This is a genomic window from Acinetobacter sp. ANC 5414 (genome assembly GCF_013004295.1).
Lineage (GTDB): Bacteria > Pseudomonadota > Gammaproteobacteria > Pseudomonadales > Moraxellaceae > Acinetobacter.
The window spans coordinates 173,015-230,685 of record NZ_JABERM010000030.1; the positions used below are offsets into that span (position 1 = coordinate 173,015).

Genomic DNA, 57,671 nt, shown 5'->3' on the forward strand with positions numbered 1-57,671 from the left:
AAAGTTTTGGACTCGAGTTGAACAGAATCCAAAAGCCAGATTAAAGAGTTACAAATGTCTGGGTCGTCATCAATGACATATACGATGGGTTCTGCGACATGCGGATTGGTCATATACATTTTGCACGCTCCTGTGCTGCCAAAGAAATATTGAAGATGGCACCTGATTCGCCTTCACAAACCCATAAATAACCGTGGTGATTTTCGATGATGCTTCTCGATAGGGTCAATCCAATCCCCATACTGTCGGTTTTGCTTGAATAAAATGATTCAAATAACTGTTCAGGATTTTGTCCTTCTAAGCCGGGACCATTATCCGCAATGGCGATCCGTGCATGCTGGCTGTGTTGCCAGGTGCGGATGAAAATATCGCGCTGACCTTCAGGGTTTTTTTGTAGGGCATCGACCGCATTGAACACCAGATTAATAATCACCTGACTAAACAAAGTCTCATCCGCCGAAATACAGATGGGAGATACACCCAGTTCATAATGAATCGTGCAGCCACCTTGATCTGCTTTTAAACCAATCAGCGGGTTTAAGTCCTGAATGAGACGATTGAGCGAATGTACTTTAAAATTCGCTTCGCCTTTTTTGAGGAAGCTGCGCATGCTGTGAATAATGCCATTCACGCGATGAGTTTGATTCAAGGCTGCATTCAAAGCATCAATGGTTTCCTGAGTATTTGCTAAACCGTTTTGAATGCGGATGATGCTGCCTCCGACGTAGTTATTTAAAGCCGCCAGGGGTTGATTCAACTCATGCGCGAGCGCAGTTGAAAGTTCGCCCATGGTTTTACAACGAGACATATGTCCAAGTTGTTTTTCCCGGGCACGCGCCTTATTTTCTGCTTCTATACGCTCGGTAATATCCCGATAGTTAATTAAAATGCCTTGAATATCAGGATGATCAAGTAAGTTCTTGACGGTTGCTTCATGATGGTGCCATTTGCCATTATGGTGCATGATTTTGTAGTTAATGGTGCCAATATCATCATTCGATGGTTTTTTAAACAGGAGTTGTCGCACATTCATACGGTCGTCGGGATGAATCACACTCAGAACATTTTTATTGAGCACGAAGCGATCGCGATAGCCCAGAATTCGCTGCAGGGAAGGGCTGGCATAAAGGAGTTTACCTTGAGTATCCAGGATGGCAATGCCATCCCCCGAGTTTTCCAGCAGCATCTTAAAATACTGATCTTTTGACTGGAGCTGATACTGATATTTTTTGATTTCACTGATGTTGCGGACGAGCGCCAGCATTTTGGGTTGATGTTCGATTTCAACAATTTTCAGGCAGACTTCAACAGGGATATGATGCCGGTCCTGAGCCTGAATGAGCCATTCAAATGTGATGGCTTTATGACTTGCTGCTTGGTGAACTTTCTTTACGGCATGATGAAAATCAAAGCCATGACTATGCGCACTGATCTTTTCCACGCTCATCTGGGTTAATTCAGATTTGCTGTAACCGGTCAGGGCTTCAGCTGCTTCATTGGCGTCGATGAAATCGATACTGTCTATGTCATGTACAAAAATTGCATCACCAGCTTTGTCAAAGATGGTTTGATAATAATTAACGCTTTTCATTTCCATTCCTTACTCTAGATGGCGTCCTGCTATCTGGTAGAGGGTGTGTTTCATTCCATTCAAACATTTTTCGTTTTCTTGTTCATATTGAATAGAATCTTAAGATTGTGCAATGCAACTTAAAGTCTAATTACATACTAAAAAAGTATGAATCAAATAAGAAAAGAATAAATGTTTAAAACTTATAGTTTTTAGGCAAAATCTGTTCCAAAAATATTTATTACAAAATTTATTTATCAAACCTAGCGTAAAAGGGAAAAGGAAAATCAAATTTTTAACATCATTCTAAATTAGCCCGAATAACGGATAAGACATTGACTTGAAAAAGGTGTTAGCAGCGTCATTCGTTGAGTTACCCCACCTAACTACTTACTGAACAAACTCCCTCTGATCAAGTCGCAGTGCTACTTTCTAACTGGCTTACGGCATCATCGACACTTTGTGCGTCATAACTAGAGCAAGGAAATAATGGACTATTCACATACAATAAGGTTTGTGCGACTGAACGACGTACTCGTGCCAGCTTCAGGTCAATCCCTTTCTCTTGCAAATGCTCAGCCAGCAATAACAACTCTTCAATACTGGTACTATCAAGGCTTGGACATTCTTCAAGATTCAAAATCACGTGTTTATAATTTTGCCAGGAAACCTTCTGTAAAATCGTATGACAGATTTTTTCTGCATTGGCAAAAAACAGGGGATGATCAGGTCGTGCAATTAAAATAGCATGAGGTGCTACAGCTTCAGGAAAACGGTTGATGTCAACATAATCATGTCCACCATTCAGACGTCCAAGCCATGCAATTCGAGGGACAGAATAGCTTTTTAATAACATTAAAATGCTCACCATTACTGCAATCAATAAACCATTGAGCACACCAAAAATAATCACTGCCCAAATTGCAACAATCGACAGTAAGCGATCTTTATGCCAGATAAAATACTGTTTAAATGGTGCAAAACGAATATGCCCACTGACAGCATACATCACAATACTTGCCAAAACAGGTTCAGGAATATTGGCTATATACTGGCGAAAAAACAGCAAAAAAATCACCACGGCCAGCGCTGCTACCCAAGCTGATTTTTTGCTATTTGCCCCTGCGGATTCATTGGCTGAAGTCGCCGAATAGCCTGCACCAACCGCCATTCCTTTAAACAATCCTGAGCAGATATTGCTTACGCCCAATGCAATCAGGTCTCGGTTTGGCTGGATTGCATCATGGTATTTTAGGGCCGAGCTACGAATTGAAGTATAGGATTCAGCATAGATAATCAGTGCAACGGCCAGTGAAAGTTCTACCAGTTGCAACCAGCTATTCATACTCAACTGGGGCAAGTGAACACTCGGTAGAACAAACTCAAAATGCCCAACAGAACGGATCCCCCATGCTTGGGTATATCCCATCACATTGAAACTGATCCCTAAAATAATCAGTAACAGCGCAACTGGAATAGTTTTATAGCGCTGGGTGAATTGCAAAATGAAAAAGGTACAGAGTCCCATGATCAATGCATACCAGTTCCAGCTCGAATAAGCCTGTAACATTTCCCACAACTGACGGAAAAAATCACTCTGTACGGGTTGCACCTGTAATACTAAAGGAAGCTGTTTTACTACAATGCTGAGTGCCAGACCAAAGGAAAAGCCTTTCAGCACCGGTTTTGCAATAAAATGGGTCACATCTCCAAGCTTAAACAACCCTGCGATCACCAGTAAAATGCCCGACAGAAATACCAGTGCATAAGCCAGACCTGCCCGTTCTGGTGCAGAAAACATGACTAGGGTTGCCAGACCTGAACTCATGACTGCGGCAGAAGATGATGTCGAAGACACAATTGCAAGACGGCTATTCCCGATTAGACCATAAAGTACTAAGCCCAGTACCAACGCCACCAAACCACTTTGTGGTGGCAACCCGACCATATTGGAATATGCGACTGCTTCAGGCAGCAGCAAACCTGCGATAGATAAACCCGCAATCACATCAAAAAACGGGAATTTTTTAGCAGCGGTCATACATTTGCCAAATCTTGCATAGTCAGCGAAATAATCTGGCAAGGAATTAGGGCATCTTCATCATGCAGATACACCGCACATAATCGATGATAACCATCCGCGATAATTAAATGACGTCGTCCTAAATCACGTACCAACAATAAAGGTGAAAGTGCTTTGTTCTGCTCAATTTTGCTCAAATCACGTGCCACATGAAAATTGTGTTCATCAAGTAGTGGAAGCTGTGCTGCGCGAAAAATATCTTTGGCTTTAAACTGAGTTACTGTTTCGGCTTGTAACTGGCTCACCAGTTCTTCAACCTGTGAAGGATGCAACAATAAACACAAATAAGACTTCGCAGCAGGATAATCATGTGCTTCTGGCTGATCGAGCCAGACAATTGAATGCTTAGGTTTTTTATTATTACTGTCCATGGTTTCAGATTGCTTATTATGGTAATAAATCATCTGACAGCATAACAAATCAGTCGAATAAAAGTCTGTAAAAAAGTGGTTTTACTGAGGACTGGGTTACCTGATAAATATTGATCACGATTTGAATAAATCGTAAGGATTAGATAGGGCCCATACCAGCCTATTAGGTGTTTTTTGTCAAAAAATCATTGATTTGATCAAGATATAATAATATTTTAACCAATCCTATTACTCGGCCATTTGAGTTATTCAAAAAAAGTATCTATTCTGAAGTTGCAGATTCAGCAATAGGTAAAAATTCATTTTCTGGATAAGCGTTCGGTGAACCCCTTGCTTAATTTCAATTTTAGGCGAACTTCCCGTGATATGGTAACAGCTCTTCAATCTAGCTCATTTTCTCCGTTGGCAGTCTTTTCAGCACATCACTTAAATAGATATACGGATCCAGTCCATTCTGTTTTGCTGATTGGATTAAGATCATAAAGTTGGCGGCTTGCTTTAGCTAGATAAAGCAAGCCGCGGAATTCTGACTAAAAATATGTAATATATTGATTTTACAGTATTTTTTAAATTGATAGCTATTTATTTTAGTTTTAATATCTAATTCAGTTAGATTGTATTTTATATAATATCAGTATCTGATATTCAGGAAAAATCATGAATAATAACTATCCAAAACCTATAATAATAATGCACTGGATTACCTTTGTTTTAGTTGCAATTGTATATTTGACGAGTGGAGATCCCACAAGAACAGGCTTGCAGGGCCAGATTCATGTCATGGGTGGAATTTCAATATTTATTCTATTTTTCGTGAGATTAAGTTTTGTTTTTATTTATAAAAGAAGTATTCCTCAAAATGAGATAATTAATTCGTATCAAATCAAATTATTCAAAATTGTCAGATTTACGCTTTACTTAAGTTTATGTGTCGTTCCAATCGCGGGCTGGCTTGCATTATCGAGTCTGACTGATAACTTCCAAGTATTCTCTTTAAACTTGCCACTTTTAAGCAGTGTGAAAGATCTTAAATTTATTGCTGAATTACATCAATTTTTAGGTAACTTTTTTATTGTAATTGTGGGTTTGCATGCCTGTGCTGCATTAATCCACCATTTTATTTTCAAAGATAATGTATTAAAAAGTATGTTATTTAAAAAAATGAAGTGATTTAGATCTATAAAAAAATAGCGATATTGTTCACCCAGAACAACATGCTTTATCGATATAAAGCATGTCAAATATTTCTATAATTTATTATCTATACCCCTCATGGGGTTGGACGTGTTCGGGTCATATAAAAAGGGATCTTACGCCACCGCAACATTAAATAATGATCCGATCCAAGCACTGAATAACATGGCGATAATACCCCAAAGCATGACCCGAACCGAACCTTTAAAAATACTTGCACCGCCAGCATAACTGGCCAAGGCGCCCATAATCCCCAGGCTTAATACCCCAATCAGCATTACGCCTTTCTCTAAGTATTGCTCAGGCAGAAGCATAATTGAAATTAAAGGAAATAATGAGCCTACAGTAAATGCAATGGCTGAAGAGAATGCAGCACGAAAGGGCTGTGCAGAAGTATGATCTGAAATACCAATTTCATCACGAGCATGTGCGTCTAAAGCATTGTGTGCAGTCAGTTGTTGCGCGACTTCTTGTGCTAAAGAGGGTTGCAATCCACGCTGTATGTAAATATTCTTTAGCTCATTTAATTCATGTTCAGGATGGCGTTGTAGTTCACGTTCTTCCATTTCCAGATCATTCTTTTCAATATCTTGTTGTGATTTAACGGAAATATATTCACCTGCAGCCATCGATGCGGCTCCAGATATTAATCCGGCAACACAAGTCACCAGTAAAGTATGAGTGGATGCTCCACTGGCTGCTATTCCCACCACGAGACTTGTGACTGAAATAATCCCATCATTTGCCCCCAGCACAGCTGCACGCAACCATCCCGCACGTTCGATGTAATGTTTTTCAAGATGATAAGAATGGCGCACAAGGTATATCCTTCTTTGTTATCATGCTGATTATAGTTAAATTTATTGAATTTGTAGACCTTATTATTGGCTAATTTCAAAAACCGTGCTTAACAAGAGGGGAGAATATAGCTAAATACCAAATAAATCATTACAGTAATCTTTAAACAATTTATCAATATCTTCGTCTTTAAAATCTTTTGAATATCCCATGTTTCTATTACTCTATATTTTTTAGTATTTGGCTATATAGACCTGACTGCTTTACAGGTGCTCCAAAACACTTGATCTCATTTTAGAAGGTTCTTGTTTTACACAAGGGAATGATTGAATATAGAGGCTCTTGCGCTCAACCAGCGTTAATAATGCACCCTTAAATTCTCACCTATCACGGTATCATCTTCGAAATCACCTAGGAGTTGAAGTTATTCTATGACTTCATCACGACAATGAATACTTGTCCTGTACTTATTAACAAAGCCCTGAAAAATGGGCTTTTTTTATTTGTCATATTACATTGACAGTGATCAATGTAGTTTACATACTAATTACATTAGAGTCATTTAAGGATCCTGTAGATTGAACAATCTTGAGGCCTGTCATCTATATAAAGCTTTAACCGATGAAACGCGTATAAAAATTTTACAAAGATTACATTCAGGCGAGTGCTGTGCATGTGAATTATTGGAAATGCTCTCTATCACGCAATCTACACTATCGCATCACATGAAGTGTTTGACTGAACTGGGGTTAGTCAAGGGGCTAAAAGATGGACGCTGGATGCGTTATTCAATGAATACCACTTGTACCGAACAGCTGTATTCATTCACTAAAACGCTTTTATTAGGTCAAGATCAAGGGGATTTAAATGGATAGCATTATTGCGGTCTTTGCATGGTTAAATGATATGCTGTTAAAAATGACTTGGCTATCAGAGGGGGTTGCCTGGTTCGTTGAAAGTATTTTGGGTTTATCGATTGCCACACAAGTCGGTGGCAGCGTGCATTTCTTTATCTATGATGTGATTAAAATTTTTATACTTTTAAGTGTGCTGATCTATTCACTGTCATATATTCAGAGCTATTTCCCCCCAGAACGAACTCGACAAATTCTGGGACGCATGAAAGGGCTTAAAGCCAATATCATGGGTGCCTTACTTGGAACCATTACCCCATTTTGTTCCTGTTCATCTATTCCTATCTTTATTGGTTTTACTCGGGCTGGTTTGCCTGTAGGCGTGACATTCTCTTTTCTGATTTCCTCTCCCTTGGTTGATTTAGCTTCCATCATCTTATTAGCCAGTATCTTCAATTGGAAAATTGCCATGATCTACGTGGCACTCGGTCTGATTCTGGCGGTCATTGGGGGTTCAATCATCAGCTTTTTCAAAATGGAAAGGTATGTTGCTGAATTTGTCACTCAAAATTCTGCGGTGCAAGGTGATGAAGATTTTAAAATGTCTGCTAAAGAGCGCCGCGAATTTGCTTGGGAACAGGTGGTTGAAATCTTCCAGAAAGTCTGGATCTATGTCTTAATCGGTGTCGGTATTGGTGCGGCGATTCATAACTGGATTCCAGAGCAGTGGATTACTGTTTTATTAGGACAAGACAACTGGTATTCAGTGCTTGTTGCGACTGTGGTCGGTATACCAATGTATGCGGATATATTTGGTACTTTACCCATCGCAGAAGCGTTGGTGGCTAAAGGTGTGGGTTTAGGTACAGTTTTGGCATTTATGATGGGGGTGACAGCACTTTCTCTGCCCTCCTTAATTTTGTTAAAGCAAGTCGTTAAAACACAATTACTCAGCCTTTTTGTCGTGATTGTTTTTGTTGGTATTTTAATTATTGGATACAGTCTAAATTTATTTGGTCAGTTCTTTATCTAAAACAGTCTCAGGAGATTAGAAATGCATATTAAAGTTATGGGTACAGGTTGTCGTAAATGTAAGGCTTTATTGGCGGCGACAGAAGAAGCGGTGAAAAGCAGTGGTGTACAAGCTGAAATTGAGTATGTCACCGACATGATCAAGATTGCTGAAACAGGTTTGATGAGTACACCAGGTTTAATTATCGATAATAAAATTGTCTCAAGCGGTAAAGTATTAGAAGCTCCAGCAATAGCTGAGTTAATTGAAAAAAACAAGTAAATGGAGTTATTGAAATTTAAGTTTAAAAACCAGTTGCTCCGGCAACTGGTTTTTTATCGAAATAGAGCTAAAACACCCGGTTTAAGATTCAATTGAATTGCTGGAATTCACAACCTGAAACCGAGTAAAAAATGATTTATGAAAGATTTTTATTATTAAAAAATAAATAATTATTGATTAATTTTAGCTAAACAATTTAGAATAAAAATCACCCAGCCCTAGGTGTCATTCAGTACGTGAATCTGCCAGATACCCAGTATTTTTTGTTAGTTTACCCAATTTGCTTAATTCTTATAGGTGCTGTTTTTATTGCTGCTCATCTATGGTTTAAAGCACCGAAATATTTATTGTGGATGGGGCTGGGTTGTATTTTGCCATCGGTCGCATTAGGTTCACAGACACTGATGACAAATGCACAGCTGAGACTGACTGCCCCATGGTTTGCACTTTTTTATTTAGGTGGCGCTTGGGCAGTGGTGCATGGAATGCTCTTAAAAGCCAATTCAAAATCAAATATATTTGTAGCAACCACTTTGATTGTAGTGGGTATGGCTTTGCTTTTATATTTTACCCATTTTGATGAGAAGTTATGGCTAAGAATAATAATAATTAATATTGTGATTTTATGCTTAGAAGTTTTAGCACTTCCAAAAGTATATGATTTATTTAAAAAAACCTACGCCTTAGAAAAGATTTTATGTTTTAGTTATGTCCTCTTATTTAGTTATGGCGTTATTAGAACATTAATTGTCATCGTATACCTTCAAAATGTGCAAGATGTAAACTTAGTAACAACCCAATGGTGGATGATGATGGTTGCTGTAAATCTCCTCCTCAGCCTGTGGTTTGCAATTATAGTTTCAGCTGTAGCGGTAAAAGAAAGATTTAATATTATCAACGAAGAAAGATTGAGAGATCCTTTAACGAAGCTGTATAACCGTATTGGTTTTTTAGAAAAAACAAAAGATTTATTTAATGAATTGCAGCACGGTGAAGTTTATCTTGTGATGTCTGATATTGATAATTTTAAGAACATCAATGATGCCTGGGGGCATGTGATCGGGGATGAAATCTTATGCGAAATTGCCGATATATGCAGATCTAACATTCGGCAAGGTGATGTTGTCGGCCGGTTTGGTGGGGAAGAATTTATTATATTACTGTGCAGTCCAGATGAAAAATCTTCATTCGCTTTAGTTGAACGCTTACGCAAAAAGATTGAAGATCAACTTTTTATTAATAATATTAGAATTACTGCAAGTTTTGGGGCAGCCAGAATAGATACAGACACCCAATTAATGAGTGCTCTAGAAATAGCAGATAAACGTTTATACCATGCTAAAAATAATGGCCGAAATAGAGTTTGTTTTAATTAAGTTTTTTAGAAAGAGATGAATTCAGATGGTGTTTTCTAGATCGTGTGAAAGAGGGGCATTTTAACTCAAATTGAATTATTTAAGTGATGCTAAGCTACGTCAATCCTCACTTTTCCTGTCAGCTAAACATCTCCTATATTGTCCATTATTAAACTGAATGGACTCAATCCATACATCTATTTAAGGGATTTGCTGAAAATCCTGCCAACCTAGAAAATGAGCCCGATTGATATCTTTATTGGTGATAATATAGATACTTTAAATGGGTTCTAATATCAAAAAAATAGGATTAAATTTCAAAAAACTTATGCTATCAAAAATGGGGTGAATTTTAGGCATCGTTGTACGCTTTGGCTCACACGAATCTCGGCTCTTTGCTGCTGGTTGAGATATAAAAAATTTCCTATGATGAAGCCATAGAGAACTGGATGTTCCAAATAACAAGAATAAGAAAGATCGCACAAGGATTGGCAGGTATGACAGGAGTTATACCAAGCGAACCCAATATGAAAAACCCTCGCAGGATGCCGGGGTTTTTTATTGCCTATATTTTTGCTTTAAATGAGGTTATATGAACGTTAGGAAGTGAATTAGAGTCACGGCTGAGCCAATAGGATAATTACCGATTTACAAATATGCTTATAACTAAGATTTAGTTAAGTGCTTTTTTGATTTTATCAACCATTTTTTGGGCAGTCTTATGGTCATCAAAATCAATATTTATAATTCCTTTATTTCCCTGATTATTTGGTAAGCTTTTAATAATTAGTGAAAAATTGTCCGTTTCATTGGTAACGATTTCTACTGAAACAATATAAGCAGTATTAAGGAAAAAATCTTTTTTTAGTTCAATGAGCATTTTTATTCTCGAGAAAAATTTTAAGAAATCTTTATAACATATTAATTCAAAAAAGCTTAATTTATGATCTATTTCAACAATTCATGACTCTTCAATGCTAATAAAGTCTACCTTTTACCGAGTTTGAGAATTTTATAACCAATTAGTAAAACATTAAGAATTCATATAAATTATTATGGAGATGTTAAATTTATGTTTTTTAGGTCAAGCTATGGAAAGAACTATAATTATTGTAATCTTAGCTATTATTGCAGTTCTACTGATCATCTTCTATAACAAGAAAAAGTGAGATATGAATAGCAAAGATTTGGTAGGCAGTTTTAGTTTGCTATGTGGACTGCCACACTCATAGAAGAAAAAACAGTTAGTACCTAGGATATTCTTTGTCTCATCCTATGTTATTGATGAATATCATTTCAATCAAAGAGCTGGACCAATGAATGGAGGCAGCTATAAAAAAGAATTAAAGAGGTTAATAAAATATTAATAGGCTACAAGCTATTTTCACACCTTATGAAGGACTCAAAATTTACCGAATAAATTAAAAATTCGGCACTGAGTCCTACTCAGAGAAAATATAAAAATTTAAAAATAAAAGTCCCCCCCCTGATGAGTACCAATGACACTTTAAATAACCATTTTTTGATAGATTTGAATGGGTGAACAATACAATTCAAGTCAAAATGTAAGCTCAAATGCCAAGCCAACAACTATTGATATTTTTGATTCTAAAGGACACCTGAGAGGCAGAGCTACATCTCAACGAAGTATAGAATTTCTATATTTTAATTAGTTCAAATTTGTGATTATCCGGATACGGGGATTGGCCAGGTAGGGCATCTGTAACATGAATTAGGGCATCAAGAACTGCTAAGGCTATAGTTGAGTTGAAGACATTGAAGACTATTTGTTCAAGAGTTAAAAATAATCAACAGTGACTATTAAATTATAAGGGAAAGATATGTCAAATCTCGAAGATCCACGGGTCTTGTTTGCTCTGGAGCGCACAGCATTGGCATGGAACCGGAGTGGTTTAGCCCTGATTGCCTTTGGTTTTGTAATTGAAAAATCAAATTTACTCATTCAGTTGGTAGATCCTGTGAAGTACCAACATAAGATTGTATATAGTCACTGGTTGGGTATTGTGGTGATTGTCTTTGGTATGCTGATTAATCTGGCATCGATTCGGCAATACCGTACCGGACTGAAATCATTAACCCAGACAGAGTTTTTGCCTGATTATCACACCCAGCATCCTGTTTGGCTCAATCTATTTACCTTGCTGACGGGGCTTCTGCTGATCATTTCTTTTTGGATACATTGATTGTTTAAACTCCACAATACAGTTGATACAACGTTTGCATAAGAGCAAGTACTTTAGGATCAGAGACCTGATAGAAAATCTGTTTACCTTCACGACGAGTGCTGACCATGTCTGCTTTTCTCAGTACAGTCAATTGTTGTGACAAGGTAGGTTGCTGGATATCAGTGCGTAGTTCAATTTGCTGTACATTGAGCTCACCTTCAACCAGGACACACAGAATTTTAAGACGATCCGGGTTTGACAAAACTTTCAGACAATCACTGACAAGATCGACTTGTGAAAAGTCTATTCGCACTTTTAACTGAGCAGTGTTCATGAATGTGTCCTAATAACCAATAATGAGATACAAAATAATCAGTACTTCTGCTTGAATATTTTTATTTATTATATAATATAAAATTATATATTGTAAATGAGTAGATTTACTATGCATGATTTTCTCATCGCATTTTTAGGCGGATTACTGCTGGGGGTAGCCGTGGTTGGTTATCTTTATGTGCATGGCCGTATCGCAGGAATCAGTGGCTTAATCGGACAGGTGCTGAATCCACAAACTATCTTTAAAACCCCTGCGATCTGGTTTATGTCAGGTTTGATCATCACACCGTTTATTTATGGTTTGTTTGTCCAGCCTGAGATCGAGTTGAATGCCAGTCCGCTGATGATGGTGGTTGCGGGCCTGCTGGTGGGCTTTGGCACACGCCTAGGGTCTGGATGTACCAGTGGTCATGGCATTTGCGGAATGAGCCGTCTATCGAAACGTTCTATTGTGGCCACCATGAGCTTTATGTTCGCTGGTTTCGTTACTGTTTACATCATTCGCCATATCACAGGAGCTTTCTAAATGAAAAATTTTCTGGCTTTCATTTTTGGCGGTTTGTTCTCTGTGGGGCTAATGGTCTCCGGGATGTCGAATCCGGAAAAAGTGCTGGATTTCCTGGATCTGTTTGGGGACTGGGATGCCAGTCTGGCCTTTGTCATGATGGGTGCAATTGCCGTGGCATTTATTCCATTTCAAAAAGCTATGCGTTCTACAGCACCGAAAACCGTATTTAACGAACCTATTGTATTGCCCACCAGTCAAAAACTTGACCCACGTTTAATCATTGGCAGCCTGTTGTTTGGTATCGGCTGGGGGATTGCCGGAGTCTGTCCAGCACCAAGTTTCACCTTGATTGGCCTAGGGTATTACCAGGTCCTGTATTTTATTGTCGCAATGTTTGTGGGCGTGTTGATTCACCGTAAGTGGGCAGGAGCTTAATCATGTCAAATTCCCCAGTGGTAAAAGACTTTTTCCATGAAGATACCAATACCTTCAGTTATGTGGTGAGTGATCCTTCAACTAAAGCCTGTGCCATTATTGACAGCGTGCTGGATTATGATGCCGCTTCTGCAACGACATTGACCACCCATGCCGATCAGATCATTGCCTATATCCAGGCACAGGGTTTAACCGTCGAGTGGATTCTGGAAACCCATGTCCATGCCGATCACTTGACTGCAGCGCAGTATCTGAAACAGGAACTGGGTGGAAAAATTGCCATCAGCCAGAAAATTGCGGTGGTGCAGCAGACCTTTGCTGCAATTTATCATCTGGATCTCAAGCAGGTGAATGCCAATCAGCCATTCGATCATTTATTTGAAGATGGCGAACATTTCAAAATTGGCGAGCTGGATGTCTATAACATCCCAACACCGGGGCATACGCCTGCTTGCCTGAGCTATGTGGTTGAAGATGCGGTTTTTGTTGGTGACACGCTGTTTATGCCGGACTATGGGACAGCCCGTTGTGATTTTCCAAAGGGTAGTGCAGAACAGCTTTTTGATTCGGTACAAAGCCTGTATCAGCTCCCAGAAGATACCCGGGTCTTTTTATGTCATGACTATTTGCCTGAAACACGTGAAGCGTATGTGTGTGAAACCAATATTCAGGCTCAGAAAACACAGAATATCCATATTCACGAGGGAATCAGCAAGGCTGAATTTACCCAGATGCGAAACCAGCGTGATGCCGGACTGAGTATGCCAAAGCTGATCCTGCCTTCCATCCAGATCAATATGAAAGGTGGACAGTTTCCTGAACCGGAAGAGAATGGGGTTTCTTATTTAAAACTTCCGCTGAATTACTTCAAATAGGCAAGCTTCAGGATTAAACCAGCAGGTTCTCTGGTTGAATCACTGGAGTCAATAGAGGTATATGTGTGATGTGGTTGATACTGGAAGGATTGGCGATTGGTGGCTTGCTGGGCTTAACCGGTGCTGGCGGCGGCATTCTGGCCGTACCGGCACTGATGGCGAGTCAAGGCTGGACCGTAGCACAGGCTGCACCTGTAGGCTTGCTGGCGGTAACCCTATCAGCACTGGTTGGAACGTTCGAGGGTTTATTCAAGCGTATTGTACGTTATCGTGCTGCGCTCTGGATCGCGCTGATCAGTATTCCTTCAGCCCGTTATGGGGTACAACTGGCTGGAATCGTTTCTCCGGTCTGGCTCACCTTAGCTTTCAGTCTGGTCATGCTGATTGTGGCTTACCGGATCTTCTTTAATAAAGTCCATGATCATGGAAATGCACCGTGCAAGGTCAATCAAACCACTGGTCGCCTGATCTGGAATGTGAAAACTGCCTCATTCCTCGCCGGTATTGGCGTAGTGGCGGGTTTGCTGACTGGTTTGCTTGGTGTGGGTGGGGGGTTCGTGATTGTTCCAGCCCTGCGTAAATTCACAGACCTGGATATGCGCAGTATCGTTGCGACTTCGCTGATGATTATTTTCCTGATTGGCGGTGTCAGTATTTCTGCCCATGTATTGGATGGCTTTCAATATCCTGTTTCGGTCACGCTAACTTTTGTCCTGGCCTGCATTGTGGGGATGTTGATTGGACGCAGTCTGATGCACCGGATTGAAAGTAACAAGGTACAGAAGATTTTTGCCACAACTGTGATTGGGGTAGCTGTGTATTTAATCTATTCAGCACTCATGGGCTAGTCCTGTACGCTGTCTGGATCAGAATGCCTGAGTTGATGCCTGCCCCGGATGAGATTGTCATCTGGCTAGACATTAAACAGCTGTAGCATATGAAAAGACCTGAGTACAGCTACGGTTTGCATCGTCTGACCCTGGCAACAGGACTGAGACCAGCCGGTTGGGAATTGAAGCTAAACAGCTTTTAATCGACCTGGTCCTGGTTTATAAAATATCAATATGATGCACGAGGAAGAATGAAAATGATGAAAACTGCAGAGCAATTGATCCAGAATGCCAAAAGCCGGATTCAGGAAGTGAGTGTGGCTGAACTGTTTGAAGCGATGAAAAACCATAAAACCATTCTGATTGATGTTCGGGAACCGGATGAATTTCAGGCGGCAGCGATAGACCGGGCAGTGAATTATCCTCGTGGTGTTTTAGAAATGAGGATTCACCAACATCCTTTGGCGAGCCATCATTGCGATACCCTGCAGGCACTGGAACATCTTAAAGATCAGCCGATCTATTTGATCTGTGGTACGGGTGGACGTTCTGCATTGGCAACCGATACCTTACAGAATATGGGTTTTACCCGGGTCAAGTCTGTACAGGGCGGTTATCAGGCCTGGCTAGAGCAGGGCTATCCGGTAGAAAAATAAGCTGTTGAAATACAGAAAATCTTATTGTTGATTTCTTAATTTAAGGGAAAGTTATGAAATACAAAGAATTAACCCAAAACATTTCAGGCAGTTTAAGAACCTTAACTCAGGATTCACCTGATTTAATGAAAAGTTTTAATCAGTTGTCCCAGACCGCTATGCGCGATGGCGTGATTGATCCCAAAACCAAGGAGCTGATTGCCTTGGCGATTGGCGTGGCGGCGCGTTGTGATGGTTGTATCGGCTTTCATGTCAGGACATTAGTAAAAATGGGTATGACCCTGCAGGAACTGGAAGAGGTTTTAGGCGTTGCGGTATATATGGGTGGTGGACCTTCATTGATGTATGCCGCAAATGCACTGGATGCTTTTAAAGAGTTTTCCAGCTGATTTGATAGCGTATCAATGGATGGAGGAAATGAGTCTCAGCACTGGAATGAATTATATGCCCAGAGCAGATCTGTATGGCACAGCAGCTAATCTGTTTATCCAAGAGATTGCGGACAAAATACAGATAGAAGGTAAAACACTGGTAATTGCTGAAGGAGAAGGGCGGAATATCCTGTATCTGGCTGAGCTGGCAAGACAGTAGAATTATCCTTTTTCGGCGGAAGTCTGGGATTATTCCAGTGCGTTCACTATTCTTGCCTAATTGAAAGTGGAACTAAATGATATGAGTCAGAGTCATTGGGAAAATGTTTACCAAACGAAAGATATTGATCAGGTCAGTTGGTATCAGGCGCAAGATCAAAAAACATTAGAGTTAATCAAATCTCAAAATCTACAGCTAGGCCAAAATATTATTGATGTTGGTAGTGGTGCTTCTATTCTTATAAACCAGCTCCTTGAGGCAGGTTACAGAAATCTTTATGTTCTTGATTTGTCACAGACAGCATTACAAAAGACAAAATTGAGAGTTTCTGAGAAAGGACTTGATTTAGGAAATGTCACTTGGCTGGAGGATGATGTTTGTACTGCTCATTTACCGCAGCAATATTTTGATCTTTGGCATGATCGAGCTGTATTTCACTTTATGGTTACTGAACCGCAGCAAGAGCAATATATTGAAAATATGAAAGGGGCATTAAAAGCAGGTGGGCTTTTGATTATGTCTACTTTTGCTGAAGATGGTCCTACTCAATGTAGCGGTTTACCAATTCAACGCTATAGCATAGCTCAGCTTAAACAGAGGTTGGGTGACGACTTTAGATTAGTACATTATGACCATGACCTTCATATCACGCCATGGCAAACCCAGCAAAATTTTTTAAACAGTGTATGGGTATTTAAAGGCTAAGATTATTAAAGAGACCTCTTTCATAAATCAACAAATGATCTTCTTTTTTGCGGATGTTTGGACTTTGTCATAAATTCTAGGTGCTATATTTTTTCATTTCAAAGAAAATAACACGCTAAAACGAACTAAAGGGTACTCAAATAGTGGCCCGCTTAATACCACCCCCGCTTAAGCGAGCTTTTTATTGATTTTTTAAATTGAATTTAAAAGTAATGTTTTGCCAGTGATTGAAAATTAATTGTATATAGAATACGCGCCATAGAATCTATCGCTGTAGTTTCTGATTTTTTAGTTTTGCCTCCCACCCTCGGGAGGTATTTTTTTTGCCGGAAATAAAAGAGACATACATGCTCCAATTCTTAATGTGCTTATTTGGCTTACATGGTGTCACTGAATTCGATTACACGGTTGAGGATGGAGAAATCAAAATGTGCCGGGATTGTTTGAAGCAAGTTAATTAACAACCAATCAAAAAAATACGATTAATTGTAATAATATTTTTTTGTTTTCATAATGTTGAAATGATTTGATTATATATTTAGTGAAAACAAAGAATAACTGAAAAAATTCTAAAGTTTCGGCGCAAATCAAAACTGTTTAATTTGGGAGAGTTAAACAGTTTTTTTTTATTGAAAGATATTTGTATTTTCTTCCTTGTCGAACGTATTACGACATATAAACCCCTTCATTAACTTGTCGGGGTTTTTCTTTTCTTATTGGTGGTAAATATGCGAATGAGACGTTAAGGTCTGGCCATGTTAGCTGCCTCAATTGGAAGGGGGGTGATGACGGCAAGTAGGGATCGGCTAGCTAATAGCACTGGTTTTTTAATGCTCGAATATTTTCATAATTTTTTACTTATTTCATTCAAGTATTGTTGATGAAGATTCGCATTATGAAGTATAAAAAAAGAACAATAAAAGCAGGAGGGAAATGTAATGGATACAATAGCCGTATTGGAAATATTGGTAACATCATCTTCAGCTCTTATTCTAATATTGGTTGTTCACCAATTTGGGCAAATGTTTAATTGATACTGCACAAGCCGAAAAATTGAATAGAAAGCTCATCGGAAGGTGGGCTTTTTTAATATTTATGGTGTTAGAAAGGTATAAAGGGTGGAGTGATCTGGGAACTGAAGTGGCAGAGTGAATGCTGATAGCATTAGGACTGAATGCCGAACAAGCCTTTGAAATTGCAGGGTTAGATTTGCCGCATTTAAATGAGTTATAGCTGTTTTTAGTCATTACACGAACCTAAAAAAGCCCAGAGCTAGAGTCTGTTGAGAATTAACGAGTGTTAATTCTCAACAGACCTTGGAGAGGTAATATTTAAAGCTTTAAAACTGGAGCTTAGAAAGTTTTATCCAGTTTTTCAAGCTTTATGCTTTCTCGATAATATTTACAGCCTTTGTACAGTAAAAACATTCCAATTACACCTGCGACAGCATTCACAATTGAAATGGAATTTCCCACCATGACGGTGTTTTGGAAATATTTATCCGTAATTAAAGCAACAGCTGTGGTTCCTACCCCAAGGGCAATCATATTTGAGATAAGCAGGAATTTGGCAGAAACTTGTGCACGTAGTTGGTTGGGTGTCAGCATTTGAGTTGCGGCTGCAGATGCTGGAATCGGGAATGTTGAGAAGAACATCGCCACAGATATTAGTGCAAATGATAAATACATGTTGTCGACCTGAGTAAACAATACACTTGGAACAATTAAGGCTGCACAGCCGATTGCACCGGCACGAATAGCCGCATCACTGTATCCACGTTTAGAGAAGAAGTCGATCAGCCAGCCACAGAATAAGGCACCCGAGGTATTCGCCACTAAAATGATGCTACCTAAGATATAACCGGTTTGGCTTGCATCAAGGCCGAAGTTACGCATGTAATAAGCAGGTGCCCAGCCCAGAAGTGAATACAACATCATGGTATAAAAAGAAAAACCAATAAAATGACAGAAGAAAGTCTTTTTATGCGTCTTAATAAAGCCAATCGAGTTTTTGAAGGAAGCCTTAACAACCTGACCATCTTGACCAACTTTCATACCCTTACGAGTAGGTTCACGCACCGTCAGCACCATGAGAAGCGCAAGCAATACACCGGGTAAGCCCACAATCATAAAGGTAAGTTGCCAGGTCTTCACTTCACCAATCACCGGTAAAGCTACGAAACTGATGTCTTTTAATAGCCCAATCACATAGCCGCCAATCAGGAAGGCCAAGCCTGAACCAATAAAGGCGCCAATGGCATAAACACCGAGTGCACGGCCCAGTTTTTCTTTAGGAAATAAATCGGCGACAATCGAATAAAATGCTGGAGAAAGTGCGGCTTCACCGGCACCCACACTCAAACGTGCCAAAAACATTTGAATGAAGTTTTTACTTAAACCACAGGCTGCCGTGGCAAGACTCCAGAACGCAATACCTGTCGCAATAATTTTAATCCGGGACTTTCGATCAGCTAGCGCGGCAATAGGAAGACCCATAATCGCATAAAATAACGAGAAAGCGAGTCCTTGCAATAAGCTGAACTGGGTATCACTCAGCATTAAATCGGCTTTAATCGGCTCAATCATTAACGATAAAATTTGACGGTCTACAAATGAAAGAATGTAAGCCAGCATACAGATCACCACCACATACCATTGATAGGTACTACTTTCTTTGGGCGGCTGAGTCTGTTCAGAAACAGGCGATCCTGTTTCTACAGAGGTAGGCTCAAAACTTTGATTTTCGGGTTGAAGCGTCCTTTCAACCATTTCTATGTCCAGCGATTTATCATTCATCATGCAACATCCTATGTTGATCGTTTGAGGTATTTTTGATACTTATAATATTAATATTATTTTTATTGTGTATCGTATAATCTAATCTAGAGTTTAAATTTATTTGCGTCAATCAATTTCCACAAAAGGATACAAATAAATTTTTATAATAAAAAAAAGGAATCATAATGATTCCTTTTTTTTAAGGTTGAATTTTTAGCCACGTTCAACCAGGGTTAAAATATCATAAGTTGCGACCAGCTCATTGCGCTGATTTTTGACTTTAATATCCCAGACCACCACACCATGTGGTTTTTGTGCAGGATCGCGCAGCGCTTTCGGGGTTTTCTGCTTACAGGTCAGTTCTACCTGAAGGGTATCACCAATTTTCACAGGTTCCACAAAGCGCAAGTTGTCCATGCCATAGTTGGCAATGACCGGACCTGGAGCGGCATCAACGAATAAACCGGCAGCTGCGGATACCACGAAATAACCATGCGCCACACGTTCACCAAACAGGGATTCTGCCGCAGCAATTTTGTCCATATGCGCATAGAAAAAGTCACCACTCAGACAACCAAAGTTGACCAGATCGGCTTCTGTCACGGTACGTCGCGCAGTCAGCAAACGTTCACCGATACGCAATTCATCAAATGATTTTTTAAAAGGATGCACGCGGTCTTCAAAGACCTGAGCTCCGGCAGTCCAGCTATGGCCGACTTGGGTCATGGCATTTGGCGAGCCTTGAATCGCAGTACGTTGCATATAATGTTTGACTGCACGCAAGCCACCGAGTTCTTCACCGCCACCGGCACGACCCGGTCCACCATGAACCAGTAAAGGTAATGGAGAGCCATGTCCGGTACTTTCTTTGGCACTTTCAGCATCCAGAATGTGTACACGACCATGCCATGGCGCAATTTTGCTGAGCAGTTGTTCAATATTTTCATCAGTATTGCGTACGATAGATGCTACCAGGCTACCTTCGCCACGTGCCACCAGGTCAGCAAGCTGAGCCAGGTCAGTATACGGCATTAAGGTCACCACAGGCCCAAAGGCTTCAATCTTATGAATGTTTTCTGCCTGAGCCGGTGCTTTGCAGACCAATACTGTCGGTGGGTAACATGCAGACTTCTCCGTATTTTGTACTTGAATCTTAAAGTCCTGACGCAAGTGGCTACCGAATACGATCTCTGCATTCTGGCTTAGCTGTTCAACTTTTGCCGCGACATCGTGTTTCTGTTTGACACTGGCCAAAGCACCCATACTCACGCCTTCTTGAGCAGGGTCACCGACAACCACTTTTTTCAGTTTTTCAATCAGACGGTTTTGTACTGTATCCAACAGCTCGGCTGGCACAAAGGCACGACGAATGGCGGTACATTTTTGTCCGGCTTTGGTGGTCATTTCACGGAAAACTTCACGGACAAATAAATCAATACTTTCGTCATTGGCCTGTTCGGTCAAAATCGCACTGTTGACCGAGTCTGCTTCCATGGTGAACGGAATCGAGTAGGCATTTAAGTGTGGATGCGAACGCAGTTTTTGCCCTGTTGAAGCAGAACCTGTAAAAGTGACCGTATCTTGAGGATTTAAATGATCAAATAAATCATAGATCTGTCCGCAAATGAGCTGTATTGAACCTTCTGGCAAGAAACCGCTTTCATGAATGGCTTTGACCACGGCATGAGTCAGCTCGGCACCTTCAGTGGCCGGTTTGACAATACAGGGGACGCCCGCCAGTAGCGTCGGTGCGATTTTCTCTAGCATGCCCCAGATTGGAAAGTTAAAGGCATTGATATGCACGGCGACACCGGCTTTAGGCGTCAGAATATGTTTCGCGCCAAAGTTACCTTGCTTGGAAAGAGGAATCCAGGCATCTTCGACCAATGCTGTTTCATCACTCAGTTCGCGACGCACCAAACTCGAATAGGCATATAAGGTTCCAACCCCGCCTTCAATATCAATCCAGGCATCTTTACGGGTACAGCCTGTTGCCTTGGCAAGCTCATAAAAGTTTTCTTTGCGTTCCATCAAATACTGAGCCACTTGCTTTAAGGCATTGGCACGTTGATGGAAGGTCCAGCTGGCAATAGTCGCGCCTTTTTGTTTGGCATACTTCACCACAGCTTGGGTATCGATGCCCTGACTGCCGACCTGATAAACAGCTTCACCGCTAATCGCATGATAAACCGTACGTAAATCAGCTTGCGCGGTGTATTCCTGACCATAGACCAGTGAAGCTAAGCTTTTGATGAAAATAGGATTATTTTGTGACTCAGTATCTTGATAATCCATTGCGCTTGAGCCGCTATCTAACTCTAACATTGTAAAACTCCATTTATGATACGTTTTTGGAAGTATTTTAATTTTGATGTTTCATAATTTGTGATTAAAAAGCTGAAATGTCAATCACAAATGTGTGTTTAAAAATGATTAACAATAAAATAAAAAATATTTAAATATATAAAACATGTACTTACCAATAATATGCTTTAAAAATTAAATGATACTAATAAATATGTATTGATTTTAATTATGTATCGTTTTAATTTGAGTGTATCAACACTTGGGATAAGTGAGGGAACAATGAATAATCAACAACAAATCTTTGATCAAAAGATTGAAAAGGATATTTCCATCGAGCCGAAGGACTGGATGCCGGATGCTTATCGTAACACCTTGATTCGTCAGATCGGTCAGCATGCACACTCTGAAGTGGTGGGCATGTTGCCAGAAGGTAATTGGATTACCCGTGCACCGACCTTAAAACGTAAAGCCGTGCTGATGGCAAAAGTCCAGGACGAAGCCGGTCATGCGTTGTATCTGTACAGTGCTGCAGAAACCTTGGGTGCGGATCGTGACGACATGATGGATAAGCTGATTGCCGGTCGCATGAAATATTCTTCAATTTTTAACTATCCAACCCTAAGCTGGGCCGATGTTGCAGCGATTGGCTGGCTGGTGGATGGTGCAGCAATTGTCAATCAGGTTGCGCTTTGCCGTACGTCTTATGGTCCTTATGCACGTGCCATGGTGCGTGTGTGTAAAGAAGAGAGTTTCCATCAGCGTCAGGGCTTTGAAGCCATGATGGAATTGGCCAATGGTACGCCGGAACAAAAGCAATTGGCACAGGATGCCGTGAACCGTTTCTGGTGGCCGGCACTGATGATGTTTGGTCCAAGTGATGATAATTCACCGAACAGTGCACAAAGTATGCAGTGGAAAATTAAATTATTCAGTAACGATGAGCTACGTCAGAAATTTGTCGATAACACCGTGTCGCAAGTTTTACAGCTTGGTTTAACCGTTCCAGATCCAGACCTTAAATTCAATGAAGCCACCGGACATTACGAATTTGGTGAAATCAATTGGGATGAGTTTTTTGCGATTCTTGCAGGCAAGGGACCGTGTAACCATGAGCGTATTGAAGCACGCCGCAAAGCTTGGGAAGGCGGCAAGTGGGTACGTGAGTCTGCAGCAGTCTATGCTCAAAAACAGCATCAACAGTCAGAAGCACAAAAAGTTGCTTAAAACAGTTTGATCAATATAGGGAATTTTGCTCATGAATAACAAAAACAACTGGTCACTTTATGAAGTGTTTGTCCGTAGTAAACAGGGTCTGAGTCACCGTCATGTCGGCAGCCTGCGTGCACCAGATGAGGAAGTCGCACTACAAAATGCCCGCGATGTATATACCCGCCGCAATGAAGGTATCAGTATCTGGGTGGTGAAATCTGAATTGATTACCTCTTCACAGCCAGATGAAAAAGCAGAATTTTTTGAACCTGCTTCGGATAAGGTTTATCGCCATCCAACCTTTTATAACATTCCAGCTGGCATCGAGCACATGTAAAGGGAAAGGTGAAGAATATGACAAATCAAGTATTGGCAGAATTTCTTTTACATGTGGGTGACAGTCAACTGATCCTGTCTCATCGTTTGGCAGAGTGGTGTGGTCATGCACCTGAACTGGAGCTGGATATTGCCTTAGCCAATATCGGACTGGATTTATTGGGTCAGGCACGTACTGCCCTCAGTCTGGCGGGTGAAGTGGAAGGACAGGGCCGTGATGAAGACAAGCTGGCTTATTTCCGAACCGAGCGTGAATACCGCAATTTACTGCTGTGCGAACAGCCGAATGGTGATTTTGCCCAGACTCTGGTGCGCCAGTGGTTGATGGATCACTACCACGCTTTATTGTTTAGCACCTTAAGTCAAAGTCAGCATGCTGAGTTGGCTGCCTTTGCAGTGAAGTCACTCAAAGAAGTGAAATATCACCAGCGTTTTTCCACCACCTGGATGGAACGCTTAAGTTTAGGTACAGCAGAAGCGCATGAAAAAACCCAGCAAGGTTTAAACCAGTTATGGCGTTTTAGCGAGGAACTTTTTGTCTTGACGGCTGATGAAAGACAGTTGGTCGATAGCGGTGTCATTCCAGAGATTGAACATTTAAAAGCACAGTGGCTGGAGATAATTACAACTGAGTTAGCTCGATTTAAATTAAGCCTGCCAGAGCTGGGTGCTTATCGTAGTGGGGCTAAACAGGGTTTACATACAGAACATCTCGGTTTTGTTTTGGCTGAACTGCAATACATGCAGCGCTCATATCCAAACATGAACTGGTAATTCGGCACAATCACAGGGAGTGAGTCGCATGAATCTGATTCGACACGTAGAAGATCAATGTTGGGACGTTTTACAGCAGGTTTCTGATCCAGAGATTCCAGTATTGTCAGTGATTGATCTGGGCATGATTCGTGGCGTCGAGCTGAATCAGCAGGATGAAATTGTGGTGCGACTCACGCCGACCTATAGCGGCTGTCCGGCCACGGATTTATTAAAAGCAGAAATTATCCAGGCTTTCGAGGCGAACGGTTTGACGCCGGTCAAAGTCATTGTGGATCTGTCTCAAGCCTGGACTACGGACTGGATGAGTGAATCGGGCAAACACAAATTACAGCAATATGGTATTGCCCCGCCGCAAGGCCAGTCACATAGCTGTGGTACGCATGTGGCATTGACCGATGGCATCACCTGTCCACAGTGCTTAAGTCATAACAGCAAATTATTAAGTGAATTCGGTTCGACCGCCTGTAAAGCTTTATATCAATGTCGGGACTGCTTAGAAACTTTTGACTATTTCAAATGTATTTAATTGCAACGATTGCGCGGTGGGCAGGGTAAACCAATAACAAGCCTGAACACCGCCACCTAAAAGAAGGATTTTGCCATGAGCCAATTTATACCATTAACCATTAAATCGATTCAGCCACAAACCGAGCAGGCGATCTGCATTGCCTTTGATCTCGCGCCTGAGCAGTTGGATGCTTTCCAATATCAGCCGGGTCAGCACCTTACCATTCGTCATTTAACCGATGACGGCGAGCTGCGCCGCTGCTACTCGATCTGCAGTGATACGCAGGAAGACATGAGTATTGCGATTAAAAAAATTGATCATGGTCAGTTTTCAACCTGGGCCAATGTGCATTTGAAAGCGGGCGATGTACTGGAAGTCATGCCACCGCAAGGGGTATTCTTTCAAAAAGCAGCCAAGGCCGGTGGCCAGAATTATCTAGGGTTTGCAGCAGGCAGTGGCATTACGCCAATTTTATCGATTGTAAAGTCGGTGCTGAACCGTCAAGCGGAAGCAACATTCACCCTGGTGTATGGCAACCGTTCCTGGAAACAGACCATGTTCTCCGAACAGATCATGGACCTGAAAGACCGTTTTAAAGAGCGCTTGCAACTGGTGAATATTTTTTCACGTGAATTGAATGACAGCGAGATCTTTAATGGTCGGATCAATGCGGACAAATTGCAGCAGCTGTTTCAGGCCAATCTGATTTCAGCCGACACTGATCACTGTTTTGCCTGTGGTCCGGAAGAGATGATGGCAGCGGTCGAAACGGTATTACCGACTTGGGGCATTCAGCGCAGCAAGATTCACACTGAACGCTTCAATACGGGTACTGCACCGAAAGCAACCGCCCAGCAGATGGAAAGCCGTAGCGAAGAACGCGTCAATATTGTTCTAGATGGTCGTGAGCTGATTATCGAAGTATCCAAACAGGATGACAGTATTTTAGATGCTGCGCTACGTGCCGGAGCAGACCTGCCATATGCCTGTAAGGGCGGCGTCTGTGCAACCTGTAAATGTAAGGTGTTAGAGGGACAGGTTGAAATGGCGGTGAATTACAGTCTGGAAGAAGATGAAATTCAGAAAGGCTATGTGCTCAGTTGTCAGGCACGTCCAACCACAGCCAATGTCCGACTCAGTTTTGATGAATAACAGCTGAATTTACAGCACCGCGAGCATAGCAGGAGTTCAAGGATGACTTACATTAAAACCAGCTCACCCAAGCCAGGTGTGGTACTAATCGAGCTGAACCGCCCAGAAAAGCGCAATGCCTTAAACAATGCCACCTTGCAAAACATTGCAGCCTGTTTACAGGACTTGGAAACAGATGCTGCTGTGAAAGCCGTGGTCATTACCGGAAATACGCAATGCTTTGCTGCCGGTGCTGATTTAAATGAGCTGGCGCAGTTAGATGTGGTCAGCATCCAGCAGGATCAGCGTCCGTTGCTTTGGAAAAAAATTGATGAATTTTCCAAGCCCTTAATCATGGCCGTGAATGGTTATGCTTTTGGTGCAGGTTTCGAGTTGGCTTTGCATGGTGACATGGTGCTAACCGGAGAAAATGCCCAGTTTGCCTTGCCGGAAATCGGTTTAGGGATGCTGCCGGGTGCCGGTGGAACACAGCGTCTGGCCCGTCTGGTCGGTCAGCAATTGACGATGCGCTGGGCCATGACCGGTGAAATGATTTCGGCACAGACCGCATTGCAACATGGCATTAGCAGTCAGGTTTGTCCGGCAGGACTGACCGTGCAATACGCACTGGAATTGGCAGAAAAAATTGCCAAGCAGGCACCACTGGCCATTCGTGCCATCAAGCAATCCTTAAAGTCGATTCATGAAGTGACTTTAAGTCAGGGACTGAAACTTGAACGTCAACATTTTGTCTGGCTGGCGGCGACCCAAGATCGCCAGGAAGGCATTAATGCATTTTTAGAAAAAAGAAAACCAGAATTTAGAGGTGTGTAATGGATTATCAAACAATTATTGTCGAAGAAAAAAATGCAGTGGGCTACCTGACTTTTAACCGTCCAAAACAGCTCAACAGCTTTAATGAAACCATGCATCAGGAAGTCTCCAAGGTCATCAAGGCCTGGGCCAAAGACAGCCAGATTCGTACCGTGGTGATTTCAGCCGAAGGCCGTGGTTTCTGTGCCGGTCAGGATCTGAATGACCGTGTGGTCGATCCGAATGCCGATGCACCGGACTTAGGCCTGTCGATTGAAAAATACTACAACCCTTTGATCAAGCTGATTACCGAAATGCCTAAACCGGTGATTTGTGCGGTGAATGGTGTGGCAGCAGGGGCAGGCGCCAATATTGCCTTGGCGTGTGACATTGTGGTGGCAGCAAAATCGGCTTCCTTTATTCAGGCCTTTTGTCGTCTAGGTTTAGTACCAGATTCAGGTGGCACCTGGTTCTTGCCGCGTCTGGTTGGACGTGCCCAAGCGATGGGCCTTGCCATGCTTGGCGATAAAATTCCGGCTGAGCGCGCAGTACAACTGGGTATGATCTGGCAGGTGGTTGAAGATGAGCAACTGCAAGCAGAAGCGAAAAAATTGGCGGAGCATCTGGCACAGCAACCGACCTATGGTCTGTCCCTGATCAAAAAAGCCATTCATGCCGCAGCCGACAATAATCTGGATGAGCAGCTCATTCTGGAACGTGACCTGCAACGTCTGGCTGGACGTTCAAGCGACTATAAAGAAGGTGTACAAGCCTTTATGCAGAAGCGTACCCCTGAATATAAAGGATGCTAAATCATGCAACAGATCAATTTGGAACAAGTCAAAGTTGCTGTGGTCGGTGCTGGAACCATGGGAATTGGCATTGCACAATTGGCCGCCATGCACGGGCATCCGACCTATGTGTTTGATCTCGATCGCGGCAAAGTTCAGAGTGCCTTGACTGCTTTAGAGGCTCAGCTCAGCAAGCGCGTACAAAATGGCAAAATGACCCAGCAATTGCTGGAGAGTACGTTCGCCAATCTGATCGTGGCAGAGGACATTCAGCAGCTTGCCGATGCGGGCTTAATTATTGAAGCCATTGTCGAAAAGAAAGAAGTGAAGCAAAACCTGTTTCAACAGCTGGCTGCCATTTGCCCGGAACAGACGATTTTTGCTTCCAATACTTCTTCGATTTCGATTACCGCAATTGCCTCGGCGATTCCGAATCCGGAACGGGTGATTGGGCTGCATTTCTTTAATCCGGCCCCCGTGATGAAACTGGTCGAAATTATCCGCGGACTGAAAACCTCAGCAGTCATTGCTGATGCAGTATTTGATCTGATGGCATCTTGGAAAAAAGTTCCGGTACGGGCCAAATCGACGCCCGGTTTTATCGTCAATCGTGTCGCACGACCTTATTATGCCGAAGCCTTTCGTGCTTTGCAGGAAAATGCCACCACACCGGAACAGCTCGATTACATCATGCGCGAATGTGGCCGTTTTGCCATGGGGCCGTGTGAACTCACAGACTTGATTGGACAGGATGTGAATTTCTCGGTGACCCAAAGTGTCTATCAGGAATTTTTCTATGAGCCACGCTACCGCCCATCCTTGATTCAAAAAGAGCTGGTCGATGCCGGCTGTTATGGTCGCAAGTCCGGTCAGGGTTTTTATGATTATACGCAGGCTAAGCCTGCACCAGTGTATGAATTGCCAGTCAGTTATGCCAAGTCGCTGAATAAGCTCAAAGTCACGGTAAAAGGTGAATGGTTGCATTCCTTAGCACTGATTGAACGCTTAAAACAGGCCTCTCATGTGGACCTCATTTTTCAGGCGGCAGAACAGAATGAAATCCTGATTGGTGATCTTTCCCTACGATTATCGCTTGGCGAGTCGGTTGAACTGGCTTATCCGCATGACCCCGTGGTGTTGATGGACTGGCATGCAGATTGGGCTAATGCCCAGGCGATTCCGGTGGTTGCATCACCGGCGTGTAGTGAAGAACAACGCCAAGCGGCAGAACTATTCCTCATAGGTATGAATGTGATACTAATTTGGTCTAAGGATCATCCTGGTCTTTATGTTATACGTAGTATCGCCATGTTGGTGAATGAAGCGTGTGAAACTGTATTACATGCTATTGCATCAGAGCAAGATATTGATTCTGCTATGAAATATGGTGTGAATTACCCTTGTGGTCCATTCGAGTGGGCAGATAGAATTGGATATTACACAATTTTACAAATTTTAGAAAATATGTATCATATTTATGGGGAAGATCGCTATAGAACTAGTATATATTTAGCAAAGAAAGCGGTGCAGGGACATGCACAGAAAACTCAGCAGCACCCATTACGCGTAGCTGGATAATAAGGAAGAATCATGGAACAGGTTTATATTTTTGATGGAATTCGCACCCCGATCGGACGCTATGCCGGTGGACTGAGCAGTGTCCGTAGCGATGATCTGGCAGCGCTACCGATTCAATATCTGAAAGATCAGCATCCTGCATTGCCATGGGCAGAACTGGATGAAGTGATTCTGGGCTGTGCCAATCAGGCCGGTGAAGATAACCGTAACGTTGCGCGTATGGCTGCTTTACTCGCAGGGCTGCCTGATTCTGTTCCAGCGATCACCGTGAACCGCTTATGTGCCTCAGGTCTGGATGCTATTGGACTGGGAGCACGTGCCATCAAATCGGGTGAAGCACAATTTGTTTTGGCCGGTGGCGTAGAATCCATGAGCCGTGCGCCTTATGTGCAATCCAAACCCACGACTGCCTTCAGCCGTACCCCTGAAATTTATGACACGACGATTGGCTGGCGTTTTATCAACCCAAAATTTAAAGCGCAGTTTGGCGTCGACAGCATGCCGGAAACTGCAGAGCATGTGGCCGAGAAATACCAGATTAGCCGCGCAGATCAAGATCTATTTGCCTATCACAGCCAGCAGAAAACTGCAGTAGCACAGCAGAAGGGTATTTTTGCCGAAGAAATTCTGTCGGTAGAGGTCAAAGGTCCGAAGAAAACCACTCTCACCATTTCCCAAGATGAGCACCCGCGTGCAGAGACGACGTTGGATAATCTGGCAGCCTTAAAAACCCCATTTCGTAAAGAAGGCGGTTCAGTCACCGCCGGCAATGCTTCGGGTGTCAATGACGGTGCAGCTTGTGTATTGCTGGGGAATCAGCAGTTTGCCGAGCAGTATGGTTTGAGCCCGAAAGCCAAAGTGATCGGGATAGCCAGTGCCGGTGTTGAAGCCAAATATATGGGCATTGGGCCGGTGCCAGCCGTGCAGAAAGTCTTGAAGCAGACCGGACTGAGTTTGCAGCAGATGGATGTAATTGAGCTGAATGAAGCTTTTGCCTCACAGTCACTGGCAGTGATTCGTGAACTGGGTCTACAAGATAATGATTCGAGAATTAACCCGAATGGTGGTGCTATTGCCTTAGGCCATCCTTTAGGTATGAGTGGTACCCGTCTGGTGATCACGGCCATGAAAGAACTAAAACGTCGTAATGGAAAATATGCACTCTGCACCATGTGTGTTGGTGTAGGACAGGGAGTTGCACTGATTCTAGAAAATATGGATTAAGAACATCATTCAATTAATGAAATAAATCGTGGTCAGGATGACTGCGTCAGGAGTAAGAATATGAATAACAATGCAATGGAAAAAATTGAAACGGTATCGGTTGATGAATTACGTAGTGTTCAGCTTCAGCGTATGAAAAAGACCCTACAGCATGCATATCAAAACAGTCCGGTTTATAAAAAGAAATTTGATGATGCTGGTGTGCATCCGGATGATTTCAAATCACTGGAAGACCTGGCTAAATTCCCGTTTACCACCAAACAGGATCTACGCGATAACTATCCGTTTGGTATGTTCGCTGTGCCACAGGAACAGATTGTACGTGTGCACGCCTCTTCTGGCACCACCGGTCAGCCGACCGTAGTTGGTTATACCCAAAATGATATTAATGTCTGGTCTGATGTGGTGGCGCGTTCTCTTCGAGCAGCCGGCTTGAGCAGCAAAGATATCATTCAGGTGTCTTATGGTTATGGTCTGTTTACTGGCGGTCTAGGTGCACATTATGGCGTTGAACGCTTGGGCGCAACCGTGATCCCAATGTCCGGTGGACAGACTGAACGTCAGGCGCAGCTGATTCATGACTTTAAGCCGACTGCACTGATGGTCACCCCATCTTACTGCCTGAATATTATTGAGGCGCTTGAGAAAAAATTTGGCACTGCTAAAAACTGTTCGATTAAAACCGGCGTATTTGGTGCAGAGCCATGGAGCAATGAAATGCGCAAGGAGATTGAAGAACGCCTGGGCATTGATGCATTGGATATTTATGGTCTGTCAGAAGTCATGGGACCTGGCGTCGCGATGGAATGTCTGGAATCTAAAGATGGCCCAACCATCTGGGAAGATCATTTCTATCCTGAAATCATTCACCCTGAAACAGGTGAGGTATTGGCAGACGGTGAACTGGGTGAGCTGGTCTTCACCACCATTACCAAAGAAGGTATGCCGGTGATTCGTTATCGTACCCGTGACTTAACCCGTTTATTGCCAGGCACGGCACGTACCATGCGCCGAATGGATAAAATTGTGGGTCGCAGTGATGACATGATGATTATCCGGGGTGTGAATGTATTCCCGTCCCAGATTGAAGAGCAGATTTTACAGATCCAGCAACTCATCCCTAACTACCAAATCCATATTTGTAAACATGGACATATGGATACGTTGCATATCCGTACCGAAATGCGTAAAGATAGTAGCGATATTATGGCGCATCAGCTGGCGACTCAGCTTAAGGGCCAGATTAAAACCATGGTCGGGATCACAGTGAGTGTCGAAGTGCTGCCAGAAGGCAGTCTGCCACGCTCGGAAGGTAAAGCACAACGTGTGTTTGATATCCGCAAGTCTGCATGAAATTCTATTGGATGATAGCCAAATGGTCTATCATCCAGTTTCTATAAGGTAAAGTTAAACGCAATGAATCCGAAATTAAAACAAATAATCGATGACTTTATTCGCAATGAAGCACTGAGCGGGACTTCATTAATCATGACTATCTTTGGTGACTGTATTTTTCACCGCGGTGGCATTATCAGTCTTGCCAGTTTAATTCAGTTAATGGACGTATTTGGTTTTAACGAGAGATCCATTCGTACTGCCGTGTTTCGCCTGGTTCAAAATGGCTGGCTGGTCTCGGAGAAAATTGGCCGCACTAGTTATTATCGGGTGACTGAAAGCAGCCGCCAGCGCTTCATTATGGCAGATCAAAAAATTTACAGTTTTACTCATCAGGAATGGAATCAGAAATGGGATCTGGTGCTGCTGAGTTCGGTTGAACTGGAAAATAAACTGCTACTAAAAAAAGAACTGGAATGGCTAGGTTTTGCCAATATTGCCACCAATGTCATGGCCTATCCGGGTTGTGATCACCACAAATTGCAAAACTTGCTGTTAAATTTAAAAATGACAGAGCAGGTGGTGGTATTTAAGGCAGAAGCCTTACTGCTCTGGCAAGAATCTTATCCAACCGTGAAACGTATGGTAGAGACGAATTGGCCGGTGCAGGAGTTGCATCAGCGCTATGAAAAATTCATCGGTGTGTTTAGAGAGTTCTTTCATTTAGTCGAAAATGAAGATGAGCTGGAACCGGTACAGGCCTTTCAACTGCGAATTTTACTGATTCATCAATATCGTCGCATTTTATTAAAAGATCCAAACCTGCCATTTGAATTATTGCCATCAAACTGGTTATCCATCAATGCCCGAAACTTAAGCAGTAACTTGTATCAAACCGTGGTGGCTGCGGGTGAAGAATTTTTCATGGATATCGCACGAACGTCAGAAGGTTCCATGCCGCCTGTACATCCACAGTTTTATAAACGCTTTGGTGGTTTGCGGCAGGAAGAAATTAGCTATTAAAGCAATCAGATTTTAAAGGAATAAAACGATGCCTTGTTATGCCATAGATGGTGTGATCCCTGTTGTCAGTCCTCAAGCTTATGTTCATCCGACTGCGGTGCTAATTGGCGATGTCGTGATTGAGGCCGGGGTCTATATTGGTCCTTTCGCGGCCTTAAGAGCCGATTTTGGTGGCATTCGTATTCAGAAAAATGCCAATGTTCAAGATTCATGCACCATTCATGGTTTTCCCGACAGTGTGACCTTAGTGGAAGAATATGGTCATATTGGACATGGCGCAATTTTACATGGCTGTATCATTCGCAAAAATGTGCTGGTGGGCATGAACAGCGTGATTCTAGATGAAGCAGAAATTGGCGAAAATACCATTATTGGTGCCAATAGCACGGTCAAAGCCAAAGCCAAGATTCCTGAAAATTCACTGGCACTCGGTAGTCCAGCCAAGGTGATCCGTAGCTTGGAGGCTAAAGAAATTGCATGGAAAACTAAGGGCACCGAGCAGTATATACAGCTTGCAGAACGCTGCCTTTCGTCTATGTATGAGATTGAGCCTTTGTCAGAAGATTCAGCAGATCGACTCACTTATAAAGAATTTAATGCGGCACATGTACTGAAGGGAAATAGTTGATTTTTTTCCATTGCAGCATTGCTCGGTAAGGCTTTTAGCTTTGACCAGTGTTGATCATTCAGCATTGTACGGGGCATAGCGAGAGGTAGATTTGGTTGAGCGATTAAATTTCACTTTCTCGCTTTTTTTAAACAACACATGTCAACAGCCCCTTGTTAACTGAATGGTCGTGACATGAATCGGAAATGTAAGTCGCAAATAGAAATAACAGGAAAAAGCCCAGATCTAGTATCTGGGCTTCATATAATTCGTATTAGATTAATTTTTCTTTATTTTTTATCAAAACTAGATAACTAAAACAGTTCAGGATTTGGTTTTAATTTCCCTTTGAGCTATTAAGTATTTTTGAGCCATAAACTTTTCCTCATTCTCTTTCGGCTGTGTCAAAGTCCATTGGCTATTCGCATCAAGTTCCCAGGCTCTTGTATTATCTTTTAAATAGCTGAGCAGGCCATCTTGGATAATCTGTTTTTTAATTTTTTTATTCTCGATTGGAAAACAGCTTTCAACTCTGGAGAATAAATTTCTCCCCATCCAGTCGGCGCTGGCACAATATAATTTTTCTGCACCATTATGATAAAAATAATAAACACGGGTATGCTCTAAATATCTTCCTACAATGGAACGCACTGTAATATTTTCAGATAGGCCTTCAACTTGTGGTCGTAAACAGCAAATTGAACGAATAATTAAGTCAATTTTTACCCCGGCTTGTGACGCTTGATATAAGGCCGAGATCAGTTGAGGCTCGGTTAATGCATTCACTTTAATAATAATACGCGCAGGTTGGCCTGAAAGGGCAAACTGAGTTTCCTGTTCAATATAGTGTAAAAGCTGGTCATGTAAGGTAAATGGCGCATGAAATAATTTTTTCAGTTTGGCCATTCGTCCCATACCAGTCAGCTCTTGAAAAATCTTATGCACATCTTCTGCTATATCATAATCTGTGGTGAGAAGGCCGTAATCTGTATACATTTTGGCATTGCCAGCATGGTAGTTCCCTGTACCCAAATGTACGTATCGACGCAGGTTTTCACCTTCTCTACGCACGATCAAAATCATTTTTGCATGGGTTTTGTAGCCAACAATGCCGTACACCACAACTGCACCTGCTTCTTGTAAAAGATTGGCGACAATAATGTTTGATTCTTCATCAAAACGGGCACGAAGTTCAATAATTGCAGTGACTTCTTTACCATTTCGTGCTGCTTCTACCAGTGCTTGGACAATTTCAGAATCGGGACCACTTCTATATAAGGTTTGTTTTATTGCTAAAACATGCGGGTCTTTTGCTGCTTCTCTGAGTAGATTAATCACAGGCTGAAAAGAATCAAAAGGATGATGCAAAAGAACATCTTCTTTTTTTAATACATCAAAAATGAGACTCTGATTGCGTAGCGCTTTGGGAATAACAGGCTGAAAGGGCTTGAAGTTAAGTTCTGGAATATCAAAATCGATAAAGAAACGGGTTAAATTGACCGGGCCATTTACTCGATAAAGTTCTTGCTGGGTCAGATTAAACTGTTCCAATAAATAATTATTCAGTTTGTCTGGACACTTTTGATCGACTTCCAATCTTACCGCACGACCAAAGCGGCGAGATGAAAGTTCGTCTTTCAAGGCGATCGCAAGATCATCTACATCTGCTGCTAAAGTCAAATCTGCATTTCTTGTCACGCGAAATTGGTAGCAACCCGTAGCAGTCATTCCAGGAAACAGATCATTGACATAATATTGGATCATGGCAGACAGTAAAATGTAATGTTGCTCACCTTTAGGACATAATTCATCCGGTAACCGAACAACACGAGGAAGAGATCTAGGCGCGGGAACAATGGCTAAATCTATATGACGGCCAAAAGCATCTTGACCTTCTAATGATACGATAAAATTAAGACTTTTATTGACTAAGCGTGGAAATGGATGAGCAGGGTCTAAGCTGATTGGTGTTACAACTGGCTGAATTTGTTTGAAAAAGTAATTTTTAATCCACTCGTGATGCCGTTCTAAGATGTCGTTAAACTGGATAAATCGAATGCCGTAATTTTGAAGTTCTGGCAATAATGTTTGATTTAAAATCTTATATTGTTCTTCAACCGCACGATGTGCCGTTTCTGATATTTGTTGCAAAATCACTTCATTGGGAATGCTATCAGGGGCGCTGGTGATCAATTTAAGGTCGAGCTGCTTCATTAAGCCTGCGACTCGAATCTCAAAAAATTCATCTAAATTACTTGAAAAGATAATTAAAAACTTGAATCTCTCCAGTAAAGGATGACAGCTATCTTTTGCCTGTGCCAAAACACGTTTATGAAATTCCAGTAAGGAAAGTTCACGGTTTATATAGGTATGAGAGTTATGTAAGTTTTTTTTTGCAGCCGACATAATAAATACTGTTCTTCTAACAAGCCTGATTTGACTCGGCAGGGATATTAAGAACAAATTGTGACAGAAATATTACAAATTCACTTTTACTTAGACTAAAAGTTAAAATTAAATAATTGTAATTAAAAAATATTTTATTCATATTTTATTTTTATAAAGTGTTCTCTATATAGACAATAAGCTGTAGATAATATGAACGTTTCCTGTGCGTGACTTATATCAAGTCATTGAAAACAATATAAAAGAAATATTTCAAGTCAGGCATTCATGGGATATAAATTGTTTTCAAAATTGATGAATGATCCTAAATTTGCCTCTGACGTAGCGAATTCTGCTTTGAGTACCACAAAAATAAAATATAGAAATAAAAATTACGTTAGATAAATATCAACTTCAATTTGGAAAACGTAATTTAACTTATGTTCCCCCTGAAGTTCACTTCATAATTTTATTAATGAATAATTATTAATGATTTTAATCATTTAGCTTAACTTAAATGCGTTGTTTTAATTTAATAAGTTCATGAACTTACTATGAGAAGTAATAGTTTTTAGGATTGAGAGGGTTGCAAGGGTAAATCTATGCGATTTTAGACTTTAAGTTTCAGATTTTATTAAATTTCAAATCTGAGTTAACCTGCTAGCATCTCCATCAAATACCTAGCTTAATATGACGTTATATAAAGCTGAAAGACTTATATCTAAAGGGGGTGAGCCTTTTTTCTTTCCATTTTTTCTAATTTCATTCAAATCTGTTAGACCTTTTTTGTTTTTATAGTTCAAGATAGGGGTAATCTGACTCAGTTTACTTAATACATTGATTGCTGATGATCATCTTAAATATCTATAGGTTTAAGAAAGTACAACCGAAAATTTTTTATAAAATTCCTCAATTCCTGAATATCCTCTTGCCAAGTAATAGCCATATAACTCAGAGATTTAGGTTCTATTATCCTTGAATAATATTATGGAATTAATCTATACAGAAACGTAGAAGTAACAAAGGAATTGGCTATGATTGGGGCAAAGTGGGAGGAAATGTCGATATTAAAAAGTTTTTCATCGATCATGAAAACTTAAACGACGTGTGTTGCGAGGCGTCAAAAAGTTTGTTCAAATGAGGATGAAGGGAATTAAAAAATATTGATTAGGGATATCTACATGGATGGTTTATCTGAAATATCTTGGAAGAATATAAAATACAATTTTTACCATAGTGGAGAGCTTCCAGAAGTAGTACAGCGAGACTCTCCTATATTGCAGGCTTGGGAAAGTGCAAAAAAAGCAGGCTTAAGTCCTTTTTCCCAACACACTACCTTGTATGACTTTCAAATTGATCCTCTCTCAGGAGAGGACATGAAATTTGCTGCACTGGCTGATGTAGTTTTAAATGATATTTGGCAACTTTTTGGGCAGCAGGATGTTTGTGTATTTTTGATTAATCATCAGCTAAAAATTATTGCAGAAAGACATAATCCTGATTTAGATCGACAGTATCATTTTTTACGAACAGGTCGAGTGATTGATCCTTCCATATTTGGTGCGATTGCTCCAACGTGCAGTGTTTTATCTAAACAGCCCATGATTATGACAGGGCATCAACATTATTTGGATGAATTTGCTAATTATTCTTGTGCCTCAGTGCCGATCTTTAATGGTGCAGGTGTCGTCCTTGGTGCTTTAGATATCACCTCACCTAAAGGTTTATTGGCAAGTAACTGGCTTCGGCATTTGCTTTATCAAAGCTATATTTTAGAAAATAAAATTATTCATGCTGCGTTGCGACCCGAACAGCGAGTACTTTATTTCCAACATTCTAAAGACTTACTTGAGAATGCTTATACAGGAATGATTGTGCTTGATGAACATGGAAAAATTATCAAAGCGAATCAAATGGCATTAAAGCTGCTGAATTGTGCTATAGATCAGTTGTTAGACAAAACTATCCATGATTTCTTTTTCACTGAAATTCTCAGTCAATTAAATTCGAGCGATTCATTTTTGATTCAAAGTTATGATCATGCATTTTTTTATGCAAAATTAAGTCAGTTGAATATAGATACTCTAAAATATCCAAAGCAAATAGCATCGAACCATATTTTGGATCAGGCACTGAAAGCATTAAAAGCAGATATTCCAGTCCTTATTACAGGAGAGACGGGTACAGGGAAAGATCATTTTGCACAACAATTGCATCAGCACCTTGATCCAGGCTTACCATTTATTTCCATTAATTGTGGTGCTATTCCAGATCATTTACTTGAATCTGAATTATTTGGTTATGAAGGCGGAGCATTTACAGGTGCTAAGAAACAAGGCGAAAAAGGGCTTATTGAACTGGCAGATCAAGGGATTCTCTTTCTCGATGAGATTGGTGATTTACCTTTGCATTTGCAAGTCAAAATTCTAAGGGTTCTACAGGATCAGCAGTTCTATCGTGTGGGTGGGCGTAAACCCATGAAGTCTTCTTTCAAGTTGTTATGCGCAACGCATCAGGATCTTACATCTAAAATTGAACAGCAGTCATTTCGTCGCGATTTGTATTATCGAATCTGCGGTTTTCAAGTACATTTAGAACCCTTACGTTTACGTCAAAATAAACAAGAGATCTTTCATCAAATTCTGGATCAGTTTGGGGTGCTCCAGTGGTCTGCTAAAGTGGAGCAACAATTTAATGCCTATCCATGGTCTGGCAATATCCGAGAACTGATTCATATTGTTCGGTTATCAGCTGCATTTAATGACGATGATGTGTTGAATCAGCTTTATTTGCATGATTGCCCATTGAGCGCTCAAAATAAAAATCAGTCGATACTGAGTTTGGAAAACAATAATTTGAATGCAATGACCAAGCACATGGTCATGCAGGTGCTAGATGAAGAACATGGTAATATTGCGCGTACTGCAAAGCGCTTAAATATTTCCAGAACAACAGTCTATAAATACATCAGTAGTTAATCGTTATTCCTGATGACCTCTGTAGCGTTCTCGCAGATATTTTTCTATTCAATGCTGGTTCTTGGCTATTCAAGTACAGCATCTGGAGTATTACTCATCTTATGTCGATATTTTGAAACCATCGTTCTTTAATGCTTTTCTAAATATGCCTTTACAAAGGACTGTCCAGTAATTGGACAGTCCTTTTTATTGTGTCTGGATTATGGACAGCATGAATTTTAATTCAAATTTAAGATATTGTTTTTTATCAATTTAAAAGTTGGCATGTAAACTGCAATTATTGTTTTACTCATACTCAATTGAGAAAGGTACTCAATGTTTTTGGAAATCTTATAGGGATTAAAATGCCCTGCACACCTTTAAAAAAAGAGATGAGTGATTAAGGAAAATTTGGATAAAAGGGAACATGTTATGCATTTTAGGAATCAAAATGCGTTAATTCTGATGTTGGGTTCTTTCTTGGCTCAGCATAGTTATGCGATTGATGTCAATGTAGGGGATTACACCGCTTTACCTAAAGGAACAAATGTTGGTGTGTTCTATTATCAACATAGTGAAATGAATGGCTATTATCAAAATGGTCATAAAACTGATGCGGACTCTACCTCAGATGTTGGTATAGCACGTTTTATTCATTTCACCGATATTGCGGGTGTACGCGCAGATCCTCAAATTATTTTGCCATTTGGATCAGTACGGAATACCCAAATTGGAGGAGTACATTTAAATGATGCCTCAGGTTTTGCAGATCCGATTATTGCCTCTTCATTTTGGCTGATCAATCAACCTGAACAAGGTACTTCTGGGCGTTACTTCGCATTAACCCCATTAATTACTTTACCCATAGGAAGCTATGATAAGCATGATGCCGTAAATCTGGGGGAAAACCGCTTTAAATATGATTTACAAATGGCATGGGTACAACCGCTTTATGGAAAATTGGGTTTAGAGTTTTATCAAGATGTCATTTGGTATGGTGACAATGATGAAGCAGGCGATGGTCATCAAACGCTGTCACAAGATAGCAGTTATCAAACACAAATCAATTTACGTTATGACTTGAATGCAACGCAAAGAGTTGCTTTGGGCTACGCGGCTAATTATGGTGGTGAACAATCGTTAGATGGCATTCACCTTGATCAAAATATGGAAAAGCAGCAGGTCCGATTCGAATTTCAACAAATGCTGAATGCCAAAACGCAACTGAGTACGCAGTTAGTTTCAGATACACAGGTCGAAAGTGGATTTAAAAAAGACTTGGGACTGAATTTACGCCTGCTTTACATTTTTTAATTCAAAGCATGTGCTAAGACTACACATTCATCGCGTTAATTTTACAACGATGAAAATGCAAGGATGTGTGGGCTCTATAAATCCATTATCAAGAGGTCTTTATGTCGATATTAATAAAAGAAATTTGGGATAAAAAACTGTTTAACGGTGCATGGCAATCAGCTCAACTCAGTTATGGTGTGGTTGAAGTGGCAACAGGGCACAGTTTGGGTGAAATTGGTTATGCTTCAGCTCAGGATGTTGTGGTGGCTGCCCAACAAGCCAAGATGGTACAGCAACAATGGTGGGAGATGAGCTATCAAGAACGCCAAGCAGTATTTGAACGAGCAGTATATTTACTAACAGAAAATCAAGCAGAAGTAATTGAGTGGTTGGTTAAAGAAAGTGGTTCTTTACAGCTTAAAGCTGGCTTTGAAGTTAGCATTGCGATTCAAGTGCTTAAACATTGTATTGCTTTGCCTGCTGCTGATCAGGGCACGTTATTACCCACACAAAATGGAAAGTTAAGTATAGCTAAACGTGTACCTTTGGGGGTGGTTGGAGTCATTTCTCCTTTTAATTTCCCATTATATTTAGCTTTACGTGCTGTAGCTCCTGCCTTGGCATTAGGTAATGCTGTTGTACTTAAGCCTGACGAACGTACGGCAGTGTGTAGTGGTTATGTGATTGCCCGAATTTTTGAATTGGCAGGTTTGCCAAAGGGACTCTTACATGTATTGCCAGGTAGCGCAGAAGTTGGTGAAGCCCTTGCATTAGATCAAAATATTGCCAGTATTCAATTTACAGGTTCTACACATGTCGGTCGAATTGTGGGTGCAAATGCGGCAAAGACCTTGAAGAAAGTTTCCTTGGAATTAGGGGGTAAAAACTCACTGATTATTTTGGACGATGCGGATATTGAACTTGCCGCTGAAAATATTGCATGGGGAGCCTTTTTGCATTCAGGTCAAATTTGTATGACTGCGGGGAAAATCTTAATCCATCAAAAGATTTATGCACAAGTTAAACAGTGTGTGATTGAAAAGGTGAAGAATTTTGTTGTGGGTAATCCTTGCGACAGCAATGTCACGATTGGACCACTGATTAATGCCAAGCAAGCACAACGTGTAGAGCAATTGGTCAACGCAGCAGTTTCAGAAGGTGCTAAATTGGAAATTGGTGGACGTGCGAATGGCGTCTTCTTTGAACCTACAGTGCTTGCTGACGTGACGTCGAATAACTCAATTTTCACCGAAGAAATTTTTGGGCCGGTTGCTGTACTGATTCCTTTTGGCACAGATGAAGAAGCTATTGAGTTGGCAAATGATGGGAACTATGGACTTTCAGCTGGGATTATTACCTCGAATATTGGAAGAGGTATGCAGCTCGGTGCTCAGCTTAAAGTTGGTTTGCTACATATCAATGATCAAACCGTGAATGATGAAACCGTCAATCCATTTGGAGGTTTTGGTGCATCAGGTAACGGCACACGTATTGGGGGACCCGCCAATGTGGATGAATTTACCCAATGGCAATGGATGACTGTACAGGCTCAAGCGCCACATTATCCTTTTTAATTCATATAACCATTCATTACAGGAAGTAATTACATGAACGAAATGAAAAACATTGTTGCTGCAGTGACAGCATGTAAAGGTGCAGATTTTGAATTGCAGCCTTTAAAAATTCGCCAACCGAAAGGTGATGAAGTCTTGGTGAAGGTTGTTGCCACAGGTATGTGTCATACCGACTTAATTGTGCGTGATCAATATTATCCAGTGCCTTTGCCTGCTGTTCTTGGACATGAGGGTGCGGGCATTATCGAAGCGATTGGACCGAATGTCACTGACCTTGAAGTAGGAGATCATGTGGTTCTAAGTTATGGTTACTGTGGCAAATGTGCGCAGTGTAATACGGGGAATCCTGCCTATTGCTCAGAGTTTTTCGGACGTAATTTTAGTGGTGCAGATTTAGAAGGGAAAAGTGCAATTTGTACCCATGATCATGGTGTTGTACATGACCATTTCTTTGCTCAGTCTTCTTTTGCAACGTATGCGTTAAGCCGTGAAAATAACGCTGTTAAAGTTACTAAAGATGTGCCGATTGAATTACTTGGTCCTTTAGGTTGTGGTATTCAAACGGGTGCTGGTGCATGTATTAATGCTCTTAAAGTTACACCTGCCAGTAGTTTTGTGACATGGGGCGCGGGTGCAGTGGGTTTAAGTGCCTTACTAGCAGCAAAGGTATGTGGTGCATCAACCATCATCGCTGTTGATATAGTTGAATCACGTTTAGAGTTAGCCAAGCAGTTAGGTGCGACGCATGTGATTAATAGTAAGACTCAAGACCCTGTAGAGGCGATTAAAGAAATAACGGGTGGAGGAATCAATTTTGCTCTGGAGTCAACTGGACGACCTGAAATATTGAAACAAGGTATTGATGCACTTGGTATTTTGGGCAAGATTGCCGTAGTTGGTGCGCCACCTTTAGGAACCACAGCTCAATTTGATGTGAATGATTTACTGTTAGGCGGGAAAACGATTTTGGGTGTGGTCGAAGGAAGTGGTTCACCTAAAAAGTTCATTCCTGAACTGGTTAAGCTTTATCAGCAAGGCCAATTCCCGTTTGATAAACTTGTGAAATTCTATGCGTTTGATGAAATTAATCAAGCCGCTATGGATAGTCATAAGGGCATAACACTCAAGCCTATTATTAAAATTGCATAAAATCTGAAGACATGGTCATGCGTGATCATGTCTTCTTTTATCTATTATTTATCACTATTAATTACCAATGCTTTTGTGGATAACTGATCACGTAATAATGAGATATGGCATATCTTTATAGCCAGCAAACTTTGTCCAATTAGCCACTAATGACTTTAAGGCCAATTCAATCACTAAAAATCTACAATATTATTTGCTAAGGAAAAAGAGAAGGGGGAAGCAAGCCAATCCGTCTCTTTGGTCGATTGGTGATAATTGGAGTGGCACATGCTGCCATGTTCTGGTTATAGTATCTCCAGCTGACCATTGAAGGTTGTGTTTTGATAAAATTCAGGCGTTGAAATAATTCTTTTAAATTTTTTGGGGTCAGCCCCGATAAAATATCCCAGTCATTAAATTTACGGTAACGATGCCGAACTTCCGCTTTATTAGAATTGATGTAATTATTAGGGTTGTCCCATCGTGCAACATTTCAAAAGAACTATCTAAATCCAGCAATTGAAGCTGAGCTGATTGAGCGCACTATCCCTAATAAACGGCTTTGTTGCACAAACCAGTCCGTAACGGCTTATTCAGCAATATAATTCTCAGATGAATCAGACTGCAGCTAAAATCTATCGTATCTTCAACTGGCAAGCGTATAAGGAATATAGATAGCGATAGGTGGACTGCTACCATTCTCCTAGACAAATTTCGTCTATTCTTGGACTTTTGACAAAGATCAAACAACTAAAAAAAATTCTGGGACGTAAAACTGTAGAAACTGAAATTCTCAAACATGCTCTAGAGATTGCTCTAGGTAAAAAGTACATATCGCACATGCCATGGATTAAAAATGAAATCCCCTAGGGAGTTCCGGATGCTAAAATTGGCGAGTTAACTATCTGTTTTTATTGATACTTCTACAGCGGAATATCTGTATTTCTTATTAGAAAAAATATTAATCAAGTATTCATCATAATTTTGAATAAATTATACTCGTCTATAAAAAACAAATACTAAATCAATATTTAGATGATATCTAAACAATATTAGACACTAAGCCTGTATTTGTCTGATCTTATGTTTGTCTATGCAAAGCATAGAAATGGATAGAAAATATTAAGGAATATGTGATGAAGAAAAAACTCGTTATCTGTATGTTGGGAATTATGGTGTCACCAGCATATGCTAATCAGGTCGACTCAAAGATTCTAGAATTAGAAAATCAAATTTTATTATTAAAACAGCAAATGGAGGAAGATCGTAAAGTTCGCCAGTATCTAATTAGTCAACAGCAGGAAATTAAACAAGACCAACTTAAAAATAATAACTCTAAGTCACAATTTTCAGAACATGATTTGAGGTTTTACGGACAATTACGTTTAGATGGAGCAATTGATTTTGAGTCATCTAACGGTGGTACATTTGGGAAGTTAAACTCTGTGCCGTTAGAAGGAACAAACGGAAACCGATCAGAATTTAACTTAACAGCCTCAAGATTAGGTGTGGATTTAAAGAAAAATATCAATGGTAAGGATTTAAACGCTAAGATCGAAACCGATTTTTGGGATGGTGGTTCAGGTGATGGCAAGCTAAGAATACGTCATGCTTATATCGATTATAATAATTGGCTATTAGGTCAAACTGTTTCTTTAACAGGGAATTTGGAAACGGCTACCGAAAGTGTTGATTACACGGCATTCCTTGGTACAGCATGGGTTCGCGTACCTCAGGTTAGATATAATTTTACTTTGGACGAACACCATAATTTAAAAACTGCTTTGGAATATGTGAACAGCCGTTCTTCTGAGCTACCAGCATTAACAGCAAAATATACTTATAAAAATGGTGACATTACAGGGCTCGTACAAGGATTTGTTAATGAAAAACGAGCACATTTAGCTGATAAAGATATAGACAAGTTGGGATGGGGAGTGGGTACCGGTTTGAAGTACCAGATAACTCCATCTAGCTCAATTCAAGGAAATTATTATCACATTGAGGGAGATCAGAAATTTCTTCCTTACACAGCTCAAGGATCAACAGCAAATAATGCTTTAGCAGGGGGAGATTTTTCTGTGAATGCTGCTGAAGATGACTTGGATTTAAATGAGCTTGATAGTTATGTAATTGGCTTTTCACATAAGTTTAATCCTTTATGGCGGATGAACTTAGCAGCCTCGTTGTTTCAGTACGCTGATGATACTGCATACGCTAAAAACAATCCTTTAATGAATAAAACCCTCACGGATTATGCTGCAAATATATATTTCACACCAATTAAGAGTTTAGATCTAGGTGTTGAGTATCACTATGGCAATCGAGAAGTCTTTAATGGAAGTGATGTTGATGTGTCACGTCTGAATTTGGCTGCAATTTATAAATTCTAAGTTGATATCAAAATGATATGGATTAGATATTGAATCAGTATTAGACAGAAAGTCCACTTTTAACTGATTCTAATGAATGAAAAGTATCAAAAAAATTAATTTGCGCATTCCATAGGATTTGGATTGACCAAAATTAAGGAGTAGTGAAATGCAAAAAACAATTGATGCAAAAGCTCGTAAAAAAGCAATTACAGCAGCAGGGATTGGTAACTTTGTCGAATGGTTTGACTTTGTGTTGTATGCACAATTTGCTGCTATTATCGCAATACACTTTTTCCCTTCAGATAATCCAACAACAGGCTTATTGGCGACATTTGCAGTCTTTGCATTAGGATTTTTAGCTAGACCGATTGGTGGGGTAATATTTGGGCATTATGGTGATAAGTATGGACGTAAAAAAGCCTTATCTGCTGCAGTATTACTCATGAGTATTGCAACCTTAGCTATCGGTTTAACACCTACATATGAGTCTATTGGACTGATGGCTCCAATTTTATTGGTAGTTTGGCGAGTTTGCCAAGGGCTATCAGCTGGTGGTGAATATGCAGGCTCAAGTTCTTTTGTAATCGAGTTTGCTCCAAAGGGTAAAAAAGCACTTTACGGTAGTATTAATCCTATTGCAACGGCGTTAGGTATTATTGGTGGAGCATTAGTTGGTCTAATTATGACTCAACTGTTAGATCCAGAAGTAATTAACTCTTGGGGATGGCGAGTTCCATTTATGATCGCTGGCCCATTAGGAATTGTAGGTTTATATTTACGTAATAAAGTAGAAGAAACTCCAGAATTCCAGGCGATTCAAACTCAGGTTAAAGAAGAAAAGCATGCTCCTTTAGTTGAAGCATTCAAAGCTTCAAAAATGAATATGTTGACCCTATTTGGTTGGGCATCTTTGAATGGTCTTGGTTTCTATATGCTCACAGGGTATACGATTACCTTTATGACAAATACTGCACAAATGGCGAGACCACAGGCATTATCAGTGTATATTATCGCTTTAATCTTGTTCTCATTTGCGTGTTATTTTGCGGGTAAATTAATTGATCGTATAGGTATTCCAAAAGTAGCCCTTGTATCAGCAATTGTAATGTCTCTCTTAATTGTACCTGCTTTCCAATTACTTAGTACGGGTGACTTAACAACATCGATTATTGGTCTAAGTATTTTTGGTATCGTGATGGGCTTTATCTGTACGATTACTCCATTATTGATGGTTGAATTATTTCCTGCTCATATTCGATATAGCGCGAGTGCACTGTCATACAACTTGGCATATGGTCTACTTGGTGGAACAGCACCTTATATCGCAACTTATTTAATTGCAGAGACTGGTAATAACTTGGCACCAGCCTACTACGTTGCTATCGTTACGGTTATTGGTTTGCTAATTACGATTAATGGCTTCCGATTCAATAAAAAGACTCAGCCTCTAAATGCAACTCTTGATTTAGCGAAGTCTTAATTATGAAAAATACCAAAGTATATATTTGTGATGCAATTCGTACTCCAATTGGGAAAATGGGTGGTGTTTTTAAAAGCTTAAGCCCACTAGATTTAGCAGTTCCATTAATCCAGCATATAGTTTCAAAGAATACAGAAATTGCTAAACATCTAGATGAGTTGATTGTGGGCCAGGGTTATGGCACAGCAGAAGCAGCTAATATTGGAAAGGCTTTAGCTTTAGATGCTGGATTACCAGATAGTGTTTGTGGGTACAGTGTAGATCGACGATGTGCTTCTGGTTTACAAGCAATTATTGATGCAATGATGATGATTCAAACTGGTAAAGCTAATTTAGTGATTGCTGGAGGAGCTGAATCTTTAAGCCAAGCCCCCTTTTATAGTACGACATTAAGATGGGGAGGATTTGGTGATATTAATCTCAAAGACTCTCTAAAGTATGGACGTATTTATGCAAATGGACAGAAAAACCCGATTCAGGGAGGAATGCTTGAGACGGCTGAAAATTTGAGAAAACAATTCAATATTAGTCGTGCAGCCCAAGATGAGCTAGCTTATCAAAGTCACATGAAAGCATGCAAAGCATTAAATACGGGTAAATTTAAAAATGAAATTCTGCCTTTAAACGTTAAAGGCAAATTAATCGACACAGATGAACATCCAAGATCAGATACAACATTGGATCAATTAAGTAAATTGAAGCCAATATTGTATAAAGATGATCCAAATGCAACAGTGACTGCAGGTAACTCATCTGGGCAAAATGATGCAGCAGCATTTTGTTTGATTGCGAGTGAGACAATTGTTCAACAATTACAGCTTAAACCTTTAGCTGAAATTGTTGATTGGTCTATCGCAGGTGTGCCTAGTGCTGCTATGGGTATAGGTCCTGTACCAGCGATACAAAAAATACTAAGCAGCACAGGTCTTACTTTAAATGATATGGATCGAATCGAAATTAATGAGGCTTTTGCTGCTCAACTTTTAGCATGTACACATGCTTTAAACTTTAGTGAAGCCGATTACAACAAATTGAATGTAAATGGTTCAGGGATTTCATTAGGGCATCCAATAGGAGCTACTGGTGCTCGTATTATGACTACCTTGATTAATGAACTTCAATCATCATGCGGTACGTATGGTCTGATTTCAATGTGTATTGGAGGCGGACAAGGCATGGCTGCAATTATCAAAAGTATTAACCATTAAGGAAGAGGTATAGCATGTTATACATGGTTCAAATGACAGTAAAAAAACCACATGATATTGATCCGGATGTTTGGGCTGATATTATTGCGAAAGAACGTGAATATGGACAAAAGTTTATGAAAAATGGACAGTTTCCTCATATTTGGCGTGTAGTTGGAAAATTTTCAAACGTAAGCATCTTTGATGTTGAATCCAATGATGCATTACATCAAATATTGTCAGGCTTTCCGCTATTTCCATATATGGAAATGCAAGTGACTGCTTTAGCAGAACATCCTTCTGCTCTAAAAAAATAAAGTAATCTAAAAAAACCCACTCAATTGAGTGGGTTTTTTTATTTATAATAAATTCTTCGGTAGAGTATTGAGTGCATTTTTGAGAAGCTTTGATGGATTTCCTTCACGCCATACTACTGCTAATTCAACACATAATTCAGCGTCTTCTAGAGGAAGATAAGTTATGTCTGAAGACTGAATACTTTCCAGCCCTTCTAATGTCAGCGTAATTCCAAATCCAGCAGCAACTAAAATTAATATTGCATAAGTGTCATCTGTTTCTTTGTAAATATTCGGATTAAATCCAGCATTAACGCATGCTTTAATTGAAACTTCACGAATGACAGAACCTTTGTATGCATGATTCGTAATAAATTTTTCATCCCTTAATTCATGCATTGAAACAGATTTTTTGTGTGCCAGTTTATGATGTTTAGGTAATGCTACGATTAGATTGTGTTTGCTAATGACTGTATGTGAAATACCTAGAGTAGAGATTGGTAATAAAACAATACCAGCATCAATATCTCCTTTAGCGACACTTTCTAAAACTAGATTTGAGTTTGATTTACGATGAATCTGGAAGTTTATGTTTGGATAAAGTTTTTCAGTTTGGCTAAATAATTTGGGGAGTACAGTACTTGGTAACGCACCCGAAAAACCAATATTAACAGTCCCTAAACTTCCTTGATTCGATTTAGTAACGGCAGCAACAGTATTTTCTAATGCTAGTTTCACTTTTTTTGCTTCAATGACGAGTGTTTCACCTTCAGGAGTAAGCTTTAGTCCTTTAGGGATCCTTTCAAAGAGCTGGCAACCAAGTTCCTCTTCCAATTGTTGAATTTGTTTCGATAACGGTGGTTGTGCGATAAATAAACGCTTTGCTGCCCGACCAATGTTTAGTTCTTCTGCAACAACTAAAAAAGATCGCAAAAGTCTAAATTCCATTTGAGACCTACTCTGACTATGACGATGATATAAAAATAGTATTTGAATATATATCATAAAAAACCAAAATCATAAGTGGTGATATATACCAAATTGACTATTGTGAGGAACACATGATTTATTATAAAACTTTTGGAAAACAAGGAAATAAGGCATTGGTATTAGGAAGCTCATTAGGTACTTCATCTAATATGTGGAACAATATCATAGATGATTTAGCAAAGAATTTTTTTGTTGTAGCTTTTGATACCCGAGGTCATGGCCAATCTCAAAATTTAGGTTTAGAGTCATCATCAGTTGAACAATTTGCTGAGGATGTAATTGAAGTTGTTGATCATTTAAATATTGATAAATTTACGTATGCTGGACTTTCTTTAGGTGGTGCGATTGGTCAAATGTTGGCTATCAAGCATCCTGAACGTGTTGAACGTCTAATTTTGTGTTGTACAGCGCCTAAATTTGGCGAACCTGCTTTCTGGCATGATCGTGCAAATAAAGTATTAGAGGGTGGTTTGGATTCTATTTTAGAAGCAACAAAAAGTCGTTGGTATAATCCAGGGACAGCAGAAACGAATCCTTTTGCCCAAAGTCTACTTGATGAGCTGATGACTTTTAATCCTGTTGGGTATGCGAATACTTGCAAAGCTGTAGCAGATTTTGATGTTCGTGCAAAGCTTAGTGAAATTAAGTGTCCTACTTTAGCAATTGCTGGAACAGAAGATTTATCAACACCTGTTAGTGTCATGCAAGAACTTGCGAATGCGATTCCTAATGCAGAGTTAATTGCTGTAAAGGGTGCTGCACATATTGGTAATGTTGAACAGCCAGAAGAATTTAAAAATGCAATTTTAAATTTTGCATAATTAATGATTTTTAGAAGGGATAGAACATTATGTGGCTATTCCTTCTTTTTATGGAAAGATCAATGATTTCGAAAATAATAAGTAGCGCATATGAGGCGGTATCTGTAATTAAGGATGGTTCAACAATTGCAATTGGTGGATTCGGAGGGGCAGGTCAGCCTGAAGATTTAATCAATGCACTTATTGAGCATGGTGCTAAGGACTTAACATTAGTTAGTAATAATGCTGGAAATCATGAGGAAGGAATTGCCGCTTTATTAAAAGCTGGGCAAGTACGCAAAATTATTTGCTCTTTTCCTCGTATGAGCCACTCTTATGTGTTTGACGAGCTATATCAGGCAGGAAAATTGGAGTTGGAGCTAGTTCCTCAAGGTAATCTAGCTGAAAGATTGCGTGCATCAGGTGTCGGATTGGGAGCAATTTATACACCTACAGGTTATGGCACTCTATTGGCAGAAGGGAAGGAAACCAAGTGTATCGATGGGCGACATTATGTACTGGAATATCCAATACATGTTGATGTGGCTCTGATTAAAGCGGAATTGGGCGATCGATGGGGAAATTTAACTTATCGTAAAGCAGCGCGTAATTTTGGTCCAGTAATGGCTATGGCAGCAAAACATACAATTGCTTCTGTGTCTAAAGTTGTGGAGTTAGGAGAGTTAAATCCAGAACATATAATCACACCAGGTATTTTTGTGAAATCTTTGATCTGTCGTAATCAACTTTTGGAGGGAGTAGCATGAGCATTGAAATTAGAAATCAAATAGCTGCGCGTGTAGCACGTGATATTCCAGAAGGGGCTTATGTTAATTTAGGAATAGGTTTACCAACACTTGTCGCTAATCACTTTGATGCAGATAAAGAAGTTTTTCTACATACGGAAAATGGGATTTTAGGGCGTTGGGTTGCGGCAGAACAGGGACATGAAGATTGGGATCTCATAAATGCAGGTAAAGAGCCAATAGCATTATTGCCTGGGGCTTCATTTTTTCATCACGCTGACTCCTTTGGCATGATGAGAGGTGGGCATCTAGATATTTGCGTACTTGGCGCTTATCAGGTTTCAGCTAAAGGAGATTTAGCTAATTGGCACACAGATTCTCCTAATGCTGTACCTGCTGTTGGTGGTGCAATGGATTTAGCTGTTGGAGCCAAAAAGGTTTATATCATAATGGAGCTTTTAAATAAAAAGGGAGAATCTAAACTCTTGGAGCAATGTAGTTACCCTGTAACAGGTCTAGAGTGTGTAAGTCGAGTTTATACAGATTATGCAACTTTTGAGATTGAGCCTGATGGGGTAAAAGTAATAGAAATTGTTAAAGATATTTCTATTACTGAGTTACAAAAACTTATCCCTATTCTTATTCAGCCTAAATTAAAAACGGCAGTATAGTTTTTTAAGGGTGCTATCGAAATAGCATCCTTATTAAGAATAAAATTACAAACAAAAATTTACCTAATAGGTTTTTATAAATTTATTATTTTATCTATTTTTAAAATCACCCCCCTAGAGGAGTGATAACCTAAAGAATTAAAGTGAAGAGTTTGGGTAGTAAAACATCACCATTGTTGAATGTACCCTTGTGATGTATGGTATTTCCTAGAAATTGCTGCGCATAAATTTCAACACTTTCAAAAGGAAAAAATATTAAATAATTGATTGTGTGATGAATCCTTCAATCTCATCAGTTGTATAGCCTAATTCTTGGAGAATTTGAGCAGAGTTTTGCCCTAAATCTGGTACGGCTTTAATCACAAAATCTACTTCATCTTTTAAGCCCACAGGTTTCAGTGTGGGCACTTTACCAATTGGTGTATCGACTTCGGTCCAGCGTTGTCGTGCCTGAAGTTGTGGATGATGCCAAACATCTTGCATTTCATTGACACTGGCATTGGCAATATTGGCCTTTTCCAAACGTTCTATGACTTGTAACTGCGTCAGTTGGTCAAAAATTTGCAAAATAATTTGTCTTAAGCTGTCACGGTGTTTAGAACGTTGCGTGTTGTTAATAAACTCAGCACGTTGTGCCAATTCAGGCTGTTCTAAAACAATCTGACAAAATGCCTGCCACTCACGTTCATTTTGAATACCAAGCATCACTTTTTTGTGATCACCTGTTGGAAATGGTCCGTAAGGGTAAATTGTAGCATGCGCAGAACCTGTACGAGGCGGGGCAGAATCACCACGTAAAGTATAATATAGGGGATACCCCATCCACTCGGTCATGCTTTCAAGCATGGATACGTCAATACGTTTGCCTTTGCATGTTTTTTCACGTTCCAGTAATGCTGCTAGAATATTGGTATAGGCATACATACCTGCTGCAATATCAGCAATTGAGCACCCTGCTTTGACATAGTCATCAGGCGTACCCGTGATGGAGAGAAATCCTGATTCGCTTTGAATCAATAAGTCATAAGCTTTCTTATCACGATAAGGACCTGGATTGTCCAAGTCATCACCATAGCCTGAAATATCACACACAATAATTTTAGGATTAATTTCACTTAATGCCGCATAAGAAAGTCCTAAGCGTGATGCTGCACCCGGTGCAAGATTTTGTACTAATACATCGGCACGTTGAATGAGCTGTTTTAAAATATCTTGTGCAGGTTTGGCTTTCACATCTAAAGTTAAGCTTTCTTTAGAGCGATTAGTCCAAACAAAATGTGAAGACATACCATCGACACGTTCATCGTATTTACGGGCAAAGTCTCCAACATTGGGACGTTCAATTTTAATGACACGTGCACCTAGGTCAGCTAGTTGGCGAGTACAAAATGGTGCTGCAATTGCGTGTTCCAAAGTAATAACGGTAATCCCTTCTAAAGGTCGCATGTTGTTTCTCCTTTATTTGATCCTTACTTTGGTTTGGATTGCTTATTTAAAAGTGACTTTAGCCTGCATTGTAAGTTGGCCATCAGTTTTTTCAATCCAGAGTTCACCATCTTGCGTGTGTACATCGCCACAAATGAAAAATACATTAAAATCAAATAGAGGATTCAGTGCGCGGAATTCAAAACTTGCGACTTCTTGCTCAGGATGTTCTTGGGTAAAGGTGTGTAGTAATAAAGTTGCAAGTAAAGGACCATGGACTACTAAGCCTGGATAACCTTCTTTTTGGGTGGCATAAGGACGATCATAGTGAATTTTATGACCATTAAAGGTGAGTGCCGAATAACGGAATAAAGTCACGGTATCTATCGGGAACTGCTTTTTATAGCTATAAGGTTTGGCAGTAACTGGTTTTGCAGAGTCAGGTTTTTTGGCTGCTATTTGGTTACTGGCTTCACGGTAAACAATATCTTGTTCTTCAATAATGGCGAGCTCATCTTCTGCAAAAATAGAGTGTTTTACCGTGACAAAATACATATCGCCACTTTTACCGTGTTTGAGTTCAATTTTTGCAATTTCAGATTCACGGCGAATATTTTGATTGACCGCAATTGGCTTTAAAAATTGCAGACGACCACCTGCCCACATTCTTTTCGGGAATGGGATAGGAGGTAAAAATCCACCTTTTTTTGGGTGACCATCTTCAGCTAAATCTCCCGCATTGATGATAGGCAGGAAATAAAACCAATGATATAAATATGGTAATTCTGCTAGATTTTTTTGTTCTTGATTAAGTAAAGCCTGCATCATCGCGACAGGGCGAGAATAGCTAAAATCGTTAGAAATTTCTTTTTTCCCAATCCACGCATCAAAATTTCTCATTTGGATATCCTTATCTGAATGGTTCATCTTCAACACTTAAGCGCTAAAAGTGGCTTGTTGTAAAATTTGTTGAGCTTTGAGAATTACGGGCAGATCAATCATCTTGCCATTTAAGCTCACAGCTTGACCTTGTGCTGCATCAACAGTTTGTAAAACGCGGGTTGCCCATTCAATTTCTGTAGCCGTTGGGCTAAATACCTGATTTACTAATTCCACTTGATTCGGGTGGATACAAAGCTTGCCTGCAAAGCCCAAATTTTTAGCTTGTTCAGTTTCAAGTTGAATTAAAGCAGTATCTTTAAAATCTACAGTGACACCATCTATAGGTGCTTCAATATTCGCCAAGCGGGAAGCTAAAACAATTTCATTCCGGAAATATAGCAGTTCGTGATATGAACCTTGCATATTCATTTCTAATTGAAAATCAATCGAACCAAACATTAATGCACGTGTTGCTACCGCAGTCGCAATTTCACGTACATTGGCAACGCCCAAAGGTGTTTCAATTAAGGGATAAATTGCAATATTTCGCAGTTGGATAATAGCCTCCAAATCTGCCGCAGATTCTGTTTTGGGTAAGACAATCGCGCTGACATTATCAAACTTGGCAAGTTGAATATCTTCTGCAAACCATGTTGTTTGTTTGGCATTGACGCGAATCAAAACTTGATATTCAGGATGCTCAACTAACCACTGTTTCAGCATCTCACGTGCTGAAACTTTCAGTTCTACCGGTACAGCATCTTCTAAATCTATAATGACTGCATCTGCTCCAGTGTTGAGAGCTTTTTCAAAACGCTCAACACGGTTTGCAGGAACAAATAAATAAGAACGATTCGGCTTTGTTGGTTGAGTCATTTTTATTGCCTCTTATTAGAATGAACGAGGTAAATCAAGTAAATGTTCAGCTACGTAACTTAAAATTAGGTTGGTTGAAATAGGTGCAACTTGATATAAACGTGTTTCACGGAATTTACGCTCAATGTCATATTCATTTGCAAAACCAAAACCACCATGGAATTGTAAGCAGTGGTTGGCTGCTTCCCAGCTTGCTTTAGCTGCTAAATATTTCGCCATATTAGCCTCAGCACCACAAGCTTGACCTTGATCAAATAATTCACATGCTCGGAAACGCATTAAATTGGCAGCTTCAACCTCAATAAAAGCTTCTGCTAATGGGAATTGCACTCCTTGGTTTTGCCCAATTGGACGACCAAACACTACACGGTCTTTGACGTATTGGGTGGCTTTATCCATAAACCAGTAACCATCACCAATACATTCAGCGGCAATTAAGGTCCTTTCTGCATTTAAACCATCTAAAATATATTTAAAACCTTTACCTTCTTCACCGATCAGGTTTTCTTCAGGAATTTCTAAATTTTCAAAAAATAATTCGTTCGTTTCATGGTTCACCATATTTGGAATTGGTTGAACAACCATGCCAGATTTCATAGCTTCTTTAATATCTACCATGAAAATTGACATACCTTCAGATTTTTTAGTCACTTCTGCCAATGGAGTTGTACGGGCAAGTAAAATCATCCAGTCGCTGTGTTGGACTCTTGAGATCCAAACTTTTTGACCATTCACCACATAACGGTCACCTTTTTTTACGGCAGTAGTACGTATTTTAGTGGTATCAGTTCCCGTAGTTGGTTCAGTTACACCCATAGATTGTAAGCGCCATTCACCTGTTGCTATTTTAGGTAAATACAATTCTTTCTGCGCTTTTGAACCATTCCGCAATAGAGTGCTCATGTTGTACATTTGGCCGTGACATGCACCTGAATTTCCACCGCTACGGTTAATCTCTTCCATAATAATGGAAGCTTCAGTCAGACCCAAACCAGAACCACCATATTCTTCTGGAATCATCGCAGCAAGCCATCCCGCCCTTGTTAAAGCATCGACGAATTCCTCAGGATATGCTTTCTCTTCGTCAATTTTACGATGGTACTCTGCAGGGAACTCTGCACAAAGTGAACGGACTGCTTCACGAATTTCTTGGTAGTTAGTAAAGGTACTTTTCATTTGAATATCCTTATTTCGATCTTTTCTTCTTTTTGATCATATATTGCTATGGATTGAAAATAAAAATAGTATATTTTGATGGAATGGATGCTAGAAAACTATTGAAATGGACATTAAGCAATTACGAACTTTTATTACTATATTAGAAGTTGAAAATCTCACTAAAGCTGCGGCTATGTTGAATATTGTACAGCCAGCGGTATCACGCCAAATCCAAATGTTGGAAGAAGAATTAGGGGTGAAACTATTTCATCGATCTCGTCATGGCATGGCTTTAACTGATGATGGTAAGGTTCTTGAACCCTATGCGAGAAGAATTTTGGAGGATGTTGAGAGTGCGAAACTAGAGTTAACTGCAAGTAAAGGTATTATTAGAGGAAAAGTCCATATTGGTGTGTTATCAAGTATTAGCGAATTACTTTCTACTTTAATCATGAGCTTGATTAAAGAAAAATATCCTGAAGTACAAGTTAAAATCTCAGTTGGATATTCTGGACATTTAAAAGAGTGGCTCGAGGCAGGGGATATCGACTTAGCCTTGATGTATGACTCTACCCCTTCAAAATTAATTGATTTAACTCCATTAGTGAAAGAGCCATTATTTTTAATAGGATCAGCTCAATCCTCACTACAACAAAATAAGTTTTTTGAACTTAAAAATATGGAAAATTTTCCATTAATTTTGCCTTGTCATCCTCATCGTTTGAGATCTTTAATAGAACAAGCTTATAAACAATATGGATCTGATTTAAATGTGTATGCGGAAACGAATGATTTGAATATACAAAAACAACTTGTTATTCAAGGGTTTGGATATACTATATTACCTCTGGTATCTGTGGTTAATGAGTTTAGGTCAGGATTATTAAAAGTCAGCCCAATTATAGATCCAGCATTTTCTCGAGTGATTACTTTAGCAGTACATTCAACTAGAAATATTCCCAAGCATATCCGTATCATCTCACGTGAGATTGTAAATTGTGTAGAACAATCAATTAATGAGAAGAAGTGGCCGACTGCTGAGTGGATATATCAAAGTTAATATAATGGACTGCTCTCAGTATCCTAGACACAAGGTCGCCCCATTATTATTTATTTCCCCATACATCTATAGCATGTTGTAGATGGCCAGTTTTGACATAAAGAGTTGCACCTGATGGACCTGCTTGAAATTTAGCAGCAAAATTTATGGGAAGGCGAACCCACGAACCTTCTGGATATATTTCAGTGCCGGAAAATAGTTGACCTTTGATAATGAGAAACTCAATCCCTTGTTCTGATTTTTCTACGAAAATTTGATCAGGTTTTAGCTTTTCTAAATAGGTTTGCTCATATTCAGATTTAAATAACGGGCATATCATCCGATCTTCGGTAAGTTTCCAATTCGCTGGATCATTTGTATTAATGCGGGTGGGATCTATCTCATGTTCAGTCATTTGCATCAGTTTCACAAAGATTAAACAACCTGCTTTACTAGAAACCCGATGAGTTGAACGATGAGGGTTACGTAAATACCAGCCCGTCGAATAATCATCTTCAGCATTCTCGGTAAAAATGCCTGACAAGATGAGGACTTCTTCACCCAACGGATGCTGATGTTCAGGAAAGGTAGATTCTGGTGCATATTTCACAAGACTAGTTGCGCGTGCTTTTTCATCACCAATACGATCAAGCATCATTCTATCGACTTCACCTCCTGGAGATTTCACCCAATGATAATCCTCTGGCTTGATGATGACGGGTTGTGAAAAGTCGGCATGAATAAACATAATCCTGTCCTGTAGTGAAGAACTACTATGTATTTTAACGAGAATGTATAGGTTTATTTTCTGAAATAGCGATTAGTTATCTCACTGTTTCAGAAAATAAAATATAAGCATGCTTATAGCAGGTATTACTCACTAAACTATGAAATATTAAGATTTTAGAGTTTAATAAACTGTGCTTTGTTTTTACATCAATTAGGAATGGCATGAAATATCAACCGCCTTATACGATCACCTCTAAAATTATTCACTTGATTGCACAAATGAGTGAATCAATAGGGCAGTTTGACTGCATTAACCCAAACCCAAGATAGCCTTAAATTGCGAAAAACCAATCATATTCGAACGATTCAAGGGTCTTTTTTAGCAATTGAAGGGAATACCTTGAGTACAGAGCAAATCACAGCGATTCTGAATGGCAAGACTATGATTGCTCCACCTAAAGAAGTTCAAGAAGTCCGTAATGCCCTAAAAGCATATGTATAAATTCAAAATTGGAATCCTGATCAAGAAACCCATTTGCTGAAGGCAATGATGAGCACCCATTAATTCAGAGTTTAGTATTTCATTATGAGTTTAAGTTTATACACCCATTTGCTGATGG

General features: G+C 40.2%; 54 protein-coding genes and 4 pseudogenes (2 of these 58 running past the window's edge). 41 read left to right on the forward strand and 17 right to left on the reverse strand.

What is annotated here, in order from left to right; genetic code table 11:
* The 5 genes and pseudogenes from HLH18_RS13435 to HLH18_RS13455 all read right to left on the reverse strand — a co-directional run.
* Positions 1-119, reverse strand: the beginning of a protein-coding gene (locus tag HLH18_RS13435) for a response regulator transcription factor (protein ID WP_250852431.1). The gene continues 529 nt to the left of window position 1, outside the view; only the first 119 of its 648 coding nucleotides appear in the window; it begins with the start codon at positions 117-119; its stop codon lies beyond the left edge, outside the window.
* The gene (locus HLH18_RS13440) at positions 110-1,591 is read right to left on the reverse strand and encodes a PAS domain-containing sensor histidine kinase (RefSeq protein ID WP_171547232.1); all 1,482 of its coding nucleotides are present in this window, start codon (positions 1,589-1,591) and stop codon (positions 110-112) included. The genes HLH18_RS13435 and HLH18_RS13440 overlap by 10 nt, the downstream gene beginning before the upstream one ends.
* A 391-nt stretch (positions 1,592-1,982) precedes the next feature.
* A complete protein-coding gene (locus HLH18_RS13445; RefSeq protein ID WP_171547233.1) occupies positions 1,983-3,611 on the reverse strand; it encodes a SulP family inorganic anion transporter in 1,629 nt (542 codons plus the stop codon).
* A complete protein-coding gene (locus tag HLH18_RS13450) occupies positions 3,608-4,024 on the reverse strand; it encodes a hypothetical protein (protein ID WP_171547234.1) in 417 nt (138 codons plus the stop codon). The genes HLH18_RS13445 and HLH18_RS13450 overlap by 4 nt, the downstream gene beginning before the upstream one ends.
* Before the next feature lie 385 nt (positions 4,025-4,409).
* Positions 4,410-4,523: pseudogene (locus HLH18_RS13455) on the reverse strand (transposase domain-containing protein); the annotation flags it as partial.
* A gap of 158 nt (positions 4,524-4,681) precedes the next feature.
* Between HLH18_RS13455 and HLH18_RS13460 the strand changes: the two are divergent.
* A complete protein-coding gene (locus HLH18_RS13460; protein WP_171547235.1) occupies positions 4,682-5,194 on the forward strand; it encodes a cytochrome b in 513 nt (170 codons plus the stop codon).
* A gap of 140 nt (positions 5,195-5,334) precedes the next feature.
* Here HLH18_RS13460 and HLH18_RS13465 read toward each other — a convergent pair whose 3' ends face one another.
* Positions 5,335-6,036, reverse strand: a complete 702-nt coding sequence (locus HLH18_RS13465; RefSeq protein ID WP_171547236.1) for a VIT1/CCC1 transporter family protein — start codon at positions 6,034-6,036, stop codon at positions 5,335-5,337.
* 558 nt (positions 6,037-6,594) lie between these two features.
* On the opposite strand from HLH18_RS13465, the gene HLH18_RS13470 reads away from it, so the two are divergent.
* The 4 genes from HLH18_RS13470 to HLH18_RS13485 all read left to right on the forward strand — a co-directional run bounded on the left by HLH18_RS13470 (position 6,595) and on the right by HLH18_RS13485 (position 9,540).
* Positions 6,595-6,891, forward strand: a complete 297-nt coding sequence (locus tag HLH18_RS13470) for an ArsR/SmtB family transcription factor (protein WP_171547237.1) — start codon at positions 6,595-6,597, stop codon at positions 6,889-6,891.
* Complete coding sequence (locus tag HLH18_RS13475) at positions 6,884-7,903, forward strand: permease (protein WP_131289982.1); 1,020 nt, start codon at positions 6,884-6,886, stop codon at positions 7,901-7,903. Before HLH18_RS13470 ends, HLH18_RS13475 begins: the two co-directional genes overlap by 8 nt.
* A gap of 21 nt (positions 7,904-7,924) precedes the next feature.
* Entirely contained in the window at positions 7,925-8,164 is a 240-nt protein-coding gene (locus HLH18_RS13480; RefSeq protein ID WP_131289979.1) for a thioredoxin family protein, read from the forward strand.
* Positions 8,165-8,400: 236 nt separating this feature from the next.
* On the forward strand, positions 8,401-9,540 hold the full coding sequence (locus HLH18_RS13485; protein ID WP_350643412.1) for a GGDEF domain-containing protein: 1,140 nt from the start codon (positions 8,401-8,403) through the stop codon (positions 9,538-9,540).
* Positions 9,541-10,192: 652 nt separating this feature from the next.
* On the opposite strand, the gene HLH18_RS13490 is transcribed toward HLH18_RS13485, so the two are convergent.
* Positions 10,193-10,399: a hypothetical protein gene (locus HLH18_RS13490; protein ID WP_171547238.1), complete on the reverse strand. Its 207-nt coding sequence runs from the start codon at positions 10,397-10,399 to the stop codon at positions 10,193-10,195.
* 961 nt (positions 10,400-11,360) lie between these two features.
* Between HLH18_RS13490 and HLH18_RS13495 the strand changes: the two genes are divergently transcribed.
* A complete protein-coding gene (locus HLH18_RS13495) occupies positions 11,361-11,723 on the forward strand; it encodes a YidH family protein (protein WP_131292474.1) in 363 nt (120 codons plus the stop codon).
* A gap of 4 nt (positions 11,724-11,727) precedes the next feature.
* On the opposite strand, the gene HLH18_RS13500 is transcribed toward HLH18_RS13495, so the two are convergent.
* Positions 11,728-12,039, reverse strand: coding sequence for an ArsR/SmtB family transcription factor (locus HLH18_RS13500; protein ID WP_171547239.1), 312 nt, complete (start codon positions 12,037-12,039; stop codon positions 11,728-11,730).
* A gap of 111 nt (positions 12,040-12,150) precedes the next feature.
* Between HLH18_RS13500 and HLH18_RS13505 the strand changes: the two genes are divergently transcribed.
* From HLH18_RS13505 to HLH18_RS13540, 8 genes are all read left to right on the forward strand, one after another.
* Positions 12,151-12,567, forward strand: coding sequence for a YeeE/YedE family protein (locus tag HLH18_RS13505; RefSeq protein ID WP_171547285.1), 417 nt, complete (start codon positions 12,151-12,153; stop codon positions 12,565-12,567).
* Positions 12,568-12,984, forward strand: coding sequence for a DUF6691 family protein (locus tag HLH18_RS13510; RefSeq protein WP_171547240.1), 417 nt, complete (start codon positions 12,568-12,570; stop codon positions 12,982-12,984).
* Between the two features lie 2 nt (positions 12,985-12,986).
* Positions 12,987-13,859 carry an MBL fold metallo-hydrolase gene (locus HLH18_RS13515; RefSeq protein WP_171547241.1) on the forward strand — a complete coding sequence of 291 codons (873 nt, stop codon included), beginning with the start codon at positions 12,987-12,989 and terminating at the stop codon, positions 13,857-13,859.
* A gap of 68 nt (positions 13,860-13,927) precedes the next feature.
* Positions 13,928-14,707, forward strand: coding sequence for a sulfite exporter TauE/SafE family protein (locus HLH18_RS13520; RefSeq protein WP_171547286.1), 780 nt, complete (start codon positions 13,928-13,930; stop codon positions 14,705-14,707).
* Positions 14,708-14,949: 242 nt separating this feature from the next.
* Entirely contained in the window at positions 14,950-15,345 is a 396-nt protein-coding gene (locus HLH18_RS13525) for a rhodanese-like domain-containing protein (RefSeq protein ID WP_171547287.1), read from the forward strand.
* 53 nt (positions 15,346-15,398) lie between these two features.
* Positions 15,399-15,734, forward strand: coding sequence for a carboxymuconolactone decarboxylase family protein (locus tag HLH18_RS13530; protein ID WP_171533202.1), 336 nt, complete (start codon positions 15,399-15,401; stop codon positions 15,732-15,734).
* 55 nt (positions 15,735-15,789) lie between these two features.
* Entirely contained in the window at positions 15,790-15,936 is a 147-nt protein-coding gene (locus tag HLH18_RS13535) for a hypothetical protein (protein ID WP_250852432.1), read from the forward strand.
* Positions 15,937-16,017: 81 nt separating this feature from the next.
* Positions 16,018-16,641, forward strand: coding sequence for a class I SAM-dependent methyltransferase (locus tag HLH18_RS13540; RefSeq protein ID WP_171547242.1), 624 nt, complete (start codon positions 16,018-16,020; stop codon positions 16,639-16,641).
* Between the two features lie 1,352 nt (positions 16,642-17,993).
* Here the strand turns inward: HLH18_RS13540 and HLH18_RS13545 are convergent.
* Together HLH18_RS13545 and paaZ are read right to left on the reverse strand one after the other, a co-directional pair.
* Entirely contained in the window at positions 17,994-19,439 is a 1,446-nt protein-coding gene (locus HLH18_RS13545) for a spinster family MFS transporter (protein ID WP_171547243.1), read from the reverse strand.
* 192 nt (positions 19,440-19,631) lie between these two features.
* On the reverse strand, positions 19,632-21,743 hold the full coding sequence (gene paaZ / locus HLH18_RS13550) for a phenylacetic acid degradation bifunctional protein PaaZ (RefSeq protein ID WP_171547244.1): 2,112 nt from the start codon (positions 21,741-21,743) through the stop codon (positions 19,632-19,634).
* A gap of 261 nt (positions 21,744-22,004) precedes the next feature.
* On the opposite strand from paaZ, the gene paaA reads away from it, so the two are divergent.
* The 12 genes from paaA to HLH18_RS13610 all read left to right on the forward strand — a co-directional run bounded on the left by paaA (position 22,005) and on the right by HLH18_RS13610 (position 33,078).
* The gene (gene paaA, locus HLH18_RS13555; protein ID WP_171547245.1) at positions 22,005-22,949 is read left to right on the forward strand and encodes a 1,2-phenylacetyl-CoA epoxidase subunit PaaA; all 945 of its coding nucleotides are present in this window, start codon (positions 22,005-22,007) and stop codon (positions 22,947-22,949) included.
* Positions 22,950-22,980: 31 nt separating this feature from the next.
* A complete protein-coding gene (gene paaB / locus HLH18_RS13560; RefSeq protein WP_171547246.1) occupies positions 22,981-23,271 on the forward strand; it encodes a 1,2-phenylacetyl-CoA epoxidase subunit PaaB in 291 nt (96 codons plus the stop codon).
* A 17-nt stretch (positions 23,272-23,288) separates the two neighbouring features.
* Entirely contained in the window at positions 23,289-24,044 is a 756-nt protein-coding gene (paaC, locus tag HLH18_RS13565) for a 1,2-phenylacetyl-CoA epoxidase subunit PaaC (protein ID WP_171547247.1), read from the forward strand.
* Between the two features lie 28 nt (positions 24,045-24,072).
* On the forward strand, positions 24,073-24,573 hold the full coding sequence (gene paaD, locus HLH18_RS13570; RefSeq protein ID WP_171547248.1) for a 1,2-phenylacetyl-CoA epoxidase subunit PaaD: 501 nt from the start codon (positions 24,073-24,075) through the stop codon (positions 24,571-24,573).
* Positions 24,574-24,648: 75 nt separating this feature from the next.
* Positions 24,649-25,707, forward strand: coding sequence for a 2Fe-2S iron-sulfur cluster-binding protein (locus tag HLH18_RS13575; protein ID WP_171547249.1), 1,059 nt, complete (start codon positions 24,649-24,651; stop codon positions 25,705-25,707).
* 42 nt (positions 25,708-25,749) lie between these two features.
* Positions 25,750-26,520 carry an enoyl-CoA hydratase-related protein gene (locus HLH18_RS13580; RefSeq protein WP_005104871.1) on the forward strand — a complete coding sequence of 257 codons (771 nt, stop codon included), beginning with the start codon at positions 25,750-25,752 and terminating at the stop codon, positions 26,518-26,520.
* Positions 26,520-27,311: a 2-(1,2-epoxy-1,2-dihydrophenyl)acetyl-CoA isomerase PaaG gene (gene paaG / locus HLH18_RS13585; RefSeq protein ID WP_171547250.1), complete on the forward strand. Its 792-nt coding sequence runs from the start codon at positions 26,520-26,522 to the stop codon at positions 27,309-27,311. The genes HLH18_RS13580 and paaG overlap by 1 nt, the downstream gene beginning before the upstream one ends.
* Before the next feature lie 3 nt (positions 27,312-27,314).
* Positions 27,315-28,868, forward strand: coding sequence for a 3-hydroxyacyl-CoA dehydrogenase (locus HLH18_RS13590; RefSeq protein WP_171547251.1), 1,554 nt, complete (start codon positions 27,315-27,317; stop codon positions 28,866-28,868).
* Positions 28,869-28,880: 12 nt separating this feature from the next.
* A complete protein-coding gene (gene pcaF, locus HLH18_RS13595; protein ID WP_171547252.1) occupies positions 28,881-30,092 on the forward strand; it encodes a 3-oxoadipyl-CoA thiolase in 1,212 nt (403 codons plus the stop codon).
* Positions 30,093-30,152: 60 nt separating this feature from the next.
* On the forward strand, positions 30,153-31,445 hold the full coding sequence (gene paaK / locus HLH18_RS13600; RefSeq protein WP_171547253.1) for a phenylacetate--CoA ligase PaaK: 1,293 nt from the start codon (positions 30,153-30,155) through the stop codon (positions 31,443-31,445).
* Between the two features lie 63 nt (positions 31,446-31,508).
* Positions 31,509-32,450: a phenylacetic acid degradation operon negative regulatory protein PaaX gene (gene paaX, locus HLH18_RS13605; protein ID WP_171547254.1), complete on the forward strand. Its 942-nt coding sequence runs from the start codon at positions 31,509-31,511 to the stop codon at positions 32,448-32,450.
* Positions 32,451-32,478: 28 nt separating this feature from the next.
* Positions 32,479-33,078 (forward strand): DapH/DapD/GlmU-related protein, encoded by a 600-nt coding sequence (locus HLH18_RS13610; RefSeq protein ID WP_171547255.1) that lies wholly within the window; start codon positions 32,479-32,481, stop codon positions 33,076-33,078.
* A 303-nt stretch (positions 33,079-33,381) separates the two neighbouring features.
* Here the strand turns inward: HLH18_RS13610 and ppk1 are convergent, their stop codons facing one another.
* Positions 33,382-35,463, reverse strand: coding sequence for a polyphosphate kinase 1 (ppk1, locus tag HLH18_RS13615; protein WP_171547256.1), 2,082 nt, complete (start codon positions 35,461-35,463; stop codon positions 33,382-33,384).
* A gap of 205 nt (positions 35,464-35,668) precedes the next feature.
* On the opposite strand from ppk1, the pseudogene HLH18_RS16120 reads away from it, so the two are divergent.
* The 10 genes and pseudogenes from HLH18_RS16120 (at position 35,669) to catC (ending at position 47,756) form a co-directional block, all read left to right on the forward strand.
* Positions 35,669-35,932 (forward strand): annotated as a pseudogene (locus tag HLH18_RS16120) (hypothetical protein).
* 691 nt (positions 35,933-36,623) lie between these two features.
* The gene (locus HLH18_RS13620) at positions 36,624-38,420 is read left to right on the forward strand and encodes a sigma-54-dependent Fis family transcriptional regulator (protein WP_171547257.1); all 1,797 of its coding nucleotides are present in this window, start codon (positions 36,624-36,626) and stop codon (positions 38,418-38,420) included.
* Between the two features lie 411 nt (positions 38,421-38,831).
* Positions 38,832-39,713: a transporter gene (locus HLH18_RS13625; RefSeq protein WP_171547258.1), complete on the forward strand. Its 882-nt coding sequence runs from the start codon at positions 38,832-38,834 to the stop codon at positions 39,711-39,713.
* Between the two features lie 101 nt (positions 39,714-39,814).
* Positions 39,815-41,269 (forward strand): benzaldehyde dehydrogenase, encoded by a 1,455-nt coding sequence (locus HLH18_RS13630; protein ID WP_171547259.1) that lies wholly within the window; start codon positions 39,815-39,817, stop codon positions 41,267-41,269.
* A 33-nt stretch (positions 41,270-41,302) separates the two neighbouring features.
* The gene (locus HLH18_RS13635; RefSeq protein ID WP_171547260.1) at positions 41,303-42,418 is read left to right on the forward strand and encodes an NAD(P)-dependent alcohol dehydrogenase; all 1,116 of its coding nucleotides are present in this window, start codon (positions 41,303-41,305) and stop codon (positions 42,416-42,418) included.
* A 443-nt stretch (positions 42,419-42,861) separates the two neighbouring features.
* Positions 42,862-43,002, forward strand: a pseudogene (locus HLH18_RS16290) (Fic family protein); the annotation flags it as partial.
* 531 nt (positions 43,003-43,533) lie between these two features.
* Entirely contained in the window at positions 43,534-44,790 is a 1,257-nt protein-coding gene (locus tag HLH18_RS13645; RefSeq protein ID WP_171547261.1) for a DcaP family trimeric outer membrane transporter, read from the forward strand.
* A 148-nt stretch (positions 44,791-44,938) separates the two neighbouring features.
* Positions 44,939-46,252 (forward strand): MFS transporter, encoded by a 1,314-nt coding sequence (locus HLH18_RS13650; RefSeq protein WP_171547262.1) that lies wholly within the window; start codon positions 44,939-44,941, stop codon positions 46,250-46,252.
* Positions 46,253-46,254: 2 nt separating this feature from the next.
* Positions 46,255-47,460 (forward strand): acetyl-CoA C-acyltransferase, encoded by a 1,206-nt coding sequence (locus HLH18_RS13655; protein ID WP_171547263.1) that lies wholly within the window; start codon positions 46,255-46,257, stop codon positions 47,458-47,460.
* A gap of 14 nt (positions 47,461-47,474) precedes the next feature.
* On the forward strand, positions 47,475-47,756 hold the full coding sequence (gene catC / locus HLH18_RS13660) for a muconolactone Delta-isomerase (protein WP_057049622.1): 282 nt from the start codon (positions 47,475-47,477) through the stop codon (positions 47,754-47,756).
* Positions 47,757-47,798: 42 nt separating this feature from the next.
* Here the strand turns inward: catC and HLH18_RS13665 are convergent, their stop codons facing one another.
* The gene (locus tag HLH18_RS13665; RefSeq protein WP_171547264.1) at positions 47,799-48,683 is read right to left on the reverse strand and encodes a LysR family transcriptional regulator; all 885 of its coding nucleotides are present in this window, start codon (positions 48,681-48,683) and stop codon (positions 47,799-47,801) included.
* Between the two features lie 113 nt (positions 48,684-48,796).
* Here HLH18_RS13665 and pcaD point away from each other — a divergent pair, with 113 nt between their 5' ends.
* The 3 genes from pcaD to HLH18_RS13680 all read left to right on the forward strand — a co-directional run bounded on the left by pcaD (position 48,797) and on the right by HLH18_RS13680 (position 50,942).
* The gene (pcaD, locus tag HLH18_RS13670; RefSeq protein WP_171547265.1) at positions 48,797-49,546 is read left to right on the forward strand and encodes a 3-oxoadipate enol-lactonase; all 750 of its coding nucleotides are present in this window, start codon (positions 48,797-48,799) and stop codon (positions 49,544-49,546) included.
* A gap of 62 nt (positions 49,547-49,608) precedes the next feature.
* Complete coding sequence (locus tag HLH18_RS13675) at positions 49,609-50,292, forward strand: 3-oxoacid CoA-transferase subunit A (RefSeq protein WP_171547289.1); 684 nt, start codon at positions 49,609-49,611, stop codon at positions 50,290-50,292.
* Entirely contained in the window at positions 50,289-50,942 is a 654-nt protein-coding gene (locus tag HLH18_RS13680; RefSeq protein ID WP_171547266.1) for a 3-oxoacid CoA-transferase subunit B, read from the forward strand. The genes HLH18_RS13675 and HLH18_RS13680 overlap by 4 nt, the downstream gene beginning before the upstream one ends.
* Before the next feature lie 255 nt (positions 50,943-51,197).
* On the opposite strand, the gene HLH18_RS13685 is transcribed toward HLH18_RS13680, so the two are convergent.
* From HLH18_RS13685 to HLH18_RS13700, 4 genes are read right to left on the reverse strand one after another with little or no spacing between them, the layout of a single operon-like run.
* Positions 51,198-52,388 carry a CaiB/BaiF CoA transferase family protein gene (locus tag HLH18_RS13685; protein ID WP_171547267.1) on the reverse strand — a complete coding sequence of 397 codons (1,191 nt, stop codon included), beginning with the start codon at positions 52,386-52,388 and terminating at the stop codon, positions 51,198-51,200.
* 42 nt (positions 52,389-52,430) lie between these two features.
* Entirely contained in the window at positions 52,431-53,267 is an 837-nt protein-coding gene (locus tag HLH18_RS13690) for an HTD2 family dehydratase (RefSeq protein WP_171547268.1), read from the reverse strand.
* Positions 53,268-53,303: 36 nt separating this feature from the next.
* On the reverse strand, positions 53,304-54,125 hold the full coding sequence (locus HLH18_RS13695) for an HpcH/HpaI aldolase/citrate lyase family protein (RefSeq protein ID WP_171547269.1): 822 nt from the start codon (positions 54,123-54,125) through the stop codon (positions 53,304-53,306).
* A 15-nt stretch (positions 54,126-54,140) separates the two neighbouring features.
* Entirely contained in the window at positions 54,141-55,301 is a 1,161-nt protein-coding gene (locus HLH18_RS13700; protein WP_171547270.1) for an acyl-CoA dehydrogenase family protein, read from the reverse strand.
* Positions 55,302-55,407: 106 nt separating this feature from the next.
* On the opposite strand from HLH18_RS13700, the gene HLH18_RS13705 reads away from it, so the two are divergent.
* On the forward strand, positions 55,408-56,343 hold the full coding sequence (locus tag HLH18_RS13705) for a LysR family transcriptional regulator (protein ID WP_171547271.1): 936 nt from the start codon (positions 55,408-55,410) through the stop codon (positions 56,341-56,343).
* Positions 56,344-56,389: 46 nt separating this feature from the next.
* Here the strand turns inward: HLH18_RS13705 and HLH18_RS13710 are convergent, their stop codons facing one another.
* Positions 56,390-57,070, reverse strand: a complete 681-nt coding sequence (locus HLH18_RS13710; RefSeq protein WP_171547272.1) for a cupin domain-containing protein — start codon at positions 57,068-57,070, stop codon at positions 56,390-56,392.
* A gap of 203 nt (positions 57,071-57,273) precedes the next feature.
* Here HLH18_RS13710 and HLH18_RS13715 point away from each other — a divergent pair.
* Positions 57,274-57,671 (forward strand): annotated as a pseudogene (locus tag HLH18_RS13715) (Fic family protein) (its annotated part continues 121 nt past the right edge of the window); the annotation flags it as partial.

Bases quoted from the DNA above. Each gene is read 5' to 3' on its own strand.
- HLH18_RS13450 (WP_171547234.1), bottom strand. From the start codon at position 4,024: ATGGACAGTAATAATAAAAAACCTAAGCATTCAATTGTCTGGCTCGAT.
- HLH18_RS13675 (WP_171547289.1), top strand. From the start codon at position 49,609: ATGATTTCGAAAATAATAAGTAGCGCATATGAGGCGGTATCTGTAATT.
- HLH18_RS13475 (WP_131289982.1), top strand. From the start codon at position 6,884: ATGGATAGCATTATTGCGGTCTTTGCATGGTTAAATGATATGCTGTTA.
- HLH18_RS13705 (WP_171547271.1), top strand. From the start codon at position 55,408: ATGGACATTAAGCAATTACGAACTTTTATTACTATATTAGAAGTTGAA.
- paaB (WP_171547246.1), top strand. From the start codon at position 22,981: ATGAATAACAAAAACAACTGGTCACTTTATGAAGTGTTTGTCCGTAGT.
- HLH18_RS13645 (WP_171547261.1), top strand. From the start codon at position 43,534: ATGAAGAAAAAACTCGTTATCTGTATGTTGGGAATTATGGTGTCACCA.
- HLH18_RS13525 (WP_171547287.1), top strand. From the start codon at position 14,950: ATGAAAACTGCAGAGCAATTGATCCAGAATGCCAAAAGCCGGATTCAG.
- HLH18_RS13575 (WP_171547249.1), top strand. From the start codon at position 24,649: ATGAGCCAATTTATACCATTAACCATTAAATCGATTCAGCCACAAACC.
- paaA (WP_171547245.1), top strand. From the start codon at position 22,005: ATGAATAATCAACAACAAATCTTTGATCAAAAGATTGAAAAGGATATT.
- paaC (WP_171547247.1), top strand. From the start codon at position 23,289: ATGACAAATCAAGTATTGGCAGAATTTCTTTTACATGTGGGTGACAGT.
- paaD (WP_171547248.1), top strand. From the start codon at position 24,073: ATGAATCTGATTCGACACGTAGAAGATCAATGTTGGGACGTTTTACAG.
- HLH18_RS13515 (WP_171547241.1), top strand. From the start codon at position 12,987: ATGTCAAATTCCCCAGTGGTAAAAGACTTTTTCCATGAAGATACCAAT.
- paaX (WP_171547254.1), top strand. From the start codon at position 31,509: ATGAATCCGAAATTAAAACAAATAATCGATGACTTTATTCGCAATGAA.
- HLH18_RS13460 (WP_171547235.1), top strand. From the start codon at position 4,682: ATGAATAATAACTATCCAAAACCTATAATAATAATGCACTGGATTACC.
- HLH18_RS13685 (WP_171547267.1), bottom strand. From the start codon at position 52,388: ATGCGACCTTTAGAAGGGATTACCGTTATTACTTTGGAACACGCAATT.
- HLH18_RS13440 (WP_171547232.1), bottom strand. From the start codon at position 1,591: ATGAAAAGCGTTAATTATTATCAAACCATCTTTGACAAAGCTGGTGAT.
- HLH18_RS13610 (WP_171547255.1), top strand. From the start codon at position 32,479: ATGCCTTGTTATGCCATAGATGGTGTGATCCCTGTTGTCAGTCCTCAA.
- HLH18_RS13445 (WP_171547233.1), bottom strand. From the start codon at position 3,611: ATGACCGCTGCTAAAAAATTCCCGTTTTTTGATGTGATTGCGGGTTTA.
- pcaF (WP_171547252.1), top strand. From the start codon at position 28,881: ATGGAACAGGTTTATATTTTTGATGGAATTCGCACCCCGATCGGACGC.
- HLH18_RS13520 (WP_171547286.1), top strand. From the start codon at position 13,928: ATGTGGTTGATACTGGAAGGATTGGCGATTGGTGGCTTGCTGGGCTTA.
- HLH18_RS13700 (WP_171547270.1), bottom strand. From the start codon at position 55,301: ATGAAAAGTACCTTTACTAACTACCAAGAAATTCGTGAAGCAGTCCGT.
- paaG (WP_171547250.1), top strand. From the start codon at position 26,520: ATGGATTATCAAACAATTATTGTCGAAGAAAAAAATGCAGTGGGCTAC.
- HLH18_RS13680 (WP_171547266.1), top strand. From the start codon at position 50,289: ATGAGCATTGAAATTAGAAATCAAATAGCTGCGCGTGTAGCACGTGAT.
- HLH18_RS13695 (WP_171547269.1), bottom strand. From the start codon at position 54,125: ATGACTCAACCAACAAAGCCGAATCGTTCTTATTTATTTGTTCCTGCA.
- HLH18_RS13630 (WP_171547259.1), top strand. From the start codon at position 39,815: ATGTCGATATTAATAAAAGAAATTTGGGATAAAAAACTGTTTAACGGT.
- HLH18_RS13590 (WP_171547251.1), top strand. From the start codon at position 27,315: ATGCAACAGATCAATTTGGAACAAGTCAAAGTTGCTGTGGTCGGTGCT.
- paaZ (WP_171547244.1), bottom strand. From the start codon at position 21,743: ATGTTAGAGTTAGATAGCGGCTCAAGCGCAATGGATTATCAAGATACT.
- HLH18_RS13580 (WP_005104871.1), top strand. From the start codon at position 25,750: ATGACTTACATTAAAACCAGCTCACCCAAGCCAGGTGTGGTACTAATC.
- HLH18_RS13490 (WP_171547238.1), bottom strand. From the start codon at position 10,399: ATGCTCATTGAACTAAAAAAAGATTTTTTCCTTAATACTGCTTATATT.
- HLH18_RS13510 (WP_171547240.1), top strand. From the start codon at position 12,568: ATGAAAAATTTTCTGGCTTTCATTTTTGGCGGTTTGTTCTCTGTGGGG.
- HLH18_RS13495 (WP_131292474.1), top strand. From the start codon at position 11,361: ATGTCAAATCTCGAAGATCCACGGGTCTTGTTTGCTCTGGAGCGCACA.
- HLH18_RS13710 (WP_171547272.1), bottom strand. From the start codon at position 57,070: ATGTTTATTCATGCCGACTTTTCACAACCCGTCATCATCAAGCCAGAG.
- catC (WP_057049622.1), top strand. From the start codon at position 47,475: ATGTTATACATGGTTCAAATGACAGTAAAAAAACCACATGATATTGAT.
- HLH18_RS13545 (WP_171547243.1), bottom strand. From the start codon at position 19,439: ATGATGAATGATAAATCGCTGGACATAGAAATGGTTGAAAGGACGCTT.
- HLH18_RS13500 (WP_171547239.1), bottom strand. From the start codon at position 12,039: ATGAACACTGCTCAGTTAAAAGTGCGAATAGACTTTTCACAAGTCGAT.
- HLH18_RS13655 (WP_171547263.1), top strand. From the start codon at position 46,255: ATGAAAAATACCAAAGTATATATTTGTGATGCAATTCGTACTCCAATT.
- paaK (WP_171547253.1), top strand. From the start codon at position 30,153: ATGAATAACAATGCAATGGAAAAAATTGAAACGGTATCGGTTGATGAA.
- HLH18_RS13650 (WP_171547262.1), top strand. From the start codon at position 44,939: ATGCAAAAAACAATTGATGCAAAAGCTCGTAAAAAAGCAATTACAGCA.
- HLH18_RS13635 (WP_171547260.1), top strand. From the start codon at position 41,303: ATGAACGAAATGAAAAACATTGTTGCTGCAGTGACAGCATGTAAAGGT.
- HLH18_RS13535 (WP_250852432.1), top strand. From the start codon at position 15,790: ATGCCCAGAGCAGATCTGTATGGCACAGCAGCTAATCTGTTTATCCAA.
- HLH18_RS13690 (WP_171547268.1), bottom strand. From the start codon at position 53,267: ATGAGAAATTTTGATGCGTGGATTGGGAAAAAAGAAATTTCTAACGAT.
- HLH18_RS13480 (WP_131289979.1), top strand. From the start codon at position 7,925: ATGCATATTAAAGTTATGGGTACAGGTTGTCGTAAATGTAAGGCTTTA.
- HLH18_RS13625 (WP_171547258.1), top strand. From the start codon at position 38,832: ATGCATTTTAGGAATCAAAATGCGTTAATTCTGATGTTGGGTTCTTTC.
- HLH18_RS13620 (WP_171547257.1), top strand. From the start codon at position 36,624: ATGGATGGTTTATCTGAAATATCTTGGAAGAATATAAAATACAATTTT.
- pcaD (WP_171547265.1), top strand. From the start codon at position 48,797: ATGATTTATTATAAAACTTTTGGAAAACAAGGAAATAAGGCATTGGTA.
- HLH18_RS13530 (WP_171533202.1), top strand. From the start codon at position 15,399: ATGAAATACAAAGAATTAACCCAAAACATTTCAGGCAGTTTAAGAACC.
- HLH18_RS13540 (WP_171547242.1), top strand. From the start codon at position 16,018: ATGAGTCAGAGTCATTGGGAAAATGTTTACCAAACGAAAGATATTGAT.
- HLH18_RS13505 (WP_171547285.1), top strand. From the start codon at position 12,151: ATGCATGATTTTCTCATCGCATTTTTAGGCGGATTACTGCTGGGGGTA.
- HLH18_RS13665 (WP_171547264.1), bottom strand. From the start codon at position 48,683: ATGGAATTTAGACTTTTGCGATCTTTTTTAGTTGTTGCAGAAGAACTA.
- ppk1 (WP_171547256.1), bottom strand. From the start codon at position 35,463: ATGTCGGCTGCAAAAAAAAACTTACATAACTCTCATACCTATATAAAC.